Genomic DNA, 56,777 nt, shown 5'->3' with positions numbered 1-56,777 from the left:
CAAGTGCCAGTGCATTCAGGCCATAGGTTATCGGTGCATCGCGCTGACCGACAAAGTCAGAGATTATCCTGCGCACTACACCAGCTTTCACTTGATAGATATGTCGGGTAGTGAAGATAAGGAACATGGTCTCATCAAGGCCATTGATGGCAACCACATCCAGCGGATATTCTTGCCACTCCAGATTTAATTGACTCGTCAGCTCATTGCTGTTTGTCGGGGCATCTTCCAGGTGAGATGTCAAGAAAGCGCGTGAAAAGCTTGAGTTGTTCCCTAGCGCCACAAATATAGCAGCACGACTATTATTGCTTGCCTGACTCTCAACGGCATGCAAGCAGGTCTGCAAATCACTCCCCGGCCGCCAGTTACTGATTGGTGTGGTGGCTCCCGCAGTGAAGAAATTCGATATATTTCCGTAACCTGGTTTTTGAATATTGGCAAAGTTATAAATCCTGCCATTTCTCGGCGAGGTTACCATAGCCCCTGGCTGAGTATAAATCGGATTATCATGATCAGCGATACTTGGGACATAATCCCAATCGGTATTCATGGTCCTTGCATCGAATGCGCACACCAGAGTACGCTTCCAGTAACTGGATACCCGGCAAATATATGCACCAAGATCTTCATACTCAAGCCCTCGTGGCTTAATATATTCGTTGGTATATCTGGCGATCGGGGTAGGCTTGACCTCTTCTTTTTTAAGTAACGTGTAGATCCACTGGGCAATGGCCACCACTATGCCTATCACCGCGACAATGATACCCAAGGGGCCGGCAATGGCAAACCCCATAAAAGAGGCAATAGCGACACCCAACGCCACCGTGGCGACCAACATATTGATTGCCGCAAATATAATATCCCCAATATCGCCGCCCTCGACAGCCTGATACAGGTTATACGCGGCCAGGGCCGCCCCCAGTGCCGCCAAGCCAACAAAACATATATTGATAACCCGAGTGATATTTTGCGTGGCGAGAAACATCTTGCTGGCTATCTGCCGCTCTACCACATTCGTGAGATGCTGGCCTTTGGCGGTAAGGTTGCTTAAGAATTGACTGAATTTCCCCATATTGATGGCAATGCTATTGATGATGCCTTCACCATTGCCATAAATAAACATGGTCACTTTATCAAGGAACCGACCGAGCTGGATCAAATTCAAGGTCACATCAAACAGGGCGGCCCCCAACTCCATCAAAGGAACAGGGTTGCTCCATTCCTCCCGATCGGTGGCCGTCAACCAGGTAAAGTTGCCCACCCCCAGCAACAAGGTGAACACGGAAAGGAATGAATCTATGGGGAAGGCCGCGGGAGCCACACCGGAGAAGGCTGTGGGAGCCATACTGCCCGCCGCCCCTGCCAGAGCAGGATATCGTTGAAGAATACGCTGCCGAGCCCCCTCATCCTGCAAGGTGCTCGTTCTCAGGCTCATATTATTCAGTTCATTCCAGAAGCTATCCGGACTATTCTGGTTGAAGAAACTGTTCCAGAAGGTGCGCTGCGTACCGCTTTCATTTCTCAGCAAGGTCACCACATCATCGAAATTTTTCCTGTTGGCCAGGACTGTGTATTTCTCGCTTTGGTGACCCCAGCTCATGTTCATGGCAAACCCGCTATAAACAGATCCCGCCATGGTACGTTCAAATTTTTTCAGCTCATCTTCGGTGATGCGACGACCGGATGAAATATTGAGCGCTCTGACTTTATTGATGGTGTTGTACACTTGCCACATCGCCTTTTCAAACGATGAGCCTGACCCCAGATACTCCTGAACTTTAAAAGAGCTGATAAGTTCGTCTAATACCTCATTCTTGGAGTAGTGCTCGATAAGTTGACGAGCCCAGCTTTCTCCCCCTGCTTTGTAGGCGGTTAACTTTCCACTTTGGCAATAATGAGTAGCGACAGAGTATAGCTGATCGATAATCTCTTTAAACTGCGCCCCCTTTTCTGCTTGTTTGATATTCGCATTTACCTTCACCATATCCCAAGAGTTATACAGTTTCCGGTCAGCTACCGTGACATTGGTTTGCTTGCTATATGAGTTCTGTAACAGGCCACTCACGTACTCAACCATATTATCGGTAAAATAGCGTCGATTGCTGCTGTAAATAGCATTGACCGAGCTGATGCCATCACTCATTGTCAGCACATTATTATTAGGCTTCATGCCAGGGCCTAATGCTTCGCTTAATGAGCTGTTCTGATACTGGAATTCGTACTTCATCAACTCTTGAAACATCACCTGGGCAAGATATTGCGCTTCATCAGTTTCTTGTACAAAGTTGACCCGACTTGAATCAACGGCGGGCTGGTTAGACGCCATCACGTAAAAATTGATCGCATCCAGTTCAGAAAAATTGCCATTATTCAAGACAGCAATGGCAGCCTTCACCGGGGCTGGGAAAACGCTGCTGGCAGCCAGACCAATCAGCGACATGGAGGAAAACGTCAGAAAATCACGACGTCCTTGTGAAACCTCACGATGGATTATTGCTGAGAGTTTTTTCATATAATATATCCCTATCAGTGCTCAATTTATTCCAGATTGCCAGATATTTTCAGGCAATAGCTGGGCAGGCCATATCATAATGACCGAGCATATGGTGGTTGTTTTTGGGTGTAAGATGAAGACAGGTTACCGCGTCAGCATTATTGATATGCAAACGAGAGCAACTCTATCGATATATAAGACAAGGGCGGGTATGAATAATTAAAGCCATGGCAATCGCACCAGGCCTCCTTGTTTATATATTCAACAACCTACCTTCACATCCTCATTTGAGTCAAATGTCAATAATGAGGTCAAACCAAAAAATGTTACACGTTAGACAAAAATAGATCTTGCCGATAAAAATTTTGTAACAAGACATTGCAACAGAATACCTCCGGAAAAAGCAACGGCCAGCCCTCAGGCAGCAGACCCCATATTCAGAGAATATGGTGGCGCGATCCATATATCCCGACACGGATTCAAGAGACGTTTGTTTAATGACATGGGGGCGGATACGCCCATGATGGTGGAGCGGAGGAGCACAGCGACTCATCGCTTATTCAAGGGGAAAGGCGCAGCACCTGCTGCTCATGCAGATAACAAAACGGCAGCCCGCAGGCTGCCGTTTGCGTTGCTCATTGTTCTTCGGGAAGCTCGTCAAACAGCGGGTGGTAGAGCACTTCGCCCTGCATCCCGGTCAGGCCACCTTCCTGCAGCTCCATCGCCATGAAGCAGTCGGCGGGCACTTCGTAGATGCAGTGCAGGCCGAACTCGCTGGCGGGACGAAAACCGAAGCGGCTGTAATAGGTCGGGTCACCCAGCACCACCACCGCCTTCCAGTCCATCTCCAGCGCCGTATCCAGCCCCTCGCGTACCAGATCCGACCCTATGCCCTGCCCCTGCCAATCGGGATGGACCGCCACGGGCGCAAGACCGAGCCAGGGCCCTTCCATGCCGTTAATGGTGATCGGGCTCAGCATCAGGTGCCCCATGAACTCGTACTCCTCCTCCTCGACCATGGTCACCACGGCGGCGCCACATTCGCGCAGGCGGTTGACCAGTTCGGCCTCGTCGGAACGGCCAAAGGCGGCGCTCACCAGGTCATAGACCGGCAGCATGTCGCCGGGGCGCTCGGTTCTCAGCATACAGCGTTACTCCTCGTACAGCAGAACGGGCATTATTCCACAAACTGACCGCCGCCTTGAGCACCTTTGTCCAGAAATGGGAGGGTGGACTCAGGAAACCGCACGGCCAGCAGGCGCAGCACGGTTTGCAGATCGCTCGGTTGCAGGGTAGTGATGGTCGCCCGATAGGCCGCAAACAGTTCGGGCTCCATCTGCTCCAGCCAGCTCAGCGTCTGGTCTGGCCCGCGATGCCAGCGTCCGGCCAGCTCGTCGATGAGGGCGGGCAACTCCACCAGCAGCCAGAGCTGGTGATAACGGCGACTGACCCCCTCCCCCTGTGTGTTCTCGCCGCTGGCCCGGCGGGCCAAGGTGCCCAGCCAGCCGAGCCGCTGACGCCGCTCCGCCAGCGTGAGCGGCGCCGGCCCCTGGCGCTGCAGGCTGGCCAGCTGCTGCAGATAAGCCAGCCCCTGCTCTTCACAGTCCTTGAGCAGCAGTCCCCGGTACAGATAGAGCTGGTCTGGCTCGGCCTGCGCCAGCACCGCCTGATCGTGATACCCCAGCGCCAGCGGCCCGTCACTCTCCTGCTCGGGCAGGGGCTCGACAGCCAGTCCGCTTTCTGGCTCCCCAGGCTGCGCCAGAAAGAGGGCCAGCCGCCTCGGTTCATTCTCCTCAGCACCTGCTTGCAGGATGGCCGCCACCACCCGTTCATCGGCCAGCAGAGGGGCCAACTGCCGTGTCAGCGGCGCCGCCAACGTCTGGCTGCGCTCCAGCTGCCAGTAGCTCACCTCGCACGGCGGCTGACCACTCAGCTCACGCCGACCGCAATAGCGCATGCCCAGCTTGGCCATCACCCGGCCGGAGGCCTGGTTGCCCGGCATATGGCGGGCGGTCAGCACCGGCAGTTGCAGCCGGTCAAACGCAAAGGCCTTTACCAGCCGGGCGGCCCGGGTCGCCAGCCCGCGATTTTGCCAGGGCACGCCCACCCACCAGGCGAGCTCGCCGTTCCAGTGCAGCGAGATCACCCCCACCAGCGGCGCCTGGCCCTCCCCCGCCGGCAGGGTCAGCGCCCAGCTCCAGCCCAGCCCGAGCGCCGCCTTGCGCCAACAGCCGGCCAACCAATCGCGGGCCGCCTCCGGCGGGTAGGGATGGGGGATGTTGAGGGTGTAGCGGGCGAGCGCCGCATCGCTGCAATAGCGCACCACGTCCGCTTCATCGCGCGCCAGCAGGGGACGCAGTTGCAGGGCAGACCCCGACGGCGAGGCGGGCTCGGCCAGCACTGGCATCGTCAGGCGGCGGGCCAGCAGACGGTTGAGCACGGCGCCCAGATCGTCTTGCGCCGTCAGCGTCAGATCGGCGCCCTGTGGCCCCAGCGTCAGCAGCCCCTCCTCCCGGGCCAGGGTCAGCAGGGAGGCCGAGCCGCTGATGAGGATCTGGCGGCTCGGATCCCTCGCGGGCTGGGCAGGCAAGTCACCATCCAGCCAGGCGGCCAGCAGCGCGCTGGCCGAACGCACGCCATCGGGCGGACAACAGGACCAGAGTCCGCCGGCGTCGCTCGGCAAACGCTCATCGGCCTTGCTCTGCAGCAGCAGCCAGCGACCGCCCTGCCGTTGCCAGGCCTGCAGCACCGGCGCCCAGTGGGGCTGCCACTGGGCCCGCTCGATCAGCAGCTCCATCAGCCGGCCTGACAGGCAGCCGGCAGGCTCAAATGACGGGGATGCGCCTCGATACGGGCGATCCAGTCGCGAATAGCTGGCCAGCCCTGCAGCGAGAAGATCCCCTCCTCCGCCACATGGGTGTAAGCGTAAAGCGCGATGTCGGCGATGGTCGGGGAATCACCGCACAGGTAGGGACTCTGCTTGAGCTGCTGCTCCAGCACCGCCAACGCCTTTTCGCCGCCGGCTTTGAGCCCGTCAAGGCGTGCCTCCTGAGACTCCGGCCGCCCCAGATAGTGCACGATGAAACGGGCTACCGCGATATAGGGCTCATGGCTGTACTGCTCGAAGAACAGCCACTTGAGCACCTCAGCCTGCTGACGCGGCTCAGCTGGCCACAGGGGCGAGCCCTGCGCCAAATAGAAGAGGATGGCGTTGGATTCCGCCAGGGTATCGCCGTGGGCCAGCTCCAGCACCGGGATCTTGCCGTTGGGGTTGATGGCCAGAAAATCGGGGGTACGGGTCTCCCCCGTCAGCACATCCACCGGCACCCAGTCGAGGGGCAGTTCAAGCCAGCGGGCCAGCAACCAGGGCTTGTAGCAGTTGCCGGACTTCAGGTCGCCATACAGACGCATACAGACTCCTTGTCAGCGGCAGCGGGCACTCAGGGCGCCAGCCGCTCGATGTGCCAGCCTTCCCCCTCGCGGGTGTAGTAGAAACGGTCGTGCAGGCGATGTTCGCCCCCCTGCCAGAATTCAACCGTATCGATCCGCACCCGAAAACCGCCCCAGAAGCTCGGCAGCGGCACCTCGCCATTGGCAAACTTCTGCTTGAGCTCGAGGAATTTGGCCTCCAGCACACCGCGCGCCGAGATCCGGGTCGACTGCTGGGAAACCCAGGCGGCGATCTGGCTGTCCTTGGGACGGCTGTGGAAGTACTTCATCACCTCGAAGGTGCTCATCTTCTCCACCCGGCCGGTCACATGCACTTGTCTATCCAGCGTGTGCCAGGGAAACAGCAGGCTGATGCGGGGATTGCCCTCCAGCTGATGCGCCTTGCGGCTGCCCATGTTGGTGTAGAACACCATGCCCTCGGCATCGTAGTGCTTGAGCAGCACGGTGCGCTGCCAGGGCTGGCCGTCGGCATCGACGGTGCCTACCACCATGGCGGTGGGATCGGTCAGCTTGGCCTCGCACGCCTGGGCCAGCCACTTCTCGAACAAGGCAAGGGGCTCGGCTGGCAGATCGGCCCGATGCAATCCACCCCGGGTGTATTCGCGGCGCAGATCGGCTACATCCATCATCTTGATTTTCCTTCTCTCTTTGCCGCCCATGCGGCCATGCGTGCTGGCATTGTGCGACGAGCACGCCATGGGTACAAGCCTTGTGACCGGCAAATGGCGGCCGCAAAAAAAGAGGGAGGCTCACGCCTCCCTCCCTTGGTATGCCCTTCGTACGCTCTTGGTACGCGCAGGCTTATTGCTTGCCAGAGGCAGCGGGACAATACGCCAGCATGCGCCGGTTGTAATCGGCCGCGTAGGCCGCCAGCTTGGCCTGGGCCTCATCCTGCCCGGGCTTGATGACATCCCCCAGGCCATCGAGGTAGCGCACGCCACAGCGCGCCTTGGCCGAGGCCTGCTGCTCCGGCGCGATGCCGGGCGCCACCTCGCCGCGCCCGGCCCGCACGATCAGCCGGTAATCCTGCTTGGCCAGACTGGCGCTGACCGCCTGCTCCAGGGTATCGGCGTCGGCCTGACAGCCGCCAAGCAGGGACACCAGCACCAGCCAGCCAGCCCTCATCCGCGCCTCCGTTGCCAACCCAGCAGGGCCAGCGCCAGAGTCCAGAGACCGAGGGCACCACCACCGCCGCCACCGCCCGAACTGCCACCGCTTTGGACGACCGGCAGCTTGGCCGGACTGATGGAGAAGAAGATGTTGTCGCTGCAGGCCACCTTGAGGCGGGCGGCGCTGGCCAGATCCGCCGGCAGGGTGACGGTGGCGGCGCCGCTGTTGGGCTGGCTGACCGCCAGATTGCTCCAGCTGGTCCCCTCGTTCTGGGTGATGAACAGGTCCACCTTGCTGCAGCTGATCGGCGCCAGCGTGGTGCCGGCCACATCCCAGCTGACCACCTGGCTAGCCCCCGGCGTCAACGCCACCCCAAGCGGGGCAGTCAGCCGGAAGGCGCTGCCGGTGTTGACCACCTGAACCTTCATGTCGTCGCTGGCGACACCGCCCTTGCCGTCACGCACCGTCAGCCGGAAGTTGAGATCCCGGTTGGTGGTGGGCCAGGCTTCGCCCTTGGCGAGCGAACCCGAGAGCAGGGAGGACAGGCTCGGCAGGATCCGCTCCGGCGAGCTGGTGGGGGAAACGAAGCGGAACAGCGGCCGGCTGCCATCGTCCACCATGGTGGCCGGGCTGCTCGACTCCGTGCCCAGGTCGATCTGCTCCCAGGTGTAGGTCAGAGGATCCCCGTCCAGATCGGCACCGGCCCCCTTGAGCACGAACGGCGTGTTGGCCGGAATGATGCGGCTGGCCCCGGCCGCCGCCTGGGGCGCATTGTTGACGAGGTTGAGGGTGGTGCCACAGGCCGGCACGGTCGCCATGTGCGCTCGCATCTGCTCGATGGACTTGCTGTGGAAATAGGGGTCGCTGTGGGGCTGGATGTTCTCGTCCCCGCAGATCCCGGCATAGGCCATGATGGAGGTGCCGCTGCCCGGCTCCCAGGCTTGGGTCGCCTCCCGATTGCCGCTGCCACAACTGTTGGTGGTGCCGTTGAAGGTGTGGTCGGCGCCGAACTGGTGGCCGATCTCGTGGGCCACGTAGTCGATAAAGAAGGCATCCCCCACCGGAGTGGCCGAGCCGGTCATGCCCTGCGAACGGGTGGCGGTACAGAGCGCACCGAGATTGGCCAGCCCGCCGCCCCCGGTATTGACCACATGGCCGATGTCGAACTGTCCAAGCGGCGCGCTGGGCAGGGTCTGGGCATTGGCCTGCACCACGCTGTTGATGCCCATGTCGGTATCACCATTGGTGAAGGGATCGCTGACCGGATCGGTAAAGATGATGTTGTCGTTGCCGCTGGCCAGCTGAAACTCGGCCCCCACGTCTCGCTGGTACACCTCGTTGACCCGGTTGAGCAGGGTGGCGATGGCCGCGGTGGCCAGCACCTTGGAGCCACCGTGGAACTGGGTGTACTCCCCCGCCGCCGAGATGGCGATGACGTAACGCTTGCGCACATTGCCATCCACCTGCACCTTGTGCGCCAGCGCCCTGCTGGCCTCGCTGCCGATAACCTTGTCCGCGTCCTCCTCCAGCCGGCTGTAGGCATCCTGCTGGTAATAGACGGCATAACCGTCGGCATTGCGCAGCGGGTCGACGAACACCGTCTTGCCCTGATGGGTGAACATGGCGTGAAAACCCAGCGGCCCCAGATCAAAACGTCCCGTCTCTACCGGTGCCGCCGGGTTATGGCCCTTGAAGGTCAGGATCTCGGGGAATTTGGCCGCCTGATCGGCCGGCAGCAGATCATAGGCCTCGAGGGTGAAGGTCACCTCTCCCCCGTCGGGCAACGGCAGGGTCAGCGAACGGGCCCCGGCCTGCAGGCCGGCAAAATAATCGATGGGCACCTTGGCGACCCGAAACTGGTTGGCCCGCACTTCATAGCCGTCGGCGGCGCTGGCGCGCGCCGCCACCGTGTCCCACTCCTTGGCCGCGAGGCCACCCGAGCTCATCAGGCTGGCTACCACCAGCGCCAAGGGAGAAAATTTCATCAACTGCATCTTTTTAGTCCTTTTAAATGCATTCACCCAAACTGCAACTGGCATCATTCGCCTGCCGCCCTGCTTAGTCCAGCACCACCTGGCGGATATTCCCCGAATGGGGAGTGTTGCACCAACCCTGTCTAGCCCCTATCATTGCGCGGATTTATCAGTTTTTGAGCCGCGTCACCATGACGACGGTTCGTCTTTATCTGACCAAGGTTAATCTCATGCTCAAATCCCCACTGTTGCCCCGTTTCGGGGACCTGGTCGTTGCCATTGTTGACGATGTGCTGGGCCAGGGTCTCACCCTGGACCGCGCCTATGCCCGTCACTTCTCCGGCATCGAACTCAAACCGCAAGAACAGGCAAGGATTGCCCTGGTCACCGGCGATCTGCTGCGTCGCCTCAGCCTCTATTGCGCCCTGACCGGCATCCAGGTCCGTCAGGCCGAGAAGAACGTCTGGCCGCTGCTGCACAGCTGGCACGCTTTTCACAAGATAGCCCAACCCAACCATCCGACACTGGATCGCTTCAATGAAGAGGCGTTTCGTCGCCGTCTGACCGAAGCCAAGAAGAACCCGGTGCTGATGGATGGCTGCCCGACCTGGCTGGAAAAACTCGGCAGCGAGCAACTGGGCGAAGCCTGGCCTGCCGAGCGTGCCGCGCTGGCCTGGATGCCCAAGCGTTACCTGCGGGTCAACAGCCTCAAGTGCACCCGTGAAGAGCTGCAAGCCGCACTGGCCAAAGAACAGGTCACCACCATTCCAGTGGAAGGGGTCGATTCGGCCCTGCAAGTGACCTCGGATGCCGCCCTGTTTCGTACCAAGGCCTTTGCCGATGGCTGGTTCGAGCAACAGGATGCCGGCTCCCAGCAGGTTGCAGCCGCGCTGGAAGTGAGCCCCGGCATGCGCGTCATCGATGCCTGCGCCGGTGCCGGCGGCAAGACCCTGCATCTGGCCGCCATGATGGAGGGCAAGGGCCGCCTGCTGGCGATGGATGTGGAAGAGTGGAAGCTGGAAAACCTCAAGCAGCGCGCCCGCCGTGCCGGGGCCCACAACGTGGAAACCCGGGTGATCACCAGCAGCAAGACCGTCAAGCGCCTCAAAGAGAGTGCCGATCGCGTGCTGCTGGACGTGCCCTGCTCCGGCCTTGGCGTGCTCAAGCGCAACCCGGATGCCAAGTGGCGCGACACCGCCGAGCGGCTGCCGGTGCTGGTTGCCCTGCAGGCGGAGATCCTGCAGCGCTACAGCCAGATGGTGAAGGTGGGTGGTCTGCTGGTCTATGCAACCTGCTCCATCCTGCCGGAAGAGAACCGTCAGCAGGTAGACAAGTTCCTCGCCGCCAATGAAAACTACCGCCTGCGGGATGACCACACCGTCAGCCCGGCCGCCACCGGCTTCGATGGCTTCTACATGGCACGCATCGAACGCATCGCCTGATGCCTGTCGTGAAATAAAGTTGTGAAATAAAAAAGGGGAGCCAGCGGCTCCCCTTTTTGCATGATGCAGCTGCTGCCTTATTCGGCGGCGGCGTCATCCTGCTTGTGCTTGGCGGCAGTTTCCTTGATCAGGGTCTGCAGCTCGCCGGCCTGGAACATCTCGATCATGATGTCGCAGCCACCGACCAGCTCACCTTCCACCCACAGCTGGGGGAAGGTCGGCCAGTTGGCAAACTTCGGCAATTCGGCGCGGATATCCGGGTTTTGCAGGATGTCGACGTAAGCAAACGGCTCGCCACAGGACATCAGGGCCTGGGAGGCCTGGGCAGAGAAACCGCAGCTGGGTAGCTTGGGGGAGCCCTTCATGTACAGGATGATGGGGTTTTCAGCCAGCTGCTGTTTGATCTTTTCAATAGTTTCCATAGGTGCCTCACTAGAGCGATTTCGGCGGCCATTCTACTGCAATCCGGGCAGACCACAAACTGGCAAACCACCTCGGATGCAAGAAGTGATGAATCAATACGCCGCAGCTTGATCCGGATCATGGCGAGAATCAAGAGTTGTTAGCCCATCTTTGATGCTGGTACAATCGATGGGCTTTGGGCCATCTGGCCCCCTTATTTCAAGAACAATTCTTTTCAAGATAGAAAAGAGTACGCAATGTCTTGCAACCGTCGCCTTCGCACGGCCAGCCAATGGAGAGTAGAAAATGGCATTCGAACTTCCCGCTCTGCCCTATGCAATCAATGCTCTGGAACCGCACATCTCCCAGGAAACTCTGGAATACCACCACGGCAAGCACCACAACACCTATGTGGTCAACCTGAACAACCTGGTGCCGGGTACCGAGTTTGAAGGCAAGTCTCTGGAAGAGATCATCAAGACCTCCACTGGCGGCATCTTCAACAACGCCGCCCAGATCTGGAACCACACCTTCTACTGGCACTGCCTCTCCCCGAACGGCGGTGGCGAGCCCACTGGTGCTCTGGCCGATGCCATCACCAAGGCGTTCGGCTCCTTCGCCGAGTTCAAGGATGCGTTCACCAAGTCTGCCATCGGCAACTTCGGTTCCAGCTGGACTTGGCTGGTGAAAAAGGCTGACGGCTCCCTGGCCATCGTCAACACCTCCAACGCCGGTTGCCCGCTGACCGAAGCCGGTACCACTCCGCTGCTGACCGTCGACCTGTGGGAACACGCCTACTACATCGATTTCCGCAACCTGCGTCCGAAGTACATGGAAACCTTCTGGACCCTGGTCAACTGGGAATTCGTGGCCAAGAACCTGGCTGCCTGATAGCCCCCGTTCTTGCCAAAACGCCCCGCTCTTGCGGGGCGTTTTTTTATGCCTGTGCAACAGCAGAGACGAAAAAGGCGCCCGCAGGCGCCTTTGTTACATCAATCGAGCAGGATGCGCTGACATCAGCGGTCGATTTCATCCAGATAGTCGTCCAGATTGCTGTCGTCCTGCTTCTCCTGCTGCTCTTGCTTGAGCTCGGTCTGACGGCCGGTCACCTTGTTCTGGTTGTACTGCAGATAGAAGTCCTTGGTCAGGGCATAAGGATCGAGCGCGTTGTCGATGATCCGCTCCTGATCGATCAGCTTGGAACGGGTACCCAGCCCATCCAGCGCCCAGTGCACCACCTTCAACGGGAAAGTCAGCAAGGCATAAGGGAAATACAATGTATCCACGGTATCCCCCACCAGCTTGCGGGTGGTGGTCGGGCCGTAGACCGGCACCATCAGGTAGGCGCCATCGCCGATATCGGCGCGACCCAGCACGGTATTGAGCTCCAGCTTGTTGCGCGCCAGACCGGCATGCTTGGCCACGTCGAAGATACCCAGCAGACCCACGGTGGTGTTGAGGGTGAAGCGACCCAGGTTGGTGCCCGCCCCCTTCAAATCGCCGGTGATGAGATGGTTGACCATGCTGCTCGGTTCGTTGAAGTTTTCCACCAGGTTTTCGATGCCGTCCTTCATTCCCTGCGGGATATAGCGGGCATAGCCGTGCACCACGGGACGGGCCACATAGGGCTCCAGCACATCGTAGTTGACGGCCCACATGGCCCGGTTGGCGCCCTGGAACGGGTCACGACCATCGCTGGCAGTGCTGGTCGCACCAGGCCGGCTCGGCGTCTCCTTGAGGTCAAGGCTATCGGGCCCCTGCTTGGGCGGGCCGCCAGCACAGCCGCCCAGCAACAAGGCCACCATCAATGCCCCTACACGCACATACATATGGAAGTCCTAGCTTTTTATTGTGATTAATCTGAATTATAGGCAGCCCGGCCCCATCGAGGGGCCGGGCCAAAGGCGTATTAGAGGGCGTGATCGATGCGGATGTCAATCGGCGCTGAAGGAATCGAACCGGTAGCAACCGGAACGGAGACGCCTTCAAACGCCCCTTCCTTGTTCATGACGTTGCCGCCACGGGAGAGGCGCGCCTTGAACTGCAGCTCGGGGTAGGCAGCCAGCTTGTTGCCTTCCATCATGGCGTCACCGTCACCCAGCGACAGGGTCAGCGGGAAGTGCGGCCCCGGGATACGCTTGACCGCGATGGGCATGGGCGGTCCATTGGGGATCACCGCAAACACGAACAGATGGGCATCTTCCGGCAGTGCAATGCCATCGGCCAGCGTCACCTTGAGCGGGAACTCACCAGCCTTCACCTCCAACACCTGGTCAGAGGCCACGTTCTGCCCGCTCGCCTCAGCCGGCACGGTAGCACTGGCCATGCTGCGCTTCTTCAACTGCTGCTCGGCATAGTCGATGGAGCGCTCCACCATGGTGTAACGGGTCGAGCCCTTCTCCATCAGCGGCAGCATCTCGCGCCAGCGTTGCAGAGCGGTCTTGAAGTCCTCTTTTTGCAGCGCCATGAAGGCGTAGACGGAGCGCGCCTCGATATTGGCCGGATCCTGGGCAATGGCCACCCGCAACAACTGATCGGCCTGCGCGTCATCCCCTGTCATCATTAGCGCCTGGGCGTAGGGCACCGCCACCATCGCCTTCTGCGGAGCCAGTCCGTAGGCCCGCTCCAGCGCCTCGCGGGCCATCTCGGGATCATTGCCATCCAGTGACAACCGACCCAGCAGCAGCCAGCCACGGTAATCGTTCGGCTCGTCTTTCAGGCGGGTACGCAGGGCCAGGGTGAAGTCCAGCAGATCCTGCTCGGTCACCTCGGCGTCCCGCTCCACCAGGATACGGTTGCTGAGCTCGCCCAGCCGGCTGTTGGCATCCTGCCAGCGGCTGACCTCCTGCCAGGAGCCGAGCTTGTAGTAGAGCCCCAGGCTCACCACCAGCAGCACCAGCACACCCGGGATCCAGATCATGCTCTTGCCGCCGCGGGCGGTCTGCTCCACGTCGGGGATGTCGTCCAGCAGGCTGCGTTGCAGCTCGATCAGGGAGTCCTGCTCTTCCGCCAGCACCCCTTGCTCGCGCTCTTCCCCGATCTCCAGCAGACGCTGGCGATAGAGCTGTTTGTTGAGGGCCGAGCGGCTGATGCTCTGCTTGCCCTCACCCCGCCACAACGGCAGCACCAGTGCCAGACTCACCAGCACCAGCAGGGCCGCGATCACTATCCAAAATGCGGTCATTGTTTCTCTTCCTCTTTGAGCAGGGCAGCCAGACGACGCTGCTCCTCCGCGCTCAGGGCGCTATCCGCCGGCGTAGCAGCCGCGGGACGACGGCGACTGCGCACCACCACCATGACGACACCGATGACGATCACCAGCAGAGGGCCGAGCCAGAGGATCAGGGTCGACGCCATCAGCGGCGGGTTGTACAGGATGAAGTTGCCGTAGCGGGCGACCATGTAGTCCACCACTTCCTGCTTGTCCTTGCCCTCGCGCACCATCTGGTAGGTCTTGTCTCGCAAGTCCTTGGCCAGGCCCGCGTTGGAGTCGGCGATATCCTGGTTCTGGCACTTGGGGCAGCGCAGCTCCTTGGTCAGTTCGCGAAAAGTCTGCTCCTGGGCGTCGCTGTCGAAGGTGTAGACATCGATGGCGGCCAGCGCCTGGCCCGCCCCGCCCAGTCCCGCCAGCAGCAGCAGGGACGCAATAAACATTCTCATCAGGCTCTCCCTCACTTCATGGCGTCATAGATGGGTTTGAGGGTGCTGGCCCACACCTCGGGGTTGACGTCCCCCACGTGGCGATAGCGAATGATGCCCTGACTGTCGATGAAGAAGGTCTCCGGCGCGCCGTAGACCCCCAGATCCAGCCCCAGCATGCCGTCGGGATCATAAAGATTGATCTGGTAGGGATTGCCGAGCTCCGCCAGCCAGTTGATGGCCTTGGCCCGTTCATCCTTGTAGTTCATGCCGACGATGTAGATCCCCTGCCCCGCCAGCTGCTTGAGGTAGGTGTGCTCCCCATAGCAGGTCGGGCACCAGGTGGCCCAGACGTTGAGCAGCATGGGGCGCCCCTTGAGGATGCTCCTGTCATGCTGCTTATTGAGGTCGTAGATGTCCTGCAGGGTGAACACGGGCACTTCCTTGCCCACCATCACGGACTCGAGCTTGGTGGGATCGGAGTAGAGCCCCTTGAACAGAAACACGGCCCCCAGCAGAAACACGATGAAGGGGATCAGAAACAACCAGGTCTTCTTGCTCATGCCTTGGCCTCCTCGTCACGGCGACCGAAACGGTAGCGCTTGTCCAGCATCGCCAGCACGCCGCCGATGGCCATGAAGACGCCGCCGAACCAGATCCAGCGCACGAAGGGTTTGTAGTAGATCCGTACCGCCCAGGCGCCGCTGTCGAGCTGCTCGCCGAGCGCCGCGTAGAGATCCCGGGTGAAGCCGGCATCGATGGCCGCCTCGGTCATCGGCATCCGGGTCACCTTGTACATGCGTTTCTCCGGCTTGAGCAGGGCGACCTGCTTGCCGTCCTTGTGCACTTCCAGCACGCCCTTGAAGCCGTCGTAGTTGGGGCCGTTCTTCTCCTTGATACCGGTGAAGACGAACTCGTAGTCGGCAAACTGGACCCGATCGCCGGCCTGCATCCGCAGATCCTTCTCGATGCTGTAGTTCTGGGTACAGGCGATGCCGATGATGCTCACCGCAAGGCCCACGTGGCCCAGGATCATCGCCCAGTGGCTGTTGCCAAGGCGGCGCACACCGACGGCGAAGCTGTGCTTGTGGGTGGCACGCACCCAGGTCTCCTGCACGCTGGTCACGATGATCCAGGCGCCAAGCCCGATACCGAGCGCAGCCCAGGGCTTGAACTCCTCGGCCAGCAGCGGCAGCAAAATGGCGGCGGCCAGGCTCAATACCAGCGCCAGCACCACCTTGCCCTTGAGCTCCCCCAGCTCCTGGCGGCGCCAGCGAAACAGCGGACCGACCCCCAGCAACAGGGCGAACGGAATGATCAGCCAGCTGTAGATGTGGTTGAAGAAGGGAGTACCGATGGAGATGCTGCCCAGCCCCAGCTCCTTGTGCACCAGCGGCAGCAAGGTGCCGAGCAGCACGGTCAGCAGACCCGCCACCAGCATGATGTTGTTGCACAGCAGCAGGGTCTCACGGCTCCACAACTCGTGCTTGCCGTGGCTTCTCACCTGAGAGCCCTTGAAGGCAAACAGCAGCAAGGATGAACCGATTACCGCCAGCAGGAAGCCCAGAATGAACAGGCCGCGGGTCGGGTCGGAGGCAAACGCATGCACCGACACCAGCACGCCGGAACGCACCAGGAAGGTACCCAGCAGGCTCAGAGAGAAGGCGGAGAGCGCCAGCAGCACGGTCCAGGCCTTGAAGGTGGCTCGTTTTTCACTCACCGCCAGCGAGTGCAGCAGGGCGGTACCCGCCAGCCAGGGCATGAAGGAGGCGTTTTCTACCGGATCCCAGAACCACCAGCCGCCCCAGCCGAGCTCGTAATAGGCCCACCAGGAGCCCAGCACGATACCCAAGGTGAGGAAGACCCAGGCAGCCATGGTCCAGGGACGGGACCAGCGCGCCCAGGTGGCATCGAGCCGACCTGTCATCAAGGACGCGATGGCGAAGGCAAAGGCCACCGAGAAGCCCACATAGCCCATGTAGAGCATCGGTGGGTGGAAGATGAGACCCGGGTCCTGCAACAGCGGGTTGAGGTCGCGCCCATCCACCGGAAAGTAGGGCAAGGTACGAATGAAGGGGTCAGAGGTAAACAGCACGAAGGCGGTAAAACCGACCGAGATGAGGCCAAGCACGCCGAGCACCCGCGCCACCGCGTCGAGCGGCAGGCGACGGCTGAACATGGCGACGGCCGCAGTCCAGCCTCCCAGGGTCAGCACCCACAGCAGCAGAGAGCCCTCGTGGGCGCCCCACACCGCGGAGATGCGATAGGCCAGCGGCAGCAGGCTGTTGGAGTTGGTGGCCACGTACTGCACGGTAAAGTCGTTGTCGATGAAGGCCCAGGTCAGGCACAGGAACGATAACAACAGCAGCAGGAACTGGGCATAGGCGAGCGGGCGGGCCGCCGACATCATGCCAAGGCGCCCCCATTTGGCCCCGAGCAGCGGATAGCTGCCCAGCAGCAGGGCAGTGGCGAAGGCCAGGATCAGTGAAAACTGTCCCAATTCAGGGATCATGGCTGAACTCCTTTCAAATGAGCCGCAGCACGAACCTGTAAACCGGCTTGAAAAGGTGAAAACGGTGCGAATGCTGCCGGGATCATTGCTTGCTCCCCTTCAGCTGCGCCTCGGTATATTCCGGCTTGAAGTGCATGCCGTTGGTGGCATCGGCCACTTCCGGCGGCATGTAGTTCTCATCGTGCTTGGCCAGCACCTCGAAGGCGGCGACCGTGGTGGCATCCTTGAGGGTGCCCTGGGCGACGATGCCCTGCCCCTCGCGGAACAGGTCCGGCAGGATGCCGTCAAACTCGACGGTCACCAGATGCCCGCCGTTGTCCACCAGCTTGAAGGCCACCTTGAGGCTCTGAGGATCCCGCTGTACCGAGCCAGGTACCACCAGACCGCCGATGCGCAGGCGCTGCCCCTCTTCCGGCTTGATCTTGTCCGGGCCCTTGCCCTCCACCAGCTCGCTCGGGGTATAGAAGAGATCAATGTTCTGGCTGAGGGCATAGAGCACCAGGCCGATCACCGCGGCAAGCCCGGCACTGATCGCCAGGATGATGGTGAGGCGTTTCTTGCGTCTCGGGTTCATAGGGTGTTCTCCATCTGCTGGGCCGCCTTACGGCGGGCCTCGCGCGCCTGCTTGTTGCGCAGTTCACCGAGCAGGGCGCGGGTTTTCATACGGGTGGAAATGACGATGCCGACCAGGCAGAGCAGGGTCAGACCGAAAGAGAGCCAGACGTAGAAGGCGTAACCGCCCATCGCCAGAAAGTCACTGAATGAGGCAAAGTGCATGCTTACTTCTCCTGCTCGGCTATCTCTTTGACCCAGGGGCGGTGCCACTCCCGCATCAAGAGCTCGTTTCGAAAACGCATCAGGGAGAGGGCCCCGAGGAAGGCGGCAAAGGCCAGGATCATGATGAGCAGCGGCCACAGCATCTCGGGGGAGATGGAGGGCTTGTCAAACTTGGTGATGCTGGCGCCCTGGTGCAGGGTGTTCCACCACTCCACCGAGTAGTGGATGATGGGCAGGTTGATCACCCCCACCAGCGCCAGGATGCCGGCGGCGCGACCGGCCAGCACCTTGTCGCTGAAGGCGTTGTAGAGGGCGATGACGCCAAGGTAGAGGAACAGCAGGATCAGCTCGGAGGTGAGTCGCGCATCCCACACCCACCAGGTGCCCCACATGGGTTTGCCCCAGGCCGCGCCGGTAAACAGTGCGATGAAGGTGAACACGGCGCCGACCGGCGCGACCGCGGCCACCGTCATGTCCGCCATCCGCAACTGCCACACCAGACCGATGAAGGCAGCCACCGCCATGGTGGAATAGGCCCCCATGGAGAGGATCGCGGCCGGAACATGAATGTAGATGATCCGGAAGGAGTCGCCCTGCTGATAATCCGCAGGTGCAAAGGCCAGCCCCCAGAGGGTGCCGATGATGAATGCCAGCAGGCTTGTCACGGCAAACCAGGGCAGCAGAGTCCCTGCCAGCTGGTACGCGCGCTCGGGTTTAGCGTAAGGGTGCAACCATTTCCACATAGCTCACAAAACCTTTCTGTTATTAATATCGTGGCGAGGCCTACCATACCCACTGCCGGAAAACATCACATCCCCCGAAAGCAATAAGCAGCCATCCTCTTGATCTATCTCAATTATATTTTTTATAACGGCCCTTCCATGGCCACTTTTTCAGACGCTTTCGTCAATTCACGCTGACCCGCAACGCCGCCGAGACCGCCAGCGGGGTCAGGGTCAACGCACCAGCCAGCATGGCCCCCAGAATCGCCAGCTGCCCCGAATAGGGCAGCCCCATCCCAGCCGCATCGATGGCGGAGGTGGCAAAAATCAGTACCGGAATATAGAGCGGCAGGATCAGCAGGCTGAGCAGTACCCCCCCTTTGCGCAAACCGACCGTCAGCGCGACGCCGACCGCCCCGAGCAGGCTCAGCACGGGCGTCCCCAGCGCCAGGGTGGCGACCACCGCCAGATAAGTGTTCATGTCCAGCGACAGCAGAATGGCGAGCAGCGGGGAAATGAGCAGCAACGGCAGGCCGGTCAGCAACCAGTGAGCGATCACTTTGGCCAACGCCAGCAAGCCCAGCGGATGGGGCATCAGCATCATCTGCTCCAGCGCACCGTCGCCAAAATCGTCGCGAAACAGCCGCTCCAGCGACAGCATGGCCGCCAGCAGGGCAGCAACCCAGATGATGCCGGGAGCGATGCGGGCCAGCAGCTTGGGCTCGGGGCCGATCCCTAACGGAAACAAAGTGATGACTATGAGGAAAAACCAGAGCGGATTGAGGATGTCGGAGCGCTGGCGCAGGGCCATCAACAACTCGCGGTGGATCAGGTGCATTACGGCGCGCAACATCAGAACTACTCCTGCAGCAAGGGCGTGAGAGAGAGGGTCTTCAACCGTCCCTGCATCAGGGTCATGTCCTGATGGGTGGTGAGGATCACCATGCCCCCTCTTTCGGCGTGGGTCAGGAACAGCCGCTCCAGCACCTTCACCCCCTGCTTGTCAATGGCGGTAAACGGCTCATCCAGGATCCAGAGCGCCGGCTTGTCGCTGAGCCACAGGCGAGCAAGCGCGACACGGCGCTGCTGGCCGGCAGAGAGCTGACCGGTGGGGTTGTCTTCAAACCCGGCCAGACCGACCTGGGCCAGTACCCGCCACAGATCCACGCTGGTATCGGCCGCATGGTGCAGTTTCTGGTAGAAGGCGAGGTTTTCGAGCGGTGTCAGGGCAGCCTTGACGCCTGGCTGATGACCGAGATAGAGCAGATTGGCGTGGTATTCATCGCGGCAACTGCGGATATTTTCGCCATTCCAGCACACTTCACCGGCAAATGGTTGGGACAAACCCGTCAACAAGCGCAGCAGGCTGGTCTTCCCTACCCCGTTGGGGCCTTCAATTTGCACCAGATCACCGGGAGCCACCGCAAAGGAGAGACGTTCAAACAGAGTGCGATCTTCACGCACGCAGCTCAGATTGTGAATTTGAAGCAGCATGAGGATGTAATCAGTGAAAAGAAGCGGCCTGCATATTAACACAGTATCGGGAAGCGTCTTTTCAAAGATGCCAATTATCAGCAGGATTTGTGGGGGAGATCCCGCCTTGAAGAGAGGGGAAGAAAATCAGGAAGGCGGATGCCTTCCCGAACATTCATGAGCGGCCTTTTCGCAATGAAATCAACAATTCAGCCTCGGCCTTAGGTAATTCACATTCGTTCATGACCTCATCGAGGTCGGCACCGAGTTCCACCATCTTGGCGGCGCGGCTGTACAGGCGACGCTCCGGATCCTGCAGTGTCAGCTCCTGCTGGCGATCGTTGATCTGCTGCATGGCCCCTTCGACGGACTGCAGACGCTGGCCCATGCCGATGGCCCCGGTATGCAGCTCCATCATCTGCTTGCGCAGGCTCTCGAGCTGCCCTTGCAGCGTCTCCACCCTGGCCTCGGACTCTCGCTGGCCACGTCGGCTGCCAATCACCCCATACAGGGCCAGCACCAACGCCAGCAAGGACAACCCCAAGGCGGCAATTTCAATCATCAACACATTATCTTCCTATCAGAGGGAACCGATATCTTCCCACTCTTCATCGGAGAGCAGCTTGTTCAGATCGACCAGGATCAACAGCTGACCATCGCGGTTGCTGACACCCTGAATGAACTTGGCACTCTCTTCGGTACCCACCGCCGGGGCCGCGTCGATCTCGGAGGAGCGCAGATAAACCACCTCGGCCACGCTGTCGACCATGATGCCGATCACCTGCTTCTCCGCCTCGATGATGACGATGCGCGAGTTTTCACTCACATCGCCGGAGGGCAGGCCGAAACGAGAACGGGTATCGATGACGGTCACCACGTTGCCGCGCAGGTTGATGATGCCCAGTACATACTCGGGCGCACCGGGCACAGGAGCGATCTCGGTGTAGCGCAGCACCTCCTGCACCTGCATCACGTTGATGCCGTAGGTTTCATTTTCCAGCTGGAAGGTGACCCATTGCAGCACTTCATCTTCGGCCAGATTCTGTGCAATATTGCGCTTTTCTGTCATGTTTTTATTCCTTTTATGAAAACGTCTACTGGTAAAACTAGCAATAAAACAGCCCGAGTGCAGAAGTTATCAGCGACCTTCTATGTTGACCCCGCGCTCCAGCAACAGGAGCAATTCCTTCACGTGCAGCAGGGCACACATCTTCTCCTTGACCATGCCCGCCAGCCAGGGGCGTTTGCCCTCCTGATGGCGCCATTTGACCTGGTCACGATGCAATAACTCCGTTCCCTTCAGATGATGGCAGGCAAGTCCCCAGGGAGATTCACCCAACATGATCAAATACTTGTAATCAGGCACTTCCAGATGCTGGCCGGGCATGACCCACTGCGCCGTGTCCACCACGTTCATCTTCTGTTCGCGGGAAGTCATTATCCCCTTGTACCAGCCTGGCTGACCAAACAGGGTGTTCACTTCTCCCAGCTGATGAATACCGCCAAGCTCGGTCAACGGCACCGCAAAGGTGACACCTGCGACCTCAAAGAACAGCGCCTGAAACTCCTTGCCGGTATCGATATTCTCCCAGGTGGAGGGTACAACCTCCTCCTGTGGCGCCAGTGCAACTTCTGTCTCCGTCACCACCAGCGTGGCAGGATCCACAGCTGCGGGCTCGGGCATTACCTCGGGCCAGACTGGCTCGACGGGCAGCAGGGCATCTTCTGCCTCAATCTGGAGCGGCTCGCTGACGACCTCTTCATGACTCAGCGCGTCGATTTCAAACTGCACCTGACCGACCTGAGCCAGCAATTCACTCAACTGCTCCAGCCGTTGATCCGCTTCCAGATAAGGTTGCGCCACCTTATCGGCAACCGGCTGGGGCTGACGCTGCAGCTGGATGACGGGGGCAGAGTCAGGCTCGTCAGACGAATCCAGCAACAGCGCATCATCCAGCAACAGGGAGTGGAAGTAATCATCCATGGCCCGAACTTGGGTGGTATCTCTCATGATGTCACCTCATGAGCACGCTGACGCTCTTGCGCATCAAGATAGTTGAGCAGGGTCTCATAGGCATAGGTGCCACGACTGCTCGGCGAATAGATGGAGGGGGGAATGTGAAGCAAACTGGCATCCCGGAACTTGGTATCTATGGGTATGACGGCATTCCATACCGCATTGCCGTGCTGCTCCTTGATGGACTGCAGAGTCATCAACGAGGCACGGGTTCGCTTGTCAAACATGGTAGGAATGACGGTATAACGGAACTTCTCCCGCTTGGAGCGCTGCATGATTTCAAACGTCTTCATCATCCGCTCCAGCCCTTTGAGCGCCAGAAATTCGGTCTGCACCGGCACCAGGATCCGGTCACACGCCGCCAGCGCATTGACCATCATGACCCCCAAGACGGGCGGGCAGTCGATCAGCACGTAATCGTACTGATCCTGAATGCGCAGCAACGCCCGCTTGAGTACCAGCCCCATCCCTTCCCGATTGCCCATCACTCGATCAAGGGTCGCCAGGGTGATTGACGCGGGCAATAGATGAATGTTGTCAAACTTGGTGCGCAGCGTCAGTTTATTGACGAGCTCTGCCGTTGGTTTGACCGCCTGAAACAGCTCATAAAGAGTGCCATCCAGCCGGTCGGAATCAAAATCAAGATAAGAGGTCAGGGAGGCATGAGGGTCGGTGTCAATCAACAGCACCCGCTGGCCGCGCTGGGCCAGAATACCGGCCAGCGAGGCCACTGTGGTGGTTTTACCGACCCCACCCTTTTGGTTGGCAACCGTCCAAACAATCACTGTATCAATCCTGCCTCGTTGTTATGCGTATGCCACCACCTGGCAGCGTGATCACCTTGACCTCTCCTGCCTCGACCGCCTGTTGCACTGCCGGCACTGGTGTCTCCGTTACAGGCTGCACCGGGGGAGTTGATACCGGTACGGGTGGTACCCAGGCGAACTTGGAAATAGCGACCACCACCTTACGATTCTGTAAGCGCCCCTGCTCGGTACTGTTATCCGTGAAGGGAGAAAACTCCCCGTAAGCTTCATAGGCCAATCGCTGCGGCGCTATCCCTTTGGCGATGAGCGCGGTGAGCACGGCTTCCGCCCTTGCCGCAGACAACGTCCAGTTGGAACGAAAAATTTCATTATTTATCTGCTGGTTATCGGTATAACCGCGCACTCTTACATAGTTATCGACCTGCTTCAGAATACTTGAAAGAGTATTTAGCACGGGATCGGCATTGGTACTCATGAAGGCGCTGCCGCTGCCGAACAACAGACCTGAGCTCAGCTCGACGGTCAACCAGTTGTCATTGAGCGTCAACTTGACTACCCCGGCATCGACCAGAGAACCCATGCTCTCCTGCAATTGCGTATCGATCTTCGCAAGAGTCATACCATCTTGCACGATGGGAACACCTGAGATGGGAGCCAAAGAGGGTGAGCGGGCTGTGGCGCTCTCCAGAACAGAGGATGCTGCAGATACCTCGTTGTTCAACAACGACTTTCCCTGCCCTTCCAGCAAACCGTCGCTGCGTGGCTGCATGACGTTGAATGCCTGGGTCATGCCATCGATGACCGCGCGATACTTGTCCTTGTTGACCAGCGCCACCGAATAGAGCACCACGAACAGGGCAAAGATCAGCGTCATGTAATCGGCGTAGGAAACCAGCCAGCGATCGAGATGTTCCCGACCTTGCAGATGCAAACGGTAGCGCTTGCGCATGGCTATTCTCCCTTCAGATAAGCCTTCAACCGCCGTTCAACCTGAGGACCATTTTCGCCATGGGCGATTGCCATCAAGCCTTCCAGCGTCATCTCCTGAAACAGGGCGTAATGATAGTGAAAAGCCCGCAACCGGTTGGCAATCGGCAGATATAGCAGGTTGGCAAAGCCAACCCCGTAAATAGTGGCGACAAACGCAACGGCGATACCGGCACCCAGCGAGGCGGGTTCTTCCAGATGAAACATGGCCTGGATAAGTCCAATCACAGCACCGATGATACCTATGGTCGGACTGTAACCCCCCATGGCTTCAAAGACCCTGGCGGAGTGTTCGTTTCGCTCCTGCTCGATATCGATATCTGCTTCCAGCAGCATGCGAATATCATCTATCGACACCCCGTCAACGATCATGGTGAGTCCCTGCCGGGTAAATTCGTCGCTCTCCTGATCAGCCTGGTTCTCCAGCGCCAGCAACCCTTGCTGACGTGCAAACACAGCCCAAGCTTGCAGTCGTTCAGCTTGTGCGACCAGATCCCAGGCAGGAGGTAACAGCATCCAACGGGTCTGTCTTATCGCTTCCAGTAGAAACTTGCGTGGCGTCTGCAAAATGACAGCCCCCCAGGTCCCCCCCACCACGATGACGAAAGCAGGCCCGTCAAGCAGGGTGAGCAGGTTGCCGCCATGCCATAACTGGGCAATGGCGATGGCTCCCAGTGCCAGGATCAGGCCGAACATGCCCATCGTTAGCGGCCCAGCTCAACCAGGATTCGTTGTGCAACCCTATCCAGCGGCAGTGATTCCGTGGCGATGCCGGCTTTGGCAACCGCTTGCGGCATGCCATATACCACGCAGGAGGCTTCGTCCTGTGCCCAGATGGTAGAGCCCTGCTCCTTGAGCAGACGCGCACCATCCCGACCATCCGCCCCCATCCCGGTCAACACGATGGCAAGCACCTTGTCAGCATAGGTTTTGGCAGCTGACGCAAAGGTGATGTCCACACAAGGTTTGTAATTCACCTTGTCATTGCCATCGACAATCCGGATACGGGCACCCGCACCACGCCCCTCCAGCAGCATCTGCTTGCCGCCCGGAGCCAGGTAGGCATGGCCAGGTTTGAGCACATCGCCATCTTCCGCTTCCTTGACCCCGATCTGGCACAAACCGTTGAGGCGAGCGGCAAACGCGGCGGTAAAGGTTGCCGGCATATGCTGGATCAACAAGATGGGATGAGGGAAATCACCGGGTAATTTGGTCAACACGTTCTGCAGCGCAACCGGGCCACCCGTCGAGGTACCGATGGCCACCAGCTGATAACTCTTGCCACTGCGTTTGAAGGCAGCTGCTGGCATGGCGCGCGGCGGCTCGGCCTGACGTTCTGCCGGCCGGGCGATTGAGCTACCCAGCGGGGAACGGGCGGCAGGTTCAGGCGCTTTGGGACGAGCAGGTGCCGCCATCAGGAAACGCTTGCGAGAAATCTCCTTGACTCGCTGCTGTAACAGGCGAACGGCTTCATCCTTGTCACGGGCGATATCTTCAAATTTCTTGGGCAGGAAATCGAGCGCCCCGGCATCCAGCGCATCCAGCGTCGCCTTGGCTCCTTCATGGGTCAAAGAGGAGAACATCAGGATCGGAGTCGGACACTTGGCCATGATCTCGCGTACGGCGCTGATGCCATCCATCACGGGCATCTCGATGTCCATGGTGATCACATCCGGGCGCAGCTGGATCGCCTTGTCCACGGCCTCACGTCCATTTTGAGCCGTATCGATCACCGTCAGCATGGGATCCTGAGTGATGATCTCGCTGACCCGACGACGGAAGAAGCTCGAATCGTCGACAACTAATACCTTGACTGCCATTGTTATTTTTCTAACTCCTTGGGCCTGGGCTATCAATGTCTACGGGCATACGCCTTGAGCAGACTCGGCACATCGAGAATGAGTGCAATACCGCCATCACTGGTGATGGTTGCTCCCGCCATGCCTGGAGTACCTTGCAACAAGCTGTCCAGCGGCTTGATCACCACTTCTTCCTGGCCAATCAGGTTATCCACGACAAAACCGATCTGCTGCGTGCCAATTTGCACGATCACCACATGACCCGTATCCTGCCGTGACTTCTTGTGCTTACCCCTGACCAGCCAGTTGTACAGATAGAAGAGCGGGATGGCTTTTTCGCGCACTATGATGGTGAGCTGGCCATCCACCATGTTGGCCTTCTTGAGATCCAGGTGGAAAATTTCGTTCACGCAGCCCAGCGGCAACGCGAAGGTCTGCTCGCCCACTTCCACCATCAGGGTCGGCAGAATGGCAAGGGTCAGCGGCACCTTGATTTCAAGACGGGTGCCCTTGCCCCAGGTCGAATCGATATGCACCGAGCCATTGAGGCTGACGATACTGGTCTTCACCACATCCATCCCGACACCACGGCCGGAGATATCCGAGATCTCGGACTTGGTAGAAAAACCGGGGGCGAAGATCAGGTTGTAGGCATCGTTGTCGCTCATTCGAGCCGCCGTATCGGCATCCAGTACACCACGGCTGATGGCGATGGACTTGAGCTTCTCGGGATCCATACCAGCACCATCATCTTCGATGCACAGCAAGATATGATCGCCCTGCTGGGAAGCGCTCAGGGTAATGGTGCCCTGCCGTGGTTTGCCTGCTTTCTCACGGACATCCGGCATTTCAACCCCATGGTCACAGGAGTTGCGCACCAGGTGAACCAGCGGGTCAGCCAGCGCTTCAACCAGGTTCTTGTCCAGATCCGTCTCTTCCCCCACCATCACCAGCTCAATTTCTTTCTTGAGGGTTCGTGCCAAATCACGAACAACGCGCGGGAAGCGACCAAACACTTTCTTGATAGGCTGCATGCGGGTTTTCATCACCGCCCCCTGCAGATCTGCCGTCACCACATCCAGGTTGGCAACCGCTTTTGACATGTCTTCATCGTTGCTGGCAATACCAAGGCTGACCAGACGGTTGCGCACCAATACCAGCTCACCCACCATGTTCATGATGACGTCCAGCGTCTTGGTATCCACCCGAACGGTGGTATCGCTTTGCACTGCGTTGTCAGCAGGCGCAGGGGCCGGTTGCTTGGCTGGCGCAGGGGCTGGTGCCGGTTTTGCCGGTGCAGCAGCCGGTTTGGCGGCGGCCGGTGCCGGGGCTGGCTTGGCTGCCGTAGCTGACGTGGCGGCAGCGGGTGCTACCGCGGCCTGTACAGGCGCGGCTGGCGGCGGCGTAATACTGGTTTGCGGCCCTTGGCCACGACCGTGCAGTTCATCCAGCAGTCGCTCGAATTCATCGTCATCGATCAGTTCATCAACTTCTTTTTGTACTGATTTCAATGGATTGCTTTCAGGTGCTCCGCCATGTTGGCCCTGACCATGCAACTGATCGAGCAGGGCCTCGAACTCATCGTCGGTAATATCTCCGGAGCTTGCCACCACAGGGCTAGCGGCAGCAGTTGGTGCGCCTCCCACCCCATGCAGTTCATCGAGCAGGCGTTCGAATTCATCGGCGGAGATCTCGTCGATGGATCCCCCACCACTGACGACGGAAGATGCGGGGCCGGGATCGGCGACAGGTTCCGGAGTGGCTGCGGCTACCTCGACCACCTCTTCAACGGCAGGAGCCATCTCTTCGGATGCAGCATTGCCACCCGCAGAGGCGGTCAACAGCTGCTCTTCCCCTTCAGGCTTGCAGAGCTCATGCAGGTCGTGCAGGATTTCAGCGGAAGCCGGGCTTGGTGGTTCGCGATTCTGCACCTGGGCAAACATCACATTGATGGCATCCAGCGCCTGCAAAATGACATCCATCAACTCGGCGGTAACGGTCCGCTTGCCATTGCGCAAGATATCGAACACGTTCTCGGCACCGTGACAAACATCCACCAACTCGGTCAGCGAGAGAAAGCCGGCACCGCCTTTGACGGTATGGAAGCCGCGAAATATGGCATTCAACAGATTCTTGTCATCGGGTCGCTTTTCCAAGTCGACCAGTTGTTCAGACAACTGTTCCAATATTTCGGATGCTTCGACCAAAAAGTCTTGCAGTATGTCTTCATCAACTTCGAAGGCCATGCGTCACTCCATTAAAATCCCAGGCTAGACAGCAGATCGTCCACATCATCCTGACCATTGACCACATCGGAACGAGTCTCAGGGTTCATGATGGGGCCTTCAGCTTCAATCCCGCTTACAGGAAGGCTGCGAGAAGAGTGCTCAGCAGATGCCTCACCAAACATAGTCAGCATTTCTATTAATTTAGTTTCAACTTCCTGAACCAACTTGATGACCTTGCGGATCATCTGGCCGGTCAAATCCTGAAAATCTTGCGCCATCAGGATTTCTGTCAGCAGTTGCCGTAATTTATCGGCATCAGATTCAGAAGCCTTAATGAAATCATCCAGTTGGTGACACAAAGACTTGAACTGCCCAACACTCATCTCTCTGCTCATCAGGGCATTCCAGTTGGGCAGAACAAGCTGAATATTGTCATTTAGTCGATCAGCAATCGGTAGACTGGCTTCCACGGCATCCATGGTGCGATTGGCAGCCTTGTCCGTCATGTCGATGACATAACTGAGTCGCTCCCGCGCATCGGGGATTTCATGGGTGGCCAGATCGGGGATCCGGGGATCTAGCCGAAAATCTTGTAGGGAATCATGCAGTTGTCGGGTCAACTGACCCACTTTGTCAAACAGGGCCGCCGCATTGGGAGCACACGCATCGGCGATGAGAGTGTCGGCCTGTTCAAATTCACCTTGCTCAAGATGGGCAACAAGCATCCTTGCCTGATCGAGCGAAATCATTGCACTCGTTTTGGCCTTCATCCCTGCTGCTCCTTAGCCGATTCGTTCAAAGATTTTGTCGAGTTTCTCTTTGAGCGTTGCAGCAGTGAAAGGCTTGACGATATAGCCATTGACGCCGGCTTGGGCAGCTTCAATGATCTGCTCGCGTTTCGCTTCGGCAGTCACCATCAGCACCGGCAGGTGTTTGAGTTTGTCATCGACACGAATAGCCTTGAGCAGGTCGATGCCTTGCATGCCCGGCATGTTCCAGTCGGTCACGACAAATTGAAAATCACCATTTTTCAACATTGGCAAGGCCGTGTTGCCATCGTCTGCTTCGTGGGTATTGTTGAATCCCAAGTCACGCAGCAAGTTCTTGATAATCCGGCGCATCGTTGAAAAATCGTCAACAATGAGGATTTTCATGTTCTTGTCCAAAATTCCCTCCTAAATAGCCGCCAGAGCGGCTCACTTACATGATGCAGATCGCAGGTTTTGTTTTGCGGATTATGCCTTAGAGTTTTGTTTCAGTGTAGCCAGTACAAACACTTATACATGCCAATCTCTTAAACGCGCGCGTAATCTGTGCATCGCCTGACTGTGTATCTGGCTCACGCGAGACTCGCTGACGTTCAATACCTCGCCTATTTCACGCAAGTTCAGTTCTTCATCGTAGTAAAGGGAGAGCACCAGCGCTTCCCGCTCCGGCAGGCGGCCGATGTGTTCGGCCAGCGCCCCTTGAAAACGTTCGGCGGCCAGTTCATCAAACCCGTTGCTGCCCGGCTCGTCATCGGGATGGCCGATGACATCCTCGCTGACGCCAAGATCTTCGATGCCGATGATCTTGCCGCAGGAGACATCCTGCAGCATGGTGTGATACTCACCAAGGCTGACCCCCATCTGGGCGGCTACCTCGCTATCGCGAGCATCACGGCCATGGGCTTGTTCAACATTTTCGATGGCTTCGGCGATGGTGCGGCTGTTGCGGTGGACCGAACGCGGCACCCAGTCACCCCGCCGGATCTCGTCGAGCATGGAACCACGGATGCGGATCCCGGCGTAGGTTTCAAAGCTCGCCCCCTTGCTGCCGTCAAAATTGCGGGAGGCTTCGAGCAATCCAATCATACCTGCCTGGATCAGGTCATCCAGCAAGACACTGCTTGGCAGGCGAGCCAACAAATGCTGGGCGATCCGTTTCACCAGCGGAGCATGACGCTCGACCAGCACATAGGAATCCTGATGACGCAAGTACGCTTGGGCTTTATTCACGGGAACCTTCCTGTGCTATGACCGGCTTTTGCAGCAAATTTTCCAGGAAAAATTCGAGATGACCGCCGGGTTGGTTAGGAATGGGCCAGCTTGCCGCCTTGTTCGCCAGCGCTCTGAACGCCAGCGCGGCCGGGGACTTGGGGAAGGCTTCGACAATCAGCTTCTGCTTGCGCACGGCGGCTCGCAGATTGGTGTCGTAGGGGACGCAGGCAACCAGCTCCAGCGAGGTATCCAGGAAACGGTCGGTGACCCGGGTCAGCTTGGCATAGAGCTCCTGCCCTTCACGCAAGGAGCGAACCATGTTGGCCACCACTTTGAAGCGGAAGACGCCGTGCTCCTTGGAAAGGATCTTGATGAGGGCGTAGGCATCCGTGATGGAGGTCGGTTCATCGCACACCACTACCATGATGTCCTGAGCCGCACGGGTGAAGCTCAGCACCATGTCGGAGATGCCAGCCGCCGTATCCACCAGCAGGATGTCGACCTGGGTCTTCATCTCGCTGAAAGCGCGGATAAGCTCGGCGTGTTGCACCGGCGAGAGTTCGACCATGGACTGGGTGCCCGAGGTGGCCGGCACGATCATCATGCCGTAAGGACCCTCGACGATGATGTCGTCGATGGTGCATTCGCCGGCCAGCACGTGGGACAGGTTGCGGTGCACCCGCAGCCCCAGCATGACGTCCACGTTGGCCAGGCCAAGGTCGGCGTCCAGTACCATCACCCGTTTGCCCTGGGCGGCCATGGCTCCCGCCACGTTCAGGGTCACGTTGGTCTTGCCGACGCCCCCCTTGCCACCAGACACGGCGATCACTTTTACTCGATTGTTTTGACGCATTTTGCGCAGACCACTCGCCTGATCCATATACATGTTACTCATAAAACTCCGAATCTTCGGCCTCGCCAAAGCCTGTGCCCCAGAAATAGGGTTCTTCTGTTTCCCGCTCCAGCGAGCCCATGGCAGCTCCGACGAGCTGTGCCGCATTGGCGACCTGAATATCTTCCGGAACCCTTTGTCCATCAGTGATATAGCTGATGGGCAGCGCATTCTGGATACACACGTTAATCACTTCGCCCAGATTCAGACTCTCATCCAATTTGGTAAGTATGCAGCCGCTCAATGGAATACGCCGGAAATGGTCCACCGCTTCTTGCATCACCCGACGCTGGGAAGTGGCCGACATCACCAGGTAGCTGCGGATGCGTACCTTGGCATTCTTGACCAGGGTATCGAGCTGCTCGGTCAGCCGGATATCCCGCTGCCCCACCCCGGCGGTATCGATGAGCACCAGCCGGCGGTGACGGAACTGATAGAGCGCATTGGCCAGCTCCTCGGCATCCCGCACCTGCCGCACCGGGCAGCCCATGATGCGACCATAGGTCTGCAGCTGTTCATGGGCACCGATCCGGTAGTTGTCGGTGGTGATGAGCGCCACCTGCTCGGCGCCATACTTCATGGCAAACCGCGCAGCCAGCTTGGCGATGGTGGTGGTCTTGCCCACCCCGGTCGGTCCGAGCAGGGCAACAGCCCCGCCCTGCCGCAGAATTTCGTCTTCGCTGATCTTGAGCTGGGCCGTCAACACCTCGGCCAACTGGGCCATGGCCTGATGAATGGACATATCCTCGGGGATAAGGCCGGCCAGCTGATCGGCAAAGGCATCGTCAAACCCTATCTTCTTGAGCTCCTTGATGAGCAGGGCACGCATCGGCTCGCGACGCTCAACCTCCTGCCACATCAGTCCGGAGATCTGGTGCTCCAGCAGCTTGCGGATGCTGGCCATCTCCTTGCGCATCCCCTCCATCTCCTGATCCCGCTGGGGGGATTGGGGAGCACGGCCGGGCGCGGTGGCTCTCGCCTTCGGTTTGGCGGGCTCGGGAGCTGCTCCCCATTGTCCCTGTTCGGCCAGAGTGCGGGGCGCGCCGCTGGCAGCAGCCGACGGGGCGCCGCTCTGGCCCCCCTGACCGTTCTGGGCCGGGTTCAGCTTCTGCTGGCGTGCCAGCAGGGCGGCCAAGGTGTCGGCATAATGCTCGTTCTGCTCCTGGGCCGGACTCGGTGCAGGGCGGGTCATCTGCCGTCCGGCAGACGAGATATTGACGCTCTCATCGTTCAACTGACGGCGAACCGGCGCATCTTTGGGTCCCGGAACCTGGGATTGATAATCGACAGCGGCGACTATCTCCACCCCACCGGTGACCTTCTTGTTGGACATAATGACGGCATCGGGCCCGAGAGTCTCCTTGACCTCGGCCAGAGCCGTTCGCATGTCCTTGGCAAAAAACCGCTTAATCTTCACCCGTCATCTCCGCTAACTAGTTCTGTCCTACCGCACTGACGATGCGGATTTGCTTGTCATCAGGCACTTCCTGATAAGACAGAACGCGCAATCCAGGAATGGCATTCTTGACAAATTTCGCCAGGGTATTGCGCAGTATCCCTGATGTCAGAAGCACGGCCGGTTGGCCTTCCAGTTCTTGTCGTTGAGTGGCTTCCACCAGCGAGCGTTGCATCCGCTCCGCCAGACCCGGCTCGATGCCGGCGCCATCACCACCCCCAGCCTGCAGGGATTGATGCAATATACGTTCCAATTCCGGTGCCAAGGTGATCACCGGCAGTTCGGGATCCGGGCCGGCAATCTCCTGCACGATCAGCCGGCGCAGGGCGATACGGCAGGCCGCCGTCAGCACCTCCGGATCCTGGCTGCGCGGGGCATATTCCACCAGGGTCTGCAGGATAGTGCGCATATCGCGGATTGGCACGCCTTCATTGAGCAAATTCTGCAATACCTTCACCAGGTTACCCATGCTGATGACCTCAGGAACCAGCCCTTCCACCAGCTTGTTCTGGTGCTTCCCAATCATGTCGAGCAACTGTTGTACTTCGTCATGGCCCAGCAGCAGGGCGGCATGGTTGGAGAGGATCTGGCTAAGGTGAGTGGCCACCACGGTCGCGGTATCCACCACTGTGTAGCCAAGGGTCTGCGCCTGGGAGACCTGCTCCTTGGCAACCCACACCGCCTCCAGTCCGAAAGCGGGATCCCGGGTCGCAACCCCCTGGATCTGGCCGAATACCTGGCCCGGATTGATGGCCATTTCCTTATCATGGTAAACATTGGCCTCGCCGGTACTGACTCCCATCAAGGTGATGCGATATTGGTTCGGGGCGAGATCCAGGTTGTCGCGGATATGCACCGCAGGCACCAGAAAACCCAGCTCCTGGGAGAGCTTCTTGCGCACCCCCTTGATCCGGTTGAGCAGCTCGCCGCCCTGGTTGCGATCCACCAGCGGGATGAGTTGATAGCCCACCTCCAGCCCGATGATGTCCACCGGCATAACATCGTCCCAGCTCAAGTCTTTCTGCTCGTGGGTCTGCTCCGTGCTCGCCGGCATCAGCTCGCCCTTGGCAGCCTTGGCCGCCAACTGTTTCTCGCGGCGCAGCAGCCACCAGGCACCGGCGGCGGCAATGGCCCCCAGACTGAGGAACGCCAGATGGGGCATGCCGGGCACGCTGCCCATCATCAGCAGGATACCGGCCGAGATGATCAGGGCTTTGGGATTGTCAAACAACTGGCCCAGCACCGCGGTGCCCATGTCCTGATCCGTGTTCTGGCGGGTCACTATGATGGCGGCGGCGATGGAGAGCAGCAGCGACGGGATCTGGGCCACCAGACCGTCACCGATGGCGAGCAGGGTATAGATCTGGGCCGCTTCGCCAAAGGTGAGCTGGTGCTGCACCATGCCGATGATGAAGCCACCCAGGATGTTGATGAACAGGATCATGATCCCCGCCACCGCATCCCCTTTCACGAATTTCGAGGCACCGTCCATGGAGCCGTAGAAATCGGCTTCCTGGGTCACGTCCTGGCGGCGCTTCTTGGCCTCTTCCTGATTGATGAGGCCGGCGTTCAAGTCCGCATCGATGGCCATCTGTTTGCCGGGCATGGCATCCAGGGTGAAGCGGGCGCTAACTTCTGAGATCCGGCCCGCACCCTTGGTGACCACCACGAAGTTGATGATCATCAGGATCATGAAGACGATGATGCCGACCGTGTAGTTGCCGCCGATCACCACGTTGCCGAAGGCTTCGATCACGTGGCCAGCCGCCGCACTGCCGTTGTGGCCTTCCAGCAGCACCACCCGGGTAGAGGCGACGTTGAGCGCCAGCCGCAGCAGGGTCGCTATCAGCAGCACGGTCGGGAAGGCGGCAAATTCGAGCGGACGGCGGGTGTAGACGGCTACCAGCAGCACCACGATGGAGAGCGCGATGTTGAAAGAAAACAGAATATCCAGCATCAGCGGCGGAATGGGCAGCACCACCATGCCAAGAGAGGCCAGCACCAGCAGCGGCGTCCCCAGGCCCTTGGTCAACAGCCACTTGTACTCTTTGATTCGGCCCAATGATGCCTGGAGTTTCATCGTTTTTCTCAATCTCAAACCGCTGATGCCAGATTAAAGCAAACATCAAGCCAAAAATACAAGATATTGAAATACAATGATTTTATTTTGACTGTGTCAGAAGTTTGTCATTTGCGGAATTCGGTTGGAATGGGCAGATCCTTGGCCAGCGGATTGGGACGGCGACCACGGCCACGACGGAACTTCTTGAGCTGATAGACATAGGCCAGCACCTGGGCCACGGCGGCAAACAGCCCTTCCGGGATCTCGTGACCAATCTCGGTGGCGTGGTAGATGGCGCGGGTCAACGCCGGAGACGGCATCACCGGGATCTCGTACTCCCTGGCTATCTCTCTGATCTTCATCGCGATTTCATCGGTGCCCTTGGCCACGACCTTGGGCGCGCTGCCCGGCTTGGCAGTATCGTACTTGAGCGCCACCGAGTAGTGCGTCGGGTTGGTGATCACCACGTCCGCCTTGGGCACATCCCCCATCATGCGGCGCATCGCCATCTCCATCTGCAGACGGCGGATCCGCCCCTTCACCTCGGGTTTGCCTTCGCTGTCCTTGAATTCGTCCTTGACCTCCTGCTTGGTCATCTTGAGCTGGCGCATGTGGTTCCACTGCTGGAACGGCACGTCGATGGCCACGATGGGAATGAGGGCGCAGCAGAGGATGATCAGCATCCACAGCAGCAGATCCAGCGCGTCTATGATGCCACCCGGGTAGCCCTCGAGGGAGAGATTGAGCAGGTGGTTGAACTGGCTGGAGAGCATCCACCAGGCGAACAGGGAGATGAACACCACCTTGGCGATGGACTTGACCAGCTCGACCAGGGATTGCACCCCGAACATCCGTTTGATGCCGTTGAGCGGGCTCAGCTTGCTCCATTTGGGCAGCATGGCCTCGGAGGAGAAGTTCATGCCCCCCATCAAGGTGTTGCCGACGAAGGCGGCGATGGCCACCAGCATGAACAGCAGACCGAGGGGGTGCAGCAACTCGCGCAGCAGGGCCGGCAACATGGTCATCATGGCATTGGGATCGAACGCCTGCTCCCGATCCAGGGTGAAGCCCATGGTGAGCACCTTGACCATGGCGCCGGCCAGGCTCTCCTTGACCATCAGCAGGCCAAACACGGCCGCCAGCAGGACGCTGGCGGTACCCAGCTCCTTGGATCGTGCAATCTGCCCTTTTTCCCGGGCTTGTTGCAGTCGTTTGCCCGTGGGTTGTTCGGTACGTTCCTGATCGGTATCAGCCATGCTGACCCCCGCACAGGTCGAGGCAATCAGGCATCAAACCCGCCGGAGCGCCGTTGTTCAGTAGCACGAAGCCAACAGGGCAAACCCAGACGGTCCGCCCCGCGCAATGGAGCCCCCAGCCTGCCGCCGGCATCTTACTGGCCCCCCTGGCACTGGGTGCCGATGAGGGTGCAGCTGGTCTCCTGCACCCGCTCCCACATGCTGTCGAAATGGCCGAGGAAGCCACCGATGGTGAGCCAGAGGATCAGCAGGCCCGACATCATGCTGACCGCAAAGCCGATGCTGAAGATGTTGAGCTGGGGAGCGGCACGGGTCATGACGCCAAAGGCAAAGTTGATGAGCAGCAGGGCGACGATGGCGGAGAGTGCCATCACCAGCGAGGCCTGATACATGACCCCGAGAAAACCGATCAGATCCCGAATGGAGGGCAGGCTGAGGCCGCTGTCTGACACCGGCAGGGTATCAAAGCTCAGCACCACCATGCGCAGCATGATGAGGTGACCATCCACCGCCAGAAACACCAGGGTCGCCAGCATCAGGTAGAACTGGCCCACCACCGGCGCCGACTGGCCGTTCATGGGATCCACCAGAGTGGCGAAACCCAAGCTGGTCTGCATGGCGATGATCTGGCCGGCCATCACGAAGCTCTCCATCAGGAACTGGGTCATGAGGCCGAGCGCGACCCCGATGAGCAACTGCTGGCCCAGTACCAGAAAACTGCCGACCGAGAACAGCTCGATCTTGGGCATGGGGGGGAGCAAAGGGGCAATCATCAGGGTCAGCGCCAGCGCCAGGCTGATGCGCACGCGAGCCGGCGTCAGGCGGCTGCCAAACACCGCCATCACCATCAGCAGCCCGCTCACCCGCGCCAACGGCCAGACGATGGAAGACAACCACTCCATGATGAGAGCGGTTGTATAGGTCATCCCGGCACCTTGCGGGCCATCGAGGCCGGCAACGGGCGCAGAAGGCCGCTCTGCTCGAGCGGGCCCCTCATCCCACCACCTCCGGAATTTGGCTCACCATCAGCAGGAAGAAGTCCATCAGACTCTGCAAGCCCCAGTGCGCCCCCGCCCCCAGTGCAAACAGGGTGACGATGAGACGGGGCAAAAAGCTCAAGGTCTGTTCGTTGATGGAGGTGGCCGCCTGGAAGATGGCCACCAGCAAGCCAACGCAGAGGCTCGGCAAGATCACGGCACACACCATGATGGTGACCAGCCAGAGCGCCTCGCGAAACACGTCGATAAAGGTTTCAGGACTCATGCCGTTCGCTCCTTGCGTTGCTCACCCTTAACCACCGGCGCCCAGCCCGAAGCTGTTGGCCAGGGATCCCAGGATCAGGTTCCAGCCATCCACCATGACGAACAACATCAGCTTGAATGGCAGGGAGACCAGCATCGGCGACAACATCATCATCCCCATCGCCATCAGGATACTGGCCACCACCAGGTCTATCACCAGGAACGGCAGAAACAGCATGAAGCCTATCTGGAACGCGGTCTTGAGCTCGCTGGTGACAAACGCCGGGATCAGCACCCGCAGCGGCACGTCGGCGGGCTTGTCCACCTGCACGTTCGCTATCTCCATGAAGGTGTTGAGATCCTTGATCCGGGTCTGGGCCAGCATGAACTGGTGGATGGGCAGTTCGGCCTTCTCAAGCGCCTCCTTGGCCTGGATGGTCTCGGCCAGATAGGGCTGCAGTGCCTCGTTGTTGATACGATCCAGCACCGGCGACATGATGAAGAACGACATGAACAGGGCGATGCCGATCAACACCTGGTTGGAGGGGCTCTGCTGCAGGCCGATGGCCTGGCGCAGGATACCGAGCACTATGATGATGCGGGTAAACGAGGTCATCATGATGACCATGGCCGGCAGGAAGGAGAGCGCCGTCATCAGCGCCAGCACCTGCAGGGTCAAGCTGTATTCCTGGCTGCCGTCCGCCATGGTCTTGATGGTGACTGCCGACATGCCGTCCTGGGCCAGCGCCAGCGGCGAGCAGAGGATCAGGAGGGATAACAGGCCGACCAGCAGCCCACCGTGCGGCCGTGAGCCGTTAGCTTTTTTCATGCTTGCCCATCAATTTGCCAAGCTGCTGGGAAAACGCCTGGGGCTGGCTCTCGTCCAGCGGCTCTTCCAGGCGATAGAGAAAGTTGACCTGCTGCGGCGTCACCCCGAGCAGCAGCTGCTGTTCGCCCACCTTGACCACCAGCAGCTTCTCCTTGTAGCCCACCGGCAGGCTGGCGATGACCCGCATCTGGCCGCCCCCCATGGCGGTGGCAATCTTGCTCTTCTTGAGCAAAAAACCGAGCACCAGGATGAGGCCGATGACCATCAGGCTGGAGAGCAGCCAGGAGGTAAGGCTGGGCGGATTGGCGCCCGCACCGGGTTCGGCCAGTGCGGGGAGGGAAAGCAGCCACAGCGGGAAGAGACGGATCATTTGAGTTTCTTGATCCTTTCGATTTGACTGATGACGTCAGTCAGCCGGATGCCGAACTTGTCGTTCACCACCACCACCTCGCCGTGGGCGATCAAAGTGCCGTTGACCAGTACGTCCAGCGGCTCGCCCGCCACCCGATCCAGCTCCACCACCGAGCCCTGATTGAGCTGCAGCAGATTGCGGATGCTGATCTGGCTGCGGCCCACCTCCATGGCGATGGTCACCGGAATATCCAGAATGGTATCCAGCTTGCGCCGCTCCTCGGCACTGATGGGGGCATCATCCTTGAGCTCTTCGAGGGGAGCGGGCTTGGCTTCGGCAGTCACCTGCTCTTCCAGCGCGGCAGCCCAGGCGTCCGCCATCAGATCCTCTTCATCAGTTTCGCTCATCTTGAATTCCTTATGCTGCTTTCTTGACGGCCTGCCAGCGCAGATCGCCGTTTATCGTTGTTGATCTTCGATGCTGCGCTCGAGCTCTTCCAGCTCGGCCTCGCCATCGATGCGTACACCGCCCCGGGTCACCAGATGCATCTCGGTCTTGACCCCTTCCGGGCGCTTGAGTTTGTCGGTGATCTTGAGCGCCACATTGTCCTTGGTCCGCCCCATCTTGGCATGGAAGGTGGGCAAGTCCTCCACGAATACCAGCAGGTTCTCCGGCATCTCCACCGGGATGATGTCGCCGGGCTGCAGCTCCATCAGCTCGCGCAGGGTGAGCTCGGTCTCCAGCAACTTGGCCCGCAGCTCCACCTTGACGTCCATGATCTCGTCGCGCAGCGCCTTGCTCCAGCGCACGTCGGTGTCACCCTTGTCGCTCTGCACGCCAGCGTCCAGCAGCTCGCGGATAGGCTCCAGCATCGAGTAGGGCATGGCCACGTGGAAGTCGCCGCCACCGCCATCCAGCTCGATATGGAACGAGCTGACCACGATCACCTCGGTGGGGCTGACGATGTTGGCCATGGCCGGGTTCACCTCGGAGTCGAGGTACTCGAAGCCCACGTCCATCACCGGCGCCCAGGCGTCCTTGTAGTCCTCGAACACCAGCTTGAGCAGCATCTGGATAATGCGCCGCTCGGTGGGGGTGAACTCGCGTCCCTCGATCTTGGCGTGGTAGCGGCCGTCGCCACCGAAAAAGTTCTCCACCAAGATGAAGACCAGCCGCGCCTCCATGGTGATGAGCGCCGTCCCCTTGAGCGGACGGAAACGCACCATGTTGAGGCTGGTCGGCACGAACAGGGTGTGCACGTACTCGCCGAACTTGAGCATCTGCACGCCGTTGATGGAGACCTCGGCGGTGCGGCGCATCATGTTGAACAGGCTGATCCGCATGTGGCGGGCGAAACGCTCGTTCACCAGCTCCAGGGTCGGCATGCGACCACGGACGATGCGGTCCTGGGAGGAGAAGTCGAACTGGGCGACGCCGGGATCCCCCGCTGCGCCTATCTCTTCCTCTTCGACATCATCGACCCCATGCAAGAGGGCATCAATTTCGTCCTGACTTAACAGATCGCTCACGCTTCACCCTTATTGCATGACAAAGCCGGTAAACAGCACTTGTTCGATAACGGGGGAAGAGACCAGGTCATTGAGCACCCGACGGCACTCTTCCAGTGAATCCTTGCGCAGCTTCTCCTTGCCCTCGAAGGTCATCAGCTGCTCGCTGGTGGCCGCACTGAAGACCCGCAGCAGGGTGCCTTCGATGAGGGGGATATTCTGCTTGGCCAGTGTCTCGTCAGCGGTGCCGCGCACCATCAGCTGGATCTTGATCTGCACCAGCCGGTCACGCTGACCACCGGAGACGTTGAACACGAAGGGGCGCGGCATGCCCACGTAGAGCGAAGGCTGAGGCGCCGCCTCTTTGGGCTTGGCATCCTTGCCTTCTCCCGCGGCCTCGGCCGCCGGTTTGTCACCGCCGGACAGCATGAACCAGGCGCCGGCCCCGCCGCCACCCAGCACAATCACGGCCAGGGCGATAATCATGATCAGCTTCTTTTTCTTGCCTGCCGCCGGATCTTTCAGCGTCAGTTCGTTATCGTCTGCCATCCCTTGTCCACCCTAGTCTCAAACTTGTTCGATATCATAAACTTACTCGGGCTGGCATCAAGCATAGAAATCAATTCCGCTGTCGTTTGTCGATTCCGTCGACAAACGCATGCCGGCGCCCGTGACCTCTGCCTCAGTTTGGCCTGTTTCGGCAAAAGATCCGCTGCCTTTTTGGCCTTGCTGGCCTTGACCGGCAAACGCCGACTGGCCCTGTGACTGCTGCTGCGGCTGTTGTTGCACCAGGGTCTGGCCCAGCTGGATGCCCTGTCCGGCCAGCATATCACGCAGCCGGGGCATGGCCTGCTCCAGCATTTCCCGGGTCTGGCCGTGCTGCACCACGAAATGGACGTTGGCCTGGCTGTCTGCCCCCATCTGGATCTGGATCTTCATCTTGCCAAGGCCGAGGGGATCGAGCTGGATCTCCGCCTGCTGCAGCTTGTCCGCCAACATCAGGTTGACCTTCTGATGCAACTGGGCCGGCGCCTCCGGATCGGCCAGCTTGAGGTGGGGCAGGTTGGCGGGCTCGCGCCGCGCGGCCGCTTCGGTGGCCGCCGGCCGGTTGTCATGACCCACCGCCTGGGGCTGGCTGTTCTGCTGGACCTGCTGGCTGCGGCTGCTCTCCGGGGTGGTGGTCGTCTCGTTGCTCTCCTGGGCACCGCCACGAGCCAGCTCTGCCACCTTCTGCTTCACGTCGACTTTCACCTCGCTGCGGGCCCTGGGCGCGTCGCTACGCTCGGTGGCTTCCATCTGCTTGAGCCCGGCTGACAGGCTGGCCAGGGACGCTTGCGGGCCCTGTGGCTCACTGCTGGCGAGCACCTGTTGCGGTGCCACCAGCACGGGTTCGCTGGCGGGTGCGGTGGCCGGCGCCGGTGCGCCGCTGCTGGCGGCAGGAGCAGGCTGGCCCTCGGCCTTGGCGGCTACCGGCTTGGACTGCCCATCCCCCTCGGCGGTGGTCTGCGTCGGTGCCTTGTCAGCAGCGGCGCTGCTCGAGCCGCCATCGGTGCGAGTCACCCCCTCTTCAAACGCTCTGGCGGCGCCAGGTTGAGTGGCCACGGCCTGGTGGGTGGCCTGCAGCGGAGCGGTTTTTACCGGCTCTTCCTTGCCCGCCATGGGCGGCACTACAGGTTTGGCCCCCTTGTCGGCGCCTTCCAGCTGGATCCTGGTGTCATTCTCACCCTGTTCGCTTAACGCGGCGGCGGGTACCTTGCTCAGCAAGGCCGCCCGCTCGGCGGCGGAGAGCTCGCTTTTGCTCCCCTTGGTCTCTTTGCCATTGTTATCGGCAGGTTGGTCGGCATTGGCGCCGCCGGCACCGCTCTCCTTGCCACCGCTCTCTTTCCCGGCTCCCTGCAGCTGAGCCGCCAGGGCGGCATCATCCGTCACGACGGCATCCGGCTGCGCGGCTTTCGCATCAACCGGCACACTGGTTTCGCCCGTGAGCAAGCTGGCAGCCTGGCGGGCCAACGCGGCGGCACTGGTCGTCGCCCCCGGTTTGTCGCCGCTGCCGGCGAGCGGCTGGGTGAGGGTGGCCGATGCCTCGGCCGACTCGGCGTCCGCGTCTTTGTGCGGCAACATCTTGCCGTCCGTCTCGACGACGGGCGCCGTGGCGACCAGATTGATGGCCGGCGGGGCGACCAGGGAGGTGTCCTGTTTCAGGGCATCCTGCAGACGCTGCAAGAAATCGTTGGGAGCGAGAGCGGGGTCGGGCTCACTCCCCTTCTGTGGTTTGTCGTCAGCGCCAGCGGCCTCTTCAGCCTCATTCGCCAAAGATTTGGCAGCCTCACCCTTGGCGGTCGGCACCGGCTTGTTGCCCTCCAATGCACCCGCGCTTCCCTGCTCAGCGCCGGGCCGCGCCGGAACCTTGCTATCAGCGTTGGGGGCCTTGCCACCAGCGTTGGCAACCTTGCCGTCGCCTTTGGCATTGACCTTGCCTGCCTGCTGCACCCGGTTCATCACCTCGGAAAAGCCGACCTTGCCGTCGCTCTGCAGGGCCCCTTCACCGCCATCCTGGCTCGCCGTCAGCACAGCGCTCTTGTCGGCAGCGGCAGCGGTCGGCGCGGCGGGAGAATTGGTTAACAGTGTCTGCATCATGGTGAAGATTCCTGGCGACATTCGGCTTCGGGTTTATCCTCAGCTCCCCGGGGGAAGTGAGGCGCACACGGGATGGCAAGAAGAAAGCAAGTTACAGGCCAGAATGGTGGAAACGGCGCAGCATGGCGTACTCGTCCAGCATCTTCTGCTCCTGGCGCTGGGCTTTCTGCTGCTCGCGTCCCGCTTGCTTGGCCAGCAGCAACTCCACCGCCTTGCGCCGCTGCTGGGCGGCCAGCCACTCCTCGCGACGCAGTTCCAGCGCCTGGCGTACCTGCAGCACCCCTTCGTACTGCTGGGTGGCCGCCTGCTCGAGCTTGTTGATGAAGGCGTGATACTGGCTGTTCTGCTGGGCACCTATGCCCTGCAGGCCGCGGTCGGTCCACTGCTGGTGGTAGATCTGGCGGTACTGGTTGAGCGCGTCCTGCTGCTCCATGAAGATCTTCAAATCCTGCTGGGCCTTGGCCAACGCCAGCGCCGCCTGCTGTTCGGCCTCCACCAGCCGCTCCGACAACATTACCAAGCCTTTACTCATGGGCACGCCTCCCTCTTATCTTCTCGTCAACGCATCAGCGGCATGGCCACCAGCTGCAGGGCCTGCAGGCCCGCATCGTAGTGAATGACCTCGCGCATGCCCTGCTGCAAGAACTGATCCAGATAGGGTTTCTGGATGATGGCGCGGTCGATGCGGGGGTCGGAGCCCTGGCTGTAGGCACCGATGGTGATGAGATCCCGGTTCTGCTGGTAGAGGGAGTAGAACTGCTTGAGGGTGCGCGCCAGCTCCATGTGTTCCGGCGAGGTCACCATGGGCATTACCCGGCTGATGGACTTTTCGATGTCGATGGCCGGGTAGTGGCCCGCATCGGCCAGCTCGCGCGACAACACTATGTGGCCATCGAGGATGGCCCGCGCCGCATCGGCGATGGGATCCTGCAGATCGTCCCCTTCCGTCAGCACGGTGAAGAATGCCGTGATCGAGCCCTGGCCGTCGCTGCCGTTGCCGGCCCGCTCCACCAGTGCCGGCAATTTGGCGAACACCGAGGGCGGATAGCCCTTGGTGGCCGGCGGCTCGCCCACTGCCAGGGCGATTTCGCGCTGGGCCTGGGCGTAACGGGTGAGCGAGTCCATCAGCAGCAATACGTTGAGCCCCTGATCGCGGAAATACTCGGCGATGGCCAGCGCCGTCTCACACCCCTTGAGCCGCATCAGCGGCGAGGCGTCGGCCGGCGCCGCCACCACCACGGAGCGGGCACGCCCCTCCTCCCCCAGGATCTCCTCGATGAACTCCTTCACCTCGCGGCCCCGTTCGCCGATGAGCCCCACTACCACCACGTCAGCCACCGAGCCACGGGTCATCATGCCGAGCAGCACGGATTTGCCGACACCGGAGCCGGCGAACAGCCCCATCCGCTGGCCCTGCCCCACGGTCAGCACGGCGTTGATGGCGCGCACCCCCACGTCCATCGGCTGATGGATGGGGCGGCGGGAGAGCGGGTTGATGCGGTGCTGGGCAAACTGCACCGTCTGGGAAGAGAGGATGGGGCCGAGCCCGTCCAGCGGCTGGCCGATGCCGTCGATGACCCGCCCCAGCAGGTTCATGCCGACCGGGATGCCGTGCTCCTCGGTGATGGGCACCACCCGGGCGCCCGGAATAACCCCCTTGAGCTGCTCGCTCGGCATCAGAAACAGCCGATCGCCGGAGAAACCGACCACTTCGGCCTCCAGCGAGCCATCCTGGGTATCGATGCGACAGAGCGCCCCGATGGCGGCACGACAGCCGATGGCTTCGAGGGTCAGCCCCACCACCCGGGTCAGCTTGCCGGCCACCGGCGGTTTGGGGGCGATATCGCGTACCCGATACCCTTGCAACCGATTGAGTAACGAGCCGCTCATCCGGCCTCCTGAGATATGACGTTGAATGGGTAGAGAAAGCTGACGGGCCGCACCCTGGCGGCCCGCACGCCCTTAGCTGCGGGCATCCTGCGATGCATTGTCGCGCAGGAAGTTGCGCAGCAGCTGATCGATGCGCCCCGCGAGGGTCAGATCGATGCTGGAGAGTTCGGTGGCCAGTTGCAGATCGCCAGGGGAGAGGGTGGGATCGCTTTGCAGCCGCCAGTGGCGCTTGGCGCACTCCTCGGCGCCGAACGCCTGCTCGACCCGGGCCAGATCGTCCGGGTGCAGCATCAGGGTGACCCCCAGTTCGGCGGCCGGCAACAGCGCCAGCCCCTGCTTGAGCGCTTCGAGCAACAGCCGGGGCGAGGTTTCGGCCTCGTGACGGATGAGCGCGCGGGCCAACTGCAGCACCAGAGCGATGAGCTGCTGCTCTACCGCACCGTCCAGCTCCTTGAGCGGGTTGGCGAGGCGATCGATCAGTCCCTGCCAGTGGCTCATCTGCTGATCCACCAGCTCGCGACCGAGGGCCAACCCCTCCTCCTTGCCCTGCTCCAGCCCGGCGGCATGGCCCTGCTGCAAGCCTTCCAGCTTGCCCTCCTCAAGCCCCTTGGCGTAACCGGCTTCACGCCCCTCGGCCATGCCCTCTTCCCAGGCGGCCTGGCGAATTGCTTCGAGCTCCTCGGCAGTGATGCTGGGGGCCGGCTCCTCCACCGGTTCTTCGACCGGGACCTCTTCTTCCTGCCGATACCAGTCCGGCGTCAGCCCGAGGGCATTGGTCTCGACTTCGGCCTCGACCTCCATCTCGGGCCAGCCCCAGGTCTGGACCTGGCTCTCATCCCCGTCGGGTCTGACATAACCGCGCAGCTTGTTGTTGTTCATCTGCCTGCCGCACTCCTCGCCATAACGCTGCCCGCTCTGCTATTCACGCCGACGTGACCGCTCATCAGAGGAACTCCTCGCCGCCACCGGCACCCAGCATGATCTCGCCGGCATCCGCCAGACGGCGGGCGATGGAGAGGATCTCTTTCTGGGCGGCTTCCACTTCGGATACCCGGATCGGCCCCATGGCCTCCAGATCGTCCGCCAGCATGTCGGCGGCCCGCTTGGACATGTTCTTGAATACCTTCTCGCGCATCTGATCGTCGGAGCCCTTGAGCGCCCGTTGCAGCAGATCGCCCGGCACTTCCCGCAGCATGGTCTGGATGCCGCGATCGTCCACATCGATGAGGTTTTCGAACACGAACATCAAATCCTGGATCTGCTGGCTCATCTCCTCGTCCGACTCGCGGATGGAGTCCATCAGCTGGCCTTCGATGTTGGTGTCGAGATAGTTCATGATGTTGGCTGCCGCCTTCAGGCCGCCCATCTTGGCTGCCTGGGCACCCGCCGCACCGGCGAACTGTTTCTCCATGATGTCGTTGAGCTCTTGCAGCGCCGCCGGTTGCACCTCTTCCAGGTTGGCGATACGCATCACCAGATCGAGGCGCACCTGTTCCGGGAACTGGCTCAGGATCTCGGCCGACTGTTCCGGCTCCAGATACGAAAGGACGATGGTCTGGATCTGCGGGTGTTCGTTCTGGATGATGCTGGCCACCTGGCGGGCATCCATCCACTTGAGCGAGTCGAGGCCACGGGCACCTGACCCCAGGATGATCTGGTCCACCAGATTGCTCGCCTTGTCTTCGCCAAGGGCAGCCACCAGCGCCTTGCGCACGAAATCTTCGCTGCCGATACCGATGTTGGTGTACTTCTGGATGTCGTCGATGAATTGACGGTGGACCGCCGCCACCCGGTCGTGACTGAAATCCGACATGGAGGCCATCGACATGCCGAGCCGCTGCACCTGCTTGGGCTCAAGATGGCGGAAGATCTGGGCGGCATCCTCTTCGTTGAGGCTCAGCATCAATACCGCCGCCATCTCCATCCCGCTCATCTGATCCAGGATCTGGCGCTGACTGTCGGTGATGTCATTGCCGGTGACCTGTGTCTTGTTTTCGTCAGCCATCTTTGTTCGCTACCCATTCTTTAATGACCTGTGCGGCCAGATCCGGTTCGTTCGCCACCAGCGCACGTACCGCCTTGAGCAAGTCCTCGTCACGGTGCAGATCCGGCAGTTTCAGATGGCCGTCACGTACCCCGAACACCGGCTCGGATTCAGCCTGAGCCGCCAGCAGACTGAGCTCGTCATCCCCACCCAAGACGGTGTGGTTGTCGAAGTCCAGTTCCCCTTCCGGCTTGGCATCCGGATAGAGCAGGCGCTTGAGCATGGGCCGCACCACGGTGACGATCAACACTATGATGACCAGCACGGAGGCGGCAATGCGCACCGCACGCCAGAACCAGGGCTGCTCGTAGAGCGGCGCTTCGGCCACGCTTTCGAGCTCGGGCCGGTTGAACGGGATGGCGACCACCTCCAGAGTATCACCACGGGTCACATCAAAGCCAAGGCCACCGCTCAGCAGACGGCGCAGGGTATCGAGTTCGGGCTGGGTACGGGGCTCGCGGGTCACCTTGCCATCGGCAGCGGTAGACGCCTTGTAATCCACCGCCACCGAGACGGTCATGCGGCGAATGCCACCCATCTGGCGCCGGATATGGCTGACGGTGGTATCCAGTTCGAAGTTGCGGGTCGCCTCCTTGCGGGAGCGGCCGGAAGAGGAGGCGGTCGTTTCGGCATTGGGGCCGGTTGCCTGCTGCGGAATGTTGGAGGCGGCAGGCGGCTGGTTGGAGAGGGCGCCGGGCACGCCGCCGTTGCTGCCGTTGGCGCTGTTCTCTTCCATGGTCATTTCGGAGCGCACCGCCGGCAAGTCCGGGTTGTAGGTCTTGCGGGTCTGCTCCTGCTGGGAGAAGTCGAGGGAGAGATCGACCTCCGCCGTATAATTGTCGGCGCCGAGCACCGGGATCAGGATGGCGTCAATTTTTTGTTTGTATTCCAGCTCCTGCTTCTGCTGCATCGCAAACTCCTTGCGAGTCTGGGCAGAGACGGGATCCTGGGAGCCTGAGTTGAGCAGGCGGCCGTTCTGGTCGGTCACGGTGACGCGAGTCGGCTCCAGACCGTGCACCGCGGAGGCGACCATGTCGACGATGGAGTCCACTTCCCCCTGACCGAGGGCATTGCCCTTGAGGCTCAGCACCACGGTCGCGCTGGGTTTGCGTTCGTTGCGGGCAAACACGTTGTCTTTCGGGATGGCCAGCAGCACCTGGGCCTTGGCCACGTTCTGGAACTGCTCGATGGCGCTGGCCAGCTGGCGCTCGCGGCTCAGCTTGAGGCGCTCGCTCTCCATGCGCTGGCTGACGCCGAAGCTGGAATCCTTGAGCAGGATGTCTTCCCCGTCACTGGTGGTGTCGGTGGCGTTGGCCAGGCCGGCACGGGTCAGCGCCAGCCGGATGCTGGAGTAGTTCTCGGCACTGACCAGCACGCTTTTGCCATCCACCTGATAGGGGATCTTCTGCTGATCGAGGTAGTCGAGGGTCTTGACCAGCTCCTGGGTGGTGTAGGTGCCAAGGGGCCGCATGTCCGGCTCCTTGCCCCACAGCAGGATGAAAACGGCGATCGCCAGACAGATGGCCAACCCCAGGATCAGGGTGATCTGACGCAGCACATCCGTGTTGGACAGAAAGCCGAGTGCTGAACTCTTCTGCTCATTCTCATCGAGGGCGGCACTGCCCTCATCGTTCATCAGCAGTTCGCCGTTTTGGTCATTAGCCACGATTTATGTCCTTATTGCTGACATGTTCATGATGTTCAGTTGCCATGGTGAGCGCGCTTATACCGGCATGTTCATGATGGTCTTGTAGGCATCGACCATCTTGTTGCGTACCTGCACCGTCGCCTCGAAGGCGATGGAGGATTTCTGCCCGGCGATCATCACCTGGGACAAGTCAACCGAGTTGTCGCCCATATCGAAACGGGTACGCAGATCGTTGGCGGCCCCCTGCAACTCGTTGACGTTGCCAAGGGCCTGTTGCAGCAACTGGCCAAAGTCGGACGTGACCTGGCGGCCGGGCTGGGTCAGCGGCGTGGCGCCGGCTTCGACCTTGAGAGCCTGCATCTCTTGCATCAGGCTGCTTGCACTTATTTCCATATTCCATCCCCAGACAAATCATTGACGCTGTCAGGGTGTAAGCAATTAGGGTGCCAACAAGTAGAAAACCACAAGGCAAGCGGGATGGGAGGGGGTAAGCAGCCCGTAACAGGCGATGCGAGGGCAGATTATTTGCCAAGTAGCAGGCCTTCCCGTCAGCCAGCAAGATGCGGGCCGACGGAAAAGGCCGGAAAGCGGGTGACTAGCGGGTCAGATCCTTGTCCACCCAGTACTTGGAGCCAGAGATGTTGGCATCGAGCAGCAAGCCTTTCTCGCCGATCTGGTAGATGGCCATGCCACCGTTGTACTTGGCGCTGAGCTCGGCGCTCTCTTTGCCCGCCACGGCCCCCATCTCGGAGGTGGCCTCCCAGCCCTGGCTGACGAAGGCATCGAACCTGGCCTTGTCTTCAAACAGGATCACCTGCTGGTAGAACTTGCCACCGAGCCCGGCCGCAAGCCCGGCACCGAACATCTTCATGTAGGTGTGCTTGCCGCTGGTGCGGTTGACCGCCACCCCGGCCCCCTGGTTGGTGTGCAGCATCAGGGAGAACTTGCGCGAGTCGAACACCGCATAGCCATAGGCCTTGTCAAACAACAGCTTGGCTGAGGGTTGCTGGTTGAACAACCGCACCAGGGCGGTGTCGGCCATGGTGTCGAGGGCAAGCCGCGCTTCGTCGGCCGTCTTGGGCTCGAGCATCTCGTCGAGCTTCTTGTCGGCCACCGTCAGCCACTCCTTGCCGGTCGCCACGCTCTTGTCGGTCCAGGCACCGGCGGTGTTGAACGCCTCCGAACCCCACTGGGAAACCGATGCCCAGGTCGCCTTGGAGAAGTCGGTGACGCTCTGCCAGGCCTCCTTGCTGGTGTCGCTCACCGCGCTGCCGAGCTCGCTCGCGGCCGCCTTCACCTTGGCCCAGTCAGCCAGGCTGGGGGCCGACGCCAGCGCCATGGTCGTTGCTATCACCAGGAATCGAATCTTCATGCTGTGCTCCACCCTTTGTGATGAGTTGATGGTCACAGTAGCAGATCTGGCCTAAGCCGGATAAGCCCAAGGGCACGAAGCGGGTCAATCAGTGACGCTCGTCATGATGGGCTCCATCCGCTTGACGGCCTCGAGGGGGCAGAGCCCGCCGCAGCTCTCACGCTATCTCGGGCAGAGTCGCAACAGGGCAAAACGAGGTAGGGCAAGTCATGACACCAGGCCCGCAGCCTAGCTGGCGGCGGGCTCTCGGTATTGCTGATGGATGACGCGAAACGCCTCCTTGTTGCACAGCGCCGCCGCGACGCAGGCGGGGTCGAACTGGCTGCCGGCGTGGGTTTCGAGGTAGGCAAAGGCCGCTTCGAACGTCCAGGCCTGCTTGTAGGGTCGCTCGCTGGTGAGCGCATCGAACACGTCAGCCACCGCGACGATGCGGGCCTCCAGCGGGATTGCCTCCCCCGCCAACCCCTCCGGATAACCCTGCCCGTCGAAGCGCTCGTGGTGATAGGCGATGATGTTCTTGAGCATGTCGGTGTGATGAATGCCGTCGAGACCAAACTCGCTGATCATCAGGGCGATCATCTCCCGCCCCTTGAGCGGGTGGATCTTCATCACCCCGTACTCCTCTGGCGTCAGCTTGCCGGGTTTGAGCAAGATGGCGTCGGGCACCGCAATCTTGCCGATGTCGTGCAGCTCGGAGAAGAGATAGATGAACTCCACCTCCTCGTCGCTCAAGGGATAACGGGTGGCCACGGCGCGGGCGATGAGCCGTGAATAGGCCGACATCCGGTGCAGGTGATTGGCGGTCTCTTCATCCCGGTAGCGGCTGAACTCCCGCGCCGTGGTAAGCGCGCCGCTCAGGGTCTGAATCGAGAAAAATTCCACTGCGATGATGGCCGCCAGGATCTGGGCGTATGCCGCCAGTTCGCCGCGGATGGTGGGGTCGAAGTAGCCAGGCTCCCTGGCATCGCAAAACAGAAAACCGAACAGCTTGCTGTTGAACAACAGCGGCTCGGTGTAGCTGGACTCGTAACCGGCCGCCAGCAGCTTGCGGCTGTGCTCGGAGGGGGAGCCCAGCAGCGAGTCCAGCGTGTCGAGCACGCGGGGCTGTTTATGCTCGGCCAGATAGCGCAGGGAGGGGACCTCGCTCAGCTTGACCTCGTACTGCACCAGCGGGGAGCTTCCCTCGGTGCTGTGGGCAAAGGTCTTGAGCCTGTCCGTGTGCTGGTCATAAATCGCGATGGCCACCCGGCTCAACTTGTCAAACCGCTGCCTGAGCGTGGCGTGCACGTTCTGCATTCTCTCGCCAAATGAGCTGTCCATCCCGTCCTTCCTTCCAGTCTGCCTGCAGGGAGTATAGTGACACCCGTCTTCCCGCTCTCGCAAAATTGAGTTGAAACTCAACAGCCGGCGAGCTGACGGAGCAAGGGTGCCTCCATCGGCCCGTATCGGTTCAAAACGGACCTGCCTTGGCACAATCCTGCCTCGCCGGAGATATTGTTCGATTCCGCCGTGCCGGCTGTATAGTTTTTGGTTAGCCATTCCGGTAAAATCCGCGCCCTAAAACTAGAGCCACCTAAGAGTGATTGAGCGATGTCCAACACAAAACAGGCCCCCAAAGTAGGATTCGTCTCCTTGGGTTGCCCCAAAAATCTGGTCGATTCCGAGCGCATCCTGACCCAGCTGCGTACCGAAGGGTACGACGTGGTGCCCAGCTATGACGATGCGGAAGTGGTGGTGGTCAACACCTGCGGCTTCATCGACAGCGCGGTACAGGAGTCCCTGGAAGCCATCGGCGAGGCCCTGGCCGAAAACGGCAAGGTGATCGTCACCGGCTGCCTCGGTGCCAAAGAGAACCAGATCCGCGAGATCCACCCCAAGGTGCTCGAGATCACCGGTCCCCACGCCTATGAAGAGGTGCTGGGCCACGTGCACAAATACGTGGAAAAACCGACCCACAACCCCTTCACCAGCCTGGTGCCGGCCCAGGGCGTCAAGCTGACCCCCCGCCACTACGCCTATCTGAAGATTTCCGAAGGCTGCAACCACCGCTGCACCTTCTGCATCATCCCCTCCATGCGCGGGGATCTGGTGAGCCGCCCCATCGGCGAGGTACTGGCCGAAGCCAAGCGCCTGAAAGAGGCCGGCGTGAAGGAGATCCTGGTGATCTCCCAGGACACCTCCGCCTACGGCGTGGACGTCAAGCACCGCACCGGTTTCTACGACGGCATGCCGGTCAAGACCAGCATGGTGGCCCTGTGCGAAGAGCTGGCCAAGCTCGGCATGTGGGTTCGCCTGCACTACGTCTACCCGTACCCGCACGTTGATGACGTCATCCCGCTGATGCGCGACGGCAAGGTACTGCCCTACCTCGACATCCCGCTGCAACACGCCAGCCCGCGCATCCTCAAGCTGATGAAGCGCCCGGGCACGGTCGAGCGCACCCTGGAGCGGATCCAGAAGTGGCGCGAGATCTGCCCCGAGATCACCCTGCGTTCCACCTTCATCGTCGGCTTCCCAGGCGAAACCGAAGAAGAGTTCCAGATGCTGCTGGACTTCATCGACAAGGCGGAGCTGGATCGGGTCGGCTGCTTCAAATACAGCCCGGTCGAAGGTGCCAAGGCCAACGAGCTGCCGGATCCGGTGACGGCAGAAGTGCAGGAAGAGCGCTTCCAGCGCTTCATGGAGCTGCAGCAGCAGGTCTCCATCCGCAAGCTCGCCCGCAAGGTTGGCAAGGAGATGCTGGTGCTGATCGACGAGGTGGACGAAGAGGGTGCCACCGGCCGCTCCGCCGCCGATGCCCCCGAGATCGACGGCCTGGTCTACCTGAATGGTGAAACCGGCCTCAAGCCCGGCGACATGGTCAAGGTCCGCATCGATGAAGCGGACGAGTACGATCTGTGGGCCAGCCTCATCGACTGATCCCCGACAAGCGCCAACAAAAAAGCCAGTCAGTGACCCTGACTGGCTTTTTTATTGATTGTGCGAACTGGCTATACAGGCAGAACAGCAGTATCAAGCATCACTGGACCACCTTTTCTGACGAGGACGGGATGCCGGTATCCGCCACCATCACCAGCACATGAAGGCCTTTATAATGGACCTCCTCAAGGGCCTGGAAACCATGACGGCAATAAACGCCACCGGTCAGGTTCTCGGTTTGCAAGTAGAGCTTGCTGATCCCCGCCCTGCGGGCACGGCTGAGGATCTCTGTTACCAGCAAGGAAGCGACCCCCTGCCCGCGCGCTTTTTCAACCACATAGACCCCACCCAACCAATGCTCGTACTCGGGAAACATCGCCATTTCGCGGATCTTGAGCTCGGCAGCCCCCACCCATTCACCGGCCTGGCGGGCCAGCACCATCAGCGGAGCCCGGTCGACCTGGGTGGCCGCCGTGACCTTGGCCAGTACCTGCTCTTGCGTGCAGCGACCAGTGTCGCGGCACCATTCGTCAAAATACCATGAAGCAACCACGCCTGCGGCAGAGGGCGCATCCGCCAGTAACACCAACTCCATAAAATCCTCTTTTGCCTATGACCCCTGACCAGCAGGGGAAGGATGAACAGGGCGAGATAACGCCTCGAGTCAGGCTTGCGGTTCATCGCCTGGGCCCGCTTACCAAAACCAGGTTACCGAATGGATATCATAACCAGCCGGGGAGTGGAAGCTGGCCATGCCTGAAAAGGCAGGCGCAGACCCAGCCATTGGCAGAGCCTGTGATGGGCGACGAGCAGGCGGCACTAAGGAGCCGGTAGCCAAGGCGCGCTTTCCCGTCGTCACGCACCGCCAAGTAGGCTCATACCCACCGTTTTCCCATAAAAAAACCTGCTCCGAAGAGCAGGTTTTTACCTAACGGGATGGGAGTCAGGTCGCTCAGGCGACCCGGCCCTTGCCCTGGATCACATCACCCCAGGCCGACTGCACCAGGCTGTTGGCCTGGCTGTCGAGCCGGTTGAGCAGGCCCATGTCACCCGCTTCGGGGGCGAAGCTGCTCATGGCCTGGATCAGCTTGTCCACCGCCTGATGGGAGAGCGCACTGTAGCTGCGCTCGCCGTCAGCCTGCTGCTCGCCAAGCCCGATCACCAGCTGGGCCCGATTGTCGGCGAAGTAGTTGCTGAAGGTGGCACTGCCCAACTGCTCGAACTTGCCCTGCTCGCTGGTACCGTCGGTGTGACGGTTGACCAGCAGTTGCAGATCGTAGCCGCTGCGCTTGAACCAGAGATCCCGCCAGCTGACATCGTTGAAGACGATGAAGTCCTCCTTGCCGATGTCCTGTACCAGATTCTCTATCACGGCGCCACTGAACACGAAGCTGTCGACGCCGGTGCCACCGCTGAACTGGTTCTGGTAACCGCCCAGCACCAGCAGGTCATCGCCGGCGCCGCCATCGAGCTGGCTGAACTTGGCGACCTGATCGGCGATCAACCGATCCTGGCCGTCACCGCCCCGAATGGTGGCGTGATAGCCCATCAGCTTGACCTGGTTGTTGCCATGTTCGGCCAGCAGGCGGTTGTGATTGCCAAACACCATGGCAAAGTCATCGCCCTCTCCGAGCCGGACCTGGTTGTGATGGCCTATGGTCACCGTGAAGTCCTGATCCGCGCCGGCATCTATCTGGTTGTAGTTGCCGGAGGTCACCAGATAATCCTGGCCGTCGCCCCCTTCCACTATGCCCTCTTCCCCGAAGATGAAGGCCTGATCGTTGCCCTCCCCCATGAAGGCGCGGTTGACACGGCCGGCCAGCACGGCGACATCGTCACCCTGCCCGCCGAACATCATGTTCTCCCGGCCCATCATGATCCCGGTGTCCTGACCGGCACCGCCGGTGAAGATGTTGGAAGTCCCGGTGGCGTAGAAGACATCGTCCCCGCGGCCACCCCAGAAGTTGTTGTTGTCGCCGAGGTAGGCCCCCAGATCCTTGCCGTCTCCCCCCCAGTTGAAGTTGTAGTTGCCAAGGGAGACATGCATGTCGCCATCCCCCTGCAGGTGACCACTGTTGCGCAGGAAGTCGAAGGTCTGCTCCTTCATGTTGAGCAGATCGGCCGTCAGGTTCTGCTTGAGGTTGCTGGCCAGCGCCACCACCTCCGCCTGCTTGTCCCGGTTGAACAGGGTGGCAAACAGGTTGGGCAGACTCAGCGCATTGAAGCCGAAGGCCCGCTCCTCGGTGGCGGCCGGCAGCGTCGCCGGCTTGGCGTCGTTCCCCTGCTGCACCGTCACGGTACCGGACTTGGCCTCCTCGGGTGCCTCATCCTGCAGACCGTGGCTGCGGGCAAAGCTGCTGAGGGCATCTTCCCCCAGATCCAGTCCGGCCTTGAGCTGATCGAGCCACTTGGCCGGATCGGTCAGGCTCTTGAGCTGCTCGCCACCAAACTCGGCGATGACACCCAGCATCTCCTGCAACAGGGCCGGCGCATCGATGGCCGCCCCATCCCGGGCCACCAGCTGGCCACGGGCGTTGTAATCCACGCCGAAGATGTCCGCCAGCGTGGTATCGGCCCCCACCCCTGCCAGGCGCCCCAGCAACCGGTTCTGCAGCTGGCGCGGCAGATCGGTCGGGGTGAAGGTAAAGGTGGTTTTCGCCTGTCCGCTTGCGGTGAACTCCTGGGTCATCAACCCGAACAGGGAGCCCAGGTTGGTGTCCAGGATCGCCTGGATGTTGTCACCGAACACGAAGTTCCAGTTGCCCGTGGTGACCTGGATGTCGGCCCCCTGACCGGCCACGGCGAAGTTGAAGACCAGCTTCTCGTTGGCCTGGCGCAGCTTGTCCGCCCGGCTCAACGGCCCCTGTTCGCCCTGACCGCCGCCCGAGATCCGCTTGTTGAACTCCTTGTTGAGGGTTGCCTCCAGGTCGCTCTTGAGCCCGCGGCTGCTGCGCTCATGGTCGCTGTCCAGACGCGTGAGCGAGCCGTATTCGACACTGCTGGTCTGATCCAGACCGGCCATGTCGGCCACGAACTTGTTGGCACCGGCCAGGGTCCACTGATCCCACTGGCTGGCCACCCAATCCGGCTTGGCACCGTCACCGGCGATCTGCTGGAGGGCGCTGGCAATGCGAGCCGCCCCGCCAAACGGGTTGACCAGCGGCGGAGTGGGGATGGATTTTTCCAGCATCACGATGAGATCGTTGCTGCGCCCCAGGTTGAAACTGACGTTGCGTTGCCCCACGAACAGCTGGGCCCCTTCCAGCGCCCGGTAGCCGGCGATGTCGACGCTGTGTTTGCTGTCGCCATCCCCGATGTGCACCATGACGTTGTTGTCGCCGAAGGCCAGCGACTTCATGCCGCCCGTGCCCACTTTGACCCCCAGGTTGGTGGTCCCCCAGTTGAGGGCTGTGAACTCGCCATCCCCCACGTTGACCTGGATGTTGCCCGAGTAGCTGACCGCATTGTCGGCCTGGCTCGAGGCCGTTTCCGACTGGCGTTGTTTGTCGGGTGCGACGAAGGTCTCGTCGTTGTCGGCAATGGCGCCCCGGGCACGGCTTTCACCCTCGCCCACCTTGGCCAGCACGATATCCCCTTCGACCACACCGCCGCGCACCCGCTCGTTGTGCACCACTGGTTCGCCGGCGTCATCCAGGGTCAGCACCACCTTGTTGGCGGCCACCTTGCGAGCCCAGACATCCGCCTCATCGCGGGTATGCTTGCGCCCGCCCTGATCGACCGCCACTTCACTGCTGCGGGCCGATACCTGGGTACGGATCCCTTCGCCAGCCAGCGCCTGGATGAAACGGCGGGCAAAGCCGGTCTGCAGGTCGTCGCTCACCAGGGAGCAACCCACCAGACTGATGTGGCTCGGTTTGGTGGTCACGCCAGCCTCTTGCTGCAGACGATCGCCCAGGCGACGCAGATGCCCGGCCAGCTCGTCGGCACTGTAGCCGCTGAGGCGGCTGTTGTTCTGCCCATCCGCATCACGGCCATGCCCCACCACCTGCCAGCGGATATTGCCGGCCAGTTGCGCAGGGTCGCCATACACCACCCGATAGTTGCCATCCGCATCCAGCTGTACCACCAGACTGCGGTCGGGGTGCTTGCCAGCCAGGCTGGCCGCGGCCTTGGCGGCCACCGGATCATCTTCGGTCTGGATGATGATCTGGCTGGTGAAGCGGGTCTCGCTCCCTTCACTGCCCGGCGCCACCTCAGGTCGCAGCCACTGCTCGACCCGCTGGTTGCGAACCGGCAGATCCGCGCCATCCAGCGCCGCCGGCGGCGTCCACTTCCTGGCGACATCGGCGTACTCGACCCGCTGACTGACATCATCCGCCTGCAGATGGAAGCGATTGTCCGCATCCACCTTCAGGGCCGGCAGCCCCAGGCGATGGGTGATGCCGGGCACGAAGCCTTCGATCCCCTTGTGGGATGCCAGGTGCGCACTGCCGTAGATGGCGACGAATTTTTCACCAGCTGGCAGCTTGCCCAGTACGTCGACGGCGACATTGTTGGCTGCCCCGGCCCGGTACATCAGGCCGTGCTCGGTCCCGCCGATGACGGGTCTGGCGGTACTGCCATCGTCCAGCGCCACGATCCGCATCCCCCGCTCCCGGGCCCGCTCGAACAGGGAGGGCTCCAGGTGCTTGCTCTTGAGCATGGTCGCCAGCTCAGGAGACATTTCCACCCCCGCCAGATAACGGTCGATCAGCGGCTGCGCCAGCTCACCACGCAGATGCTCCAGGCCGATGACGGTCACGCCCTGGGTCTTGAGGGCATCCATCTGCTCATTGACAAACCGCAGGCCGTTGACATCGCTGCGGCGTTGTTGCCCAAATCAGCCATCAGGTCACAACGTCCCCAGCCCCAGGTGACCGCTACACTCGGGGCTTTCTGA

At 60.6% G+C, this 56,777-nt stretch carries 54 protein-coding genes (1 of these 54 running past the window's edge); 3 read left to right on the top strand and 51 right to left on the bottom strand.

Going from position 1 to position 56,777, the window contains the following annotated elements; translation table 11 throughout:
- The 7 genes from OKC29_RS06225 to OKC29_RS06195 form a co-directional block, all read right to left on the bottom strand.
- Positions 1-2,512, bottom strand: the 5' portion of a protein-coding gene (locus OKC29_RS06225; RefSeq protein ID WP_073349505.1) for a hypothetical protein. The gene continues 356 nt to the left of window position 1, outside the view; 2,512 of the gene's 2,868 nt are visible here — the first part of the coding sequence; its start codon is at positions 2,510-2,512; its stop codon lies off the left edge, out of view.
- Positions 2,513-3,129: 617 nt separating this feature from the next.
- Positions 3,130-3,639: a GNAT family N-acetyltransferase gene (locus tag OKC29_RS06220; protein ID WP_039215280.1), complete on the bottom strand. Its 510-nt coding sequence runs from the start codon at positions 3,637-3,639 to the stop codon at positions 3,130-3,132.
- Between the two features lie 32 nt (positions 3,640-3,671).
- Positions 3,672-5,291, bottom strand: coding sequence for a GNAT family N-acetyltransferase (locus OKC29_RS06215; RefSeq protein ID WP_073349503.1), 1,620 nt, complete (start codon positions 5,289-5,291; stop codon positions 3,672-3,674).
- On the bottom strand, positions 5,291-5,905 hold the full coding sequence (locus OKC29_RS06210) for a glutathione S-transferase family protein (protein ID WP_073349501.1): 615 nt from the start codon (positions 5,903-5,905) through the stop codon (positions 5,291-5,293). Before OKC29_RS06210 ends, OKC29_RS06215 begins: the two co-directional genes overlap by 1 nt.
- 29 nt (positions 5,906-5,934) lie before the next feature.
- The gene (gene pdxH, locus OKC29_RS06205) at positions 5,935-6,573 is read right to left on the bottom strand and encodes a pyridoxamine 5'-phosphate oxidase (protein WP_011705310.1); all 639 of its coding nucleotides are present in this window, start codon (positions 6,571-6,573) and stop codon (positions 5,935-5,937) included.
- A gap of 172 nt (positions 6,574-6,745) precedes the next feature.
- The gene (locus OKC29_RS06200; protein WP_073349499.1) at positions 6,746-7,069 is read right to left on the bottom strand and encodes a hypothetical protein; all 324 of its coding nucleotides are present in this window, start codon (positions 7,067-7,069) and stop codon (positions 6,746-6,748) included.
- Complete coding sequence (locus OKC29_RS06195) at positions 7,066-9,048, bottom strand: reprolysin-like metallopeptidase (RefSeq protein WP_162275644.1); 1,983 nt, start codon at positions 9,046-9,048, stop codon at positions 7,066-7,068. The genes OKC29_RS06200 and OKC29_RS06195 overlap by 4 nt, the downstream gene beginning before the upstream one ends.
- A 209-nt stretch (positions 9,049-9,257) precedes the next feature.
- On the opposite strand from OKC29_RS06195, the gene OKC29_RS06190 reads away from it, so the two are divergent.
- Positions 9,258-10,469: an RsmB/NOP family class I SAM-dependent RNA methyltransferase gene (locus OKC29_RS06190; RefSeq protein WP_029303566.1), complete on the top strand. Its 1,212-nt coding sequence runs from the start codon at positions 9,258-9,260 to the stop codon at positions 10,467-10,469.
- Positions 10,470-10,546: 77 nt separating this feature from the next.
- On the opposite strand, the gene OKC29_RS06185 is transcribed toward OKC29_RS06190, so the two are convergent.
- Positions 10,547-10,891, bottom strand: a complete 345-nt coding sequence (locus tag OKC29_RS06185; protein ID WP_010673955.1) for a Grx4 family monothiol glutaredoxin — start codon at positions 10,889-10,891, stop codon at positions 10,547-10,549.
- A 286-nt stretch (positions 10,892-11,177) separates the two neighbouring features.
- Between OKC29_RS06185 and sodB the strand changes: the two genes are divergently transcribed.
- Positions 11,178-11,762, top strand: a complete 585-nt coding sequence (gene sodB, locus OKC29_RS06180) for a superoxide dismutase [Fe] (RefSeq protein WP_011705306.1) — start codon at positions 11,178-11,180, stop codon at positions 11,760-11,762.
- A gap of 125 nt (positions 11,763-11,887) precedes the next feature.
- Here sodB and OKC29_RS06175 read toward each other — a convergent pair whose 3' ends face one another.
- From OKC29_RS06175 to OKC29_RS05975, 41 genes are all read right to left on the bottom strand, one after another.
- Complete coding sequence (locus OKC29_RS06175; RefSeq protein ID WP_162275643.1) at positions 11,888-12,700, bottom strand: MlaA family lipoprotein; 813 nt, start codon at positions 12,698-12,700, stop codon at positions 11,888-11,890.
- A gap of 80 nt (positions 12,701-12,780) precedes the next feature.
- The gene (ccmI, locus tag OKC29_RS06170; protein WP_073349494.1) at positions 12,781-14,055 is read right to left on the bottom strand and encodes a c-type cytochrome biogenesis protein CcmI; all 1,275 of its coding nucleotides are present in this window, start codon (positions 14,053-14,055) and stop codon (positions 12,781-12,783) included.
- Entirely contained in the window at positions 14,052-14,531 is a 480-nt protein-coding gene (locus OKC29_RS06165) for a cytochrome c-type biogenesis protein (RefSeq protein ID WP_011705303.1), read from the bottom strand. The genes ccmI and OKC29_RS06165 overlap by 4 nt, the downstream gene beginning before the upstream one ends.
- 11 nt (positions 14,532-14,542) lie before the next feature.
- Positions 14,543-15,073 (bottom strand): DsbE family thiol:disulfide interchange protein, encoded by a 531-nt coding sequence (locus tag OKC29_RS06160; RefSeq protein WP_005298853.1) that lies wholly within the window; start codon positions 15,071-15,073, stop codon positions 14,543-14,545.
- Positions 15,070-17,022 carry a heme lyase CcmF/NrfE family subunit gene (locus tag OKC29_RS06155; RefSeq protein ID WP_073349492.1) on the bottom strand — a complete coding sequence of 651 codons (1,953 nt, stop codon included), beginning with the start codon at positions 17,020-17,022 and terminating at the stop codon, positions 15,070-15,072. Before OKC29_RS06155 ends, OKC29_RS06160 begins: the two co-directional genes overlap by 4 nt.
- An 82-nt stretch (positions 17,023-17,104) precedes the next feature.
- Positions 17,105-17,596 carry a cytochrome c maturation protein CcmE gene (gene ccmE / locus OKC29_RS06150; RefSeq protein ID WP_011705301.1) on the bottom strand — a complete coding sequence of 164 codons (492 nt, stop codon included), beginning with the start codon at positions 17,594-17,596 and terminating at the stop codon, positions 17,105-17,107.
- Positions 17,593-17,799, bottom strand: a complete 207-nt coding sequence (gene ccmD / locus OKC29_RS06145) for a heme exporter protein CcmD (RefSeq protein ID WP_011705300.1) — start codon at positions 17,797-17,799, stop codon at positions 17,593-17,595. The genes ccmE and ccmD overlap by 4 nt, the downstream gene beginning before the upstream one ends.
- Before the next feature lie 2 nt (positions 17,800-17,801).
- Positions 17,802-18,542 (bottom strand): heme ABC transporter permease, encoded by a 741-nt coding sequence (locus OKC29_RS06140; protein ID WP_011705299.1) that lies wholly within the window; start codon positions 18,540-18,542, stop codon positions 17,802-17,804.
- A 163-nt stretch (positions 18,543-18,705) separates the two neighbouring features.
- A complete protein-coding gene (gene ccmB / locus OKC29_RS06135; RefSeq protein ID WP_011705298.1) occupies positions 18,706-19,374 on the bottom strand; it encodes a heme exporter protein CcmB in 669 nt (222 codons plus the stop codon).
- Positions 19,375-19,379: 5 nt separating this feature from the next.
- Positions 19,380-20,015: a cytochrome c biogenesis heme-transporting ATPase CcmA gene (gene ccmA / locus OKC29_RS06130; RefSeq protein ID WP_073349490.1), complete on the bottom strand. Its 636-nt coding sequence runs from the start codon at positions 20,013-20,015 to the stop codon at positions 19,380-19,382.
- 154 nt (positions 20,016-20,169) lie between these two features.
- Positions 20,170-20,556 carry a DUF2802 domain-containing protein gene (locus OKC29_RS06125; protein ID WP_011705296.1) on the bottom strand — a complete coding sequence of 129 codons (387 nt, stop codon included), beginning with the start codon at positions 20,554-20,556 and terminating at the stop codon, positions 20,170-20,172.
- Positions 20,557-20,574: 18 nt separating this feature from the next.
- The gene (locus OKC29_RS06120) at positions 20,575-21,063 is read right to left on the bottom strand and encodes a chemotaxis protein CheW (protein WP_005298836.1); all 489 of its coding nucleotides are present in this window, start codon (positions 21,061-21,063) and stop codon (positions 20,575-20,577) included.
- Positions 21,064-21,132: 69 nt separating this feature from the next.
- Positions 21,133-22,005, bottom strand: a complete 873-nt coding sequence (locus tag OKC29_RS06115; protein ID WP_073349488.1) for a chemotaxis protein CheW — start codon at positions 22,003-22,005, stop codon at positions 21,133-21,135.
- Positions 22,002-22,796, bottom strand: coding sequence for a ParA family protein (locus OKC29_RS06110; RefSeq protein ID WP_073349486.1), 795 nt, complete (start codon positions 22,794-22,796; stop codon positions 22,002-22,004). The genes OKC29_RS06115 and OKC29_RS06110 overlap by 4 nt, the downstream gene beginning before the upstream one ends.
- 4 nt (positions 22,797-22,800) lie before the next feature.
- Positions 22,801-23,727, bottom strand: a complete 927-nt coding sequence (locus OKC29_RS06105; RefSeq protein ID WP_073349484.1) for an OmpA family protein — start codon at positions 23,725-23,727, stop codon at positions 22,801-22,803.
- A gap of 2 nt (positions 23,728-23,729) precedes the next feature.
- Complete coding sequence (locus OKC29_RS06100; RefSeq protein ID WP_024943899.1) at positions 23,730-24,467, bottom strand: flagellar motor protein; 738 nt, start codon at positions 24,465-24,467, stop codon at positions 23,730-23,732.
- 2 nt (positions 24,468-24,469) lie between these two features.
- Positions 24,470-25,585, bottom strand: coding sequence for a protein-glutamate methylesterase/protein-glutamine glutaminase (locus OKC29_RS06095; RefSeq protein WP_017409957.1), 1,116 nt, complete (start codon positions 25,583-25,585; stop codon positions 24,470-24,472).
- A 32-nt stretch (positions 25,586-25,617) separates the two neighbouring features.
- The gene (locus OKC29_RS06090; RefSeq protein ID WP_073349482.1) at positions 25,618-27,810 is read right to left on the bottom strand and encodes a chemotaxis protein CheA; all 2,193 of its coding nucleotides are present in this window, start codon (positions 27,808-27,810) and stop codon (positions 25,618-25,620) included.
- Positions 27,811-27,821: 11 nt separating this feature from the next.
- Positions 27,822-28,562, bottom strand: coding sequence for a protein phosphatase CheZ (locus OKC29_RS06085; RefSeq protein WP_011705289.1), 741 nt, complete (start codon positions 28,560-28,562; stop codon positions 27,822-27,824).
- 12 nt (positions 28,563-28,574) lie between these two features.
- Positions 28,575-28,946, bottom strand: a complete 372-nt coding sequence (gene cheY, locus OKC29_RS06080) for a chemotaxis response regulator CheY (protein ID WP_005298814.1) — start codon at positions 28,944-28,946, stop codon at positions 28,575-28,577.
- Positions 28,947-29,069: 123 nt separating this feature from the next.
- Positions 29,070-29,789: an RNA polymerase sigma factor FliA gene (locus OKC29_RS06075; protein ID WP_011705288.1), complete on the bottom strand. Its 720-nt coding sequence runs from the start codon at positions 29,787-29,789 to the stop codon at positions 29,070-29,072.
- On the bottom strand, positions 29,782-30,657 hold the full coding sequence (locus OKC29_RS06070) for a MinD/ParA family protein (protein WP_010634619.1): 876 nt from the start codon (positions 30,655-30,657) through the stop codon (positions 29,782-29,784). Before OKC29_RS06070 ends, OKC29_RS06075 begins: the two co-directional genes overlap by 8 nt.
- A gap of 1 nt (position 30,658) precedes the next feature.
- Positions 30,659-32,080, bottom strand: a complete 1,422-nt coding sequence (gene flhF / locus OKC29_RS06065; protein WP_182859616.1) for a flagellar biosynthesis protein FlhF — start codon at positions 32,078-32,080, stop codon at positions 30,659-30,661.
- Between the two features lie 16 nt (positions 32,081-32,096).
- Positions 32,097-34,199, bottom strand: a complete 2,103-nt coding sequence (gene flhA / locus OKC29_RS06060) for a flagellar biosynthesis protein FlhA (RefSeq protein WP_024943902.1) — start codon at positions 34,197-34,199, stop codon at positions 32,097-32,099.
- 107 nt (positions 34,200-34,306) lie between these two features.
- The gene (flhB, locus tag OKC29_RS06055) at positions 34,307-35,437 is read right to left on the bottom strand and encodes a flagellar biosynthesis protein FlhB (protein ID WP_016350055.1); all 1,131 of its coding nucleotides are present in this window, start codon (positions 35,435-35,437) and stop codon (positions 34,307-34,309) included.
- Between the two features lie 134 nt (positions 35,438-35,571).
- Positions 35,572-36,363: a flagellar biosynthetic protein FliR gene (gene fliR / locus OKC29_RS06050; protein ID WP_073349479.1), complete on the bottom strand. Its 792-nt coding sequence runs from the start codon at positions 36,361-36,363 to the stop codon at positions 35,572-35,574.
- A gap of 67 nt (positions 36,364-36,430) precedes the next feature.
- The gene (gene fliQ, locus OKC29_RS06045; RefSeq protein WP_011705282.1) at positions 36,431-36,700 is read right to left on the bottom strand and encodes a flagellar biosynthesis protein FliQ; all 270 of its coding nucleotides are present in this window, start codon (positions 36,698-36,700) and stop codon (positions 36,431-36,433) included.
- A gap of 27 nt (positions 36,701-36,727) precedes the next feature.
- A complete protein-coding gene (fliP, locus tag OKC29_RS06040; protein ID WP_016350054.1) occupies positions 36,728-37,507 on the bottom strand; it encodes a flagellar type III secretion system pore protein FliP in 780 nt (259 codons plus the stop codon).
- Positions 37,494-37,877 (bottom strand): flagellar biosynthetic protein FliO, encoded by a 384-nt coding sequence (gene fliO, locus OKC29_RS06035; protein ID WP_005298795.1) that lies wholly within the window; start codon positions 37,875-37,877, stop codon positions 37,494-37,496. Before fliO ends, fliP begins: the two co-directional genes overlap by 14 nt.
- Positions 37,874-38,266 carry a flagellar motor switch protein FliN gene (fliN, locus tag OKC29_RS06030; protein ID WP_073349477.1) on the bottom strand — a complete coding sequence of 131 codons (393 nt, stop codon included), beginning with the start codon at positions 38,264-38,266 and terminating at the stop codon, positions 37,874-37,876. The genes fliO and fliN overlap by 4 nt, the downstream gene beginning before the upstream one ends.
- A 51-nt stretch (positions 38,267-38,317) precedes the next feature.
- Positions 38,318-39,388, bottom strand: coding sequence for a flagellar motor switch protein FliM (fliM, locus tag OKC29_RS06025; RefSeq protein WP_011705279.1), 1,071 nt, complete (start codon positions 39,386-39,388; stop codon positions 38,318-38,320).
- Between the two features lie 9 nt (positions 39,389-39,397).
- A complete protein-coding gene (gene fliL, locus OKC29_RS06020) occupies positions 39,398-39,916 on the bottom strand; it encodes a flagellar basal body-associated protein FliL (protein WP_011705278.1) in 519 nt (172 codons plus the stop codon).
- 57 nt (positions 39,917-39,973) lie between these two features.
- Positions 39,974-42,004, bottom strand: a complete 2,031-nt coding sequence (locus OKC29_RS06015; protein ID WP_162275642.1) for a flagellar hook-length control protein FliK — start codon at positions 42,002-42,004, stop codon at positions 39,974-39,976.
- Positions 42,005-42,095: 91 nt separating this feature from the next.
- On the bottom strand, positions 42,096-42,536 hold the full coding sequence (fliJ, locus tag OKC29_RS06010) for a flagellar export protein FliJ (protein ID WP_011705276.1): 441 nt from the start codon (positions 42,534-42,536) through the stop codon (positions 42,096-42,098).
- Positions 42,537-42,562: 26 nt separating this feature from the next.
- Positions 42,563-43,894 carry a flagellar protein export ATPase FliI gene (fliI, locus tag OKC29_RS06005; RefSeq protein WP_011705275.1) on the bottom strand — a complete coding sequence of 444 codons (1,332 nt, stop codon included), beginning with the start codon at positions 43,892-43,894 and terminating at the stop codon, positions 42,563-42,565.
- A gap of 72 nt (positions 43,895-43,966) precedes the next feature.
- On the bottom strand, positions 43,967-44,773 hold the full coding sequence (gene fliH / locus OKC29_RS06000; protein ID WP_073349475.1) for a flagellar assembly protein FliH: 807 nt from the start codon (positions 44,771-44,773) through the stop codon (positions 43,967-43,969).
- Between the two features lie 64 nt (positions 44,774-44,837).
- On the bottom strand, positions 44,838-45,899 hold the full coding sequence (fliG, locus tag OKC29_RS05995) for a flagellar motor switch protein FliG (RefSeq protein ID WP_270669037.1): 1,062 nt from the start codon (positions 45,897-45,899) through the stop codon (positions 44,838-44,840).
- Positions 45,892-47,604: a flagellar basal-body MS-ring/collar protein FliF gene (gene fliF, locus OKC29_RS05990; RefSeq protein ID WP_016350050.1), complete on the bottom strand. Its 1,713-nt coding sequence runs from the start codon at positions 47,602-47,604 to the stop codon at positions 45,892-45,894. Before fliF ends, fliG begins: the two co-directional genes overlap by 8 nt.
- A gap of 57 nt (positions 47,605-47,661) precedes the next feature.
- Complete coding sequence (gene fliE, locus OKC29_RS05985) at positions 47,662-47,979, bottom strand: flagellar hook-basal body complex protein FliE (RefSeq protein ID WP_011705271.1); 318 nt, start codon at positions 47,977-47,979, stop codon at positions 47,662-47,664.
- Between the two features lie 202 nt (positions 47,980-48,181).
- On the bottom strand, positions 48,182-48,958 hold the full coding sequence (befA, locus tag OKC29_RS05980) for a beta cell expansion factor BefA (RefSeq protein WP_011705270.1): 777 nt from the start codon (positions 48,956-48,958) through the stop codon (positions 48,182-48,184).
- 228 nt (positions 48,959-49,186) lie between these two features.
- Positions 49,187-50,278, bottom strand: coding sequence for an HD domain-containing phosphohydrolase (locus OKC29_RS05975; protein WP_162275641.1), 1,092 nt, complete (start codon positions 50,276-50,278; stop codon positions 49,187-49,189).
- A gap of 270 nt (positions 50,279-50,548) precedes the next feature.
- On the opposite strand from OKC29_RS05975, the gene rimO reads away from it, so the two are divergent.
- Positions 50,549-51,877, top strand: coding sequence for a 30S ribosomal protein S12 methylthiotransferase RimO (gene rimO / locus OKC29_RS05970; protein ID WP_073349471.1), 1,329 nt, complete (start codon positions 50,549-50,551; stop codon positions 51,875-51,877).
- A gap of 100 nt (positions 51,878-51,977) precedes the next feature.
- On the opposite strand, the gene OKC29_RS05965 is transcribed toward rimO, so the two are convergent.
- Both OKC29_RS05965 and OKC29_RS05960 read right to left on the bottom strand, forming a co-directional pair.
- Positions 51,978-52,472 carry a GNAT family N-acetyltransferase gene (locus OKC29_RS05965; RefSeq protein WP_073349469.1) on the bottom strand — a complete coding sequence of 165 codons (495 nt, stop codon included), beginning with the start codon at positions 52,470-52,472 and terminating at the stop codon, positions 51,978-51,980.
- A gap of 357 nt (positions 52,473-52,829) precedes the next feature.
- A complete protein-coding gene (locus tag OKC29_RS05960) occupies positions 52,830-56,663 on the bottom strand; it encodes a C80 family cysteine peptidase (protein ID WP_270669030.1) in 3,834 nt (1,277 codons plus the stop codon).
- Positions 56,664-56,777 lie beyond the last annotated feature (114 nt).

Source organism: Aeromonas sp. QDB34 (assembly GCF_027705405.1).
GTDB lineage: Bacteria > Pseudomonadota > Gammaproteobacteria > Enterobacterales > Aeromonadaceae > Aeromonas > Aeromonas hydrophila.
This window is presented reverse-complemented; position numbering and strand designations above follow the sequence as displayed.

Bases quoted from the DNA above. Each gene is read 5' to 3' on its own strand.
- OKC29_RS06090 (WP_073349482.1), bottom strand. From the start codon at position 27,810: ATGGCCTTCGAAGTTGATGAAGACATACTGCAAGACTTTTTGGTCGAA.
- OKC29_RS06160 (WP_005298853.1), bottom strand. From the start codon at position 15,073: ATGAGCAAGAAGACCTGGTTGTTTCTGATCCCCTTCATCGTGTTTCTG.
- OKC29_RS06210 (WP_073349501.1), bottom strand. From the start codon at position 5,905: ATGCGTCTGTATGGCGACCTGAAGTCCGGCAACTGCTACAAGCCCTGG.
- fliR (WP_073349479.1), bottom strand. From the start codon at position 36,363: ATGACCTATACAACCGCTCTCATCATGGAGTGGTTGTCTTCCATCGTC.
- flhB (WP_016350055.1), bottom strand. From the start codon at position 35,437: ATGGCTGATACCGATCAGGAACGTACCGAACAACCCACGGGCAAACGA.
- OKC29_RS05960 (WP_270669030.1), bottom strand. From the start codon at position 56,663: ATGGATGCCCTCAAGACCCAGGGCGTGACCGTCATCGGCCTGGAGCAT.
- ccmD (WP_011705300.1), bottom strand. From the start codon at position 17,799: ATGCACTTTGCCTCATTCAGTGACTTTCTGGCGATGGGCGGTTACGCC.
- OKC29_RS06165 (WP_011705303.1), bottom strand. From the start codon at position 14,531: ATGAGAATGTTTATTGCGTCCCTGCTGCTGCTGGCGGGACTGGGCGGG.
- OKC29_RS06070 (WP_010634619.1), bottom strand. From the start codon at position 30,657: ATGTATATGGATCAGGCGAGTGGTCTGCGCAAAATGCGTCAAAACAAT.
- OKC29_RS06215 (WP_073349503.1), bottom strand. From the start codon at position 5,291: ATGGAGCTGCTGATCGAGCGGGCCCAGTGGCAGCCCCACTGGGCGCCG.
- OKC29_RS06185 (WP_010673955.1), bottom strand. From the start codon at position 10,891: ATGGAAACTATTGAAAAGATCAAACAGCAGCTGGCTGAAAACCCCATC.
- pdxH (WP_011705310.1), bottom strand. From the start codon at position 6,573: ATGATGGATGTAGCCGATCTGCGCCGCGAATACACCCGGGGTGGATTG.
- OKC29_RS06200 (WP_073349499.1), bottom strand. From the start codon at position 7,069: ATGAGGGCTGGCTGGCTGGTGCTGGTGTCCCTGCTTGGCGGCTGTCAG.
- OKC29_RS06140 (WP_011705299.1), bottom strand. From the start codon at position 18,542: ATGTGGAAATGGTTGCACCCTTACGCTAAACCCGAGCGCGCGTACCAG.
- ccmE (WP_011705301.1), bottom strand. From the start codon at position 17,596: ATGAACCCGAGACGCAAGAAACGCCTCACCATCATCCTGGCGATCAGT.
- fliP (WP_016350054.1), bottom strand. From the start codon at position 37,507: ATGAAAAAAGCTAACGGCTCACGGCCGCACGGTGGGCTGCTGGTCGGC.
- rimO (WP_073349471.1), top strand. From the start codon at position 50,549: ATGTCCAACACAAAACAGGCCCCCAAAGTAGGATTCGTCTCCTTGGGT.
- OKC29_RS06220 (WP_039215280.1), bottom strand. From the start codon at position 3,639: ATGCTGAGAACCGAGCGCCCCGGCGACATGCTGCCGGTCTATGACCTG.
- OKC29_RS06190 (WP_029303566.1), top strand. From the start codon at position 9,258: ATGCTCAAATCCCCACTGTTGCCCCGTTTCGGGGACCTGGTCGTTGCC.
- cheY (WP_005298814.1), bottom strand. From the start codon at position 28,946: ATGAAAATCCTCATTGTTGACGATTTTTCAACGATGCGCCGGATTATC.
- OKC29_RS06125 (WP_011705296.1), bottom strand. From the start codon at position 20,556: ATGATTGAAATTGCCGCCTTGGGGTTGTCCTTGCTGGCGTTGGTGCTG.
- fliO (WP_005298795.1), bottom strand. From the start codon at position 37,877: ATGATCCGTCTCTTCCCGCTGTGGCTGCTTTCCCTCCCCGCACTGGCC.
- OKC29_RS06095 (WP_017409957.1), bottom strand. From the start codon at position 25,585: ATGGCAGTCAAGGTATTAGTTGTCGACGATTCGAGCTTCTTCCGTCGT.
- ccmB (WP_011705298.1), bottom strand. From the start codon at position 19,374: ATGTTGCGCGCCGTAATGCACCTGATCCACCGCGAGTTGTTGATGGCC.
- fliJ (WP_011705276.1), bottom strand. From the start codon at position 42,536: ATGAGTAAAGGCTTGGTAATGTTGTCGGAGCGGCTGGTGGAGGCCGAA.
- OKC29_RS06175 (WP_162275643.1), bottom strand. From the start codon at position 12,700: ATGTATGTGCGTGTAGGGGCATTGATGGTGGCCTTGTTGCTGGGCGGC.
- OKC29_RS06195 (WP_162275644.1), bottom strand. From the start codon at position 9,048: ATGCAGTTGATGAAATTTTCTCCCTTGGCGCTGGTGGTAGCCAGCCTG.
- OKC29_RS06115 (WP_073349488.1), bottom strand. From the start codon at position 22,005: ATGAGAGATACCACCCAAGTTCGGGCCATGGATGATTACTTCCACTCC.
- OKC29_RS06155 (WP_073349492.1), bottom strand. From the start codon at position 17,022: ATGATCCCTGAATTGGGACAGTTTTCACTGATCCTGGCCTTCGCCACT.
- sodB (WP_011705306.1), top strand. From the start codon at position 11,178: ATGGCATTCGAACTTCCCGCTCTGCCCTATGCAATCAATGCTCTGGAA.
- ccmA (WP_073349490.1), bottom strand. From the start codon at position 20,015: ATGCTGCTTCAAATTCACAATCTGAGCTGCGTGCGTGAAGATCGCACT.
- OKC29_RS05975 (WP_162275641.1), bottom strand. From the start codon at position 50,278: ATGGACAGCTCATTTGGCGAGAGAATGCAGAACGTGCACGCCACGCTC.
- fliG (WP_270669037.1), bottom strand. From the start codon at position 45,899: ATGGCTGACGAAAACAAGACACAGGTCACCGGCAATGACATCACCGAC.
- fliN (WP_073349477.1), bottom strand. From the start codon at position 38,266: ATGAGCGAAACTGATGAAGAGGATCTGATGGCGGACGCCTGGGCTGCC.
- befA (WP_011705270.1), bottom strand. From the start codon at position 48,958: ATGAAGATTCGATTCCTGGTGATAGCAACGACCATGGCGCTGGCGTCG.
- ccmI (WP_073349494.1), bottom strand. From the start codon at position 14,055: ATGACCGCATTTTGGATAGTGATCGCGGCCCTGCTGGTGCTGGTGAGT.
- OKC29_RS06015 (WP_162275642.1), bottom strand. From the start codon at position 42,004: ATGATGCAGACACTGTTAACCAATTCTCCCGCCGCGCCGACCGCTGCC.
- fliH (WP_073349475.1), bottom strand. From the start codon at position 44,773: ATGAACAACAACAAGCTGCGCGGTTATGTCAGACCCGACGGGGATGAG.
- fliE (WP_011705271.1), bottom strand. From the start codon at position 47,979: ATGGAAATAAGTGCAAGCAGCCTGATGCAAGAGATGCAGGCTCTCAAG.
- flhA (WP_024943902.1), bottom strand. From the start codon at position 34,199: ATGAAACTCCAGGCATCATTGGGCCGAATCAAAGAGTACAAGTGGCTG.
- OKC29_RS06100 (WP_024943899.1), bottom strand. From the start codon at position 24,467: ATGGGCATGTTCGGCCTGATCCTGGCACTGGGAGCCATCGCCATTGCC.
- OKC29_RS06105 (WP_073349484.1), bottom strand. From the start codon at position 23,727: ATGCGCAAGCGCTACCGTTTGCATCTGCAAGGTCGGGAACATCTCGAT.
- fliI (WP_011705275.1), bottom strand. From the start codon at position 43,894: ATGAGCGGCTCGTTACTCAATCGGTTGCAAGGGTATCGGGTACGCGAT.
- OKC29_RS06120 (WP_005298836.1), bottom strand. From the start codon at position 21,063: ATGACAGAAAAGCGCAATATTGCACAGAATCTGGCCGAAGATGAAGTG.
- OKC29_RS06085 (WP_011705289.1), bottom strand. From the start codon at position 28,562: ATGAAGGCCAAAACGAGTGCAATGATTTCGCTCGATCAGGCAAGGATG.
- fliQ (WP_011705282.1), bottom strand. From the start codon at position 36,700: ATGAGTCCTGAAACCTTTATCGACGTGTTTCGCGAGGCGCTCTGGCTG.
- OKC29_RS05965 (WP_073349469.1), bottom strand. From the start codon at position 52,472: ATGGAGTTGGTGTTACTGGCGGATGCGCCCTCTGCCGCAGGCGTGGTT.
- fliL (WP_011705278.1), bottom strand. From the start codon at position 39,916: ATGGCAGACGATAACGAACTGACGCTGAAAGATCCGGCGGCAGGCAAG.